The organism is Burkholderia sp. Ac-20345 (assembly GCF_017104825.1).
GTDB lineage: Bacteria > Pseudomonadota > Gammaproteobacteria > Burkholderiales > Burkholderiaceae > Burkholderia > Burkholderia lata_B.
This window is the reverse complement of record NZ_JAAGPO010000029.1, coordinates 1-56,212: the sequence shown is the minus strand read 5'-3', so window position 1 is coordinate 56,212 and position 56,212 is coordinate 1. Positions and strand designations below refer to the sequence as shown.

General features: G+C 63.6%; 54 protein-coding genes, 1 pseudogene and 1 riboswitch (1 of these 56 cut by a window edge). Of the genes and pseudogenes, 31 read left to right on the top strand and 24 right to left on the bottom strand.

Annotated elements, in window-relative coordinates:
- From G3O06_RS13720 to G3O06_RS13710, 3 genes are all read right to left on the bottom strand, one after another.
- Positions 1-240: the beginning of an amino acid permease gene (locus G3O06_RS13720; protein ID WP_174970420.1), read on the bottom strand. 1,293 nt of this gene lie to the left of the window's left edge; the window shows 240 of its 1,533 coding nt (coding positions 1-240); it begins with the start codon at positions 238-240; its stop codon lies off the left edge, out of view.
- A 315-nt stretch (positions 241-555) separates the two neighbouring features.
- Entirely contained in the window at positions 556-855 is a 300-nt protein-coding gene (locus tag G3O06_RS13715; RefSeq protein WP_205816347.1) for a superoxide dismutase, read from the bottom strand.
- Positions 856-883: 28 nt separating this feature from the next.
- Complete coding sequence (locus G3O06_RS13710) at positions 884-1,438, bottom strand: flavodoxin family protein (RefSeq protein WP_205816346.1); 555 nt, start codon at positions 1,436-1,438, stop codon at positions 884-886.
- Between the two features lie 157 nt (positions 1,439-1,595).
- Here G3O06_RS13710 and G3O06_RS13705 point away from each other — a divergent pair, with 157 nt between their 5' ends.
- A complete protein-coding gene (locus G3O06_RS13705) occupies positions 1,596-2,552 on the top strand; it encodes a LysR family transcriptional regulator (RefSeq protein ID WP_205816345.1) in 957 nt (318 codons plus the stop codon).
- 42 nt (positions 2,553-2,594) lie between these two features.
- Here the strand turns inward: G3O06_RS13705 and G3O06_RS13700 are convergent, their stop codons facing one another.
- The 7 genes from G3O06_RS13700 to G3O06_RS13670 all read right to left on the bottom strand — a co-directional run bounded on the left by G3O06_RS13700 (position 2,595) and on the right by G3O06_RS13670 (position 12,696).
- On the bottom strand, positions 2,595-3,539 hold the full coding sequence (locus G3O06_RS13700; protein WP_205816344.1) for a hypothetical protein: 945 nt from the start codon (positions 3,537-3,539) through the stop codon (positions 2,595-2,597).
- Positions 3,540-3,756: 217 nt separating this feature from the next.
- On the bottom strand, positions 3,757-5,235 hold the full coding sequence (locus G3O06_RS13695) for an aminotransferase class V-fold PLP-dependent enzyme (protein WP_205816343.1): 1,479 nt from the start codon (positions 5,233-5,235) through the stop codon (positions 3,757-3,759).
- Between the two features lie 357 nt (positions 5,236-5,592).
- Positions 5,593-5,907, bottom strand: coding sequence for a TrfB-related DNA-binding protein (locus tag G3O06_RS13690; protein ID WP_241019910.1), 315 nt, complete (start codon positions 5,905-5,907; stop codon positions 5,593-5,595).
- An 18-nt stretch (positions 5,908-5,925) separates the two neighbouring features.
- Positions 5,926-6,183, bottom strand: a complete 258-nt coding sequence (locus G3O06_RS13685; RefSeq protein ID WP_205816341.1) for a PAAR domain-containing protein — start codon at positions 6,181-6,183, stop codon at positions 5,926-5,928.
- Positions 6,184-6,255: 72 nt separating this feature from the next.
- Positions 6,256-7,728 carry a virulence factor gene (locus G3O06_RS13680; protein WP_241019908.1) on the bottom strand — a complete coding sequence of 491 codons (1,473 nt, stop codon included), beginning with the start codon at positions 7,726-7,728 and terminating at the stop codon, positions 6,256-6,258.
- Entirely contained in the window at positions 7,725-10,037 is a 2,313-nt protein-coding gene (locus G3O06_RS13675; RefSeq protein ID WP_205816340.1) for a hypothetical protein, read from the bottom strand. Before G3O06_RS13675 ends, G3O06_RS13680 begins: the two co-directional genes overlap by 4 nt.
- A 19-nt stretch (positions 10,038-10,056) precedes the next feature.
- Complete coding sequence (locus G3O06_RS13670) at positions 10,057-12,696, bottom strand: type VI secretion system Vgr family protein (protein WP_346779514.1); 2,640 nt, start codon at positions 12,694-12,696, stop codon at positions 10,057-10,059.
- On the opposite strand from G3O06_RS13670, the gene G3O06_RS49005 reads away from it, so the two are divergent.
- The 11 genes and pseudogenes from G3O06_RS49005 to G3O06_RS13620 all read left to right on the top strand — a co-directional run bounded on the left by G3O06_RS49005 (position 12,634) and on the right by G3O06_RS13620 (position 22,379).
- Positions 12,634-12,918, top strand: coding sequence for a hypothetical protein (locus tag G3O06_RS49005; RefSeq protein WP_241019922.1), 285 nt, complete (start codon positions 12,634-12,636; stop codon positions 12,916-12,918). The genes G3O06_RS13670 and G3O06_RS49005 overlap by 63 nt on opposite strands.
- 749 nt (positions 12,919-13,667) lie before the next feature.
- The gene (locus G3O06_RS13665; RefSeq protein WP_205816339.1) at positions 13,668-14,921 is read left to right on the top strand and encodes an MFS transporter; all 1,254 of its coding nucleotides are present in this window, start codon (positions 13,668-13,670) and stop codon (positions 14,919-14,921) included.
- A 146-nt stretch (positions 14,922-15,067) separates the two neighbouring features.
- Positions 15,068-15,997 carry a LysR family transcriptional regulator gene (locus tag G3O06_RS13660; RefSeq protein ID WP_011356332.1) on the top strand — a complete coding sequence of 310 codons (930 nt, stop codon included), beginning with the start codon at positions 15,068-15,070 and terminating at the stop codon, positions 15,995-15,997.
- A 115-nt stretch (positions 15,998-16,112) separates the two neighbouring features.
- The gene (locus G3O06_RS13655; RefSeq protein ID WP_205816338.1) at positions 16,113-16,607 is read left to right on the top strand and encodes a hydroxyquinol 1,2-dioxygenase; all 495 of its coding nucleotides are present in this window, start codon (positions 16,113-16,115) and stop codon (positions 16,605-16,607) included.
- Between the two features lie 40 nt (positions 16,608-16,647).
- On the top strand, positions 16,648-17,667 hold the full coding sequence (locus G3O06_RS13650) for a hydroxyquinol 1,2-dioxygenase (protein WP_205816337.1): 1,020 nt from the start codon (positions 16,648-16,650) through the stop codon (positions 17,665-17,667).
- A gap of 56 nt (positions 17,668-17,723) precedes the next feature.
- Positions 17,724-19,190, top strand: coding sequence for an aldehyde dehydrogenase family protein (locus tag G3O06_RS13645; protein WP_205816336.1), 1,467 nt, complete (start codon positions 17,724-17,726; stop codon positions 19,188-19,190).
- An 8-nt stretch (positions 19,191-19,198) separates the two neighbouring features.
- Positions 19,199-20,266, top strand: a complete 1,068-nt coding sequence (locus tag G3O06_RS13640; protein ID WP_205816335.1) for a maleylacetate reductase — start codon at positions 19,199-19,201, stop codon at positions 20,264-20,266.
- Between the two features lie 28 nt (positions 20,267-20,294).
- Positions 20,295-20,423 (top strand): annotated as a pseudogene (locus G3O06_RS13635) (6-chlorohydroxyquinol-1,2-dioxygenase); the annotation flags it as partial.
- A gap of 20 nt (positions 20,424-20,443) precedes the next feature.
- Positions 20,444-20,755 (top strand): YciI family protein, encoded by a 312-nt coding sequence (locus G3O06_RS13630; RefSeq protein ID WP_174918324.1) that lies wholly within the window; start codon positions 20,444-20,446, stop codon positions 20,753-20,755.
- Positions 20,756-20,758: 3 nt separating this feature from the next.
- Entirely contained in the window at positions 20,759-21,094 is a 336-nt protein-coding gene (locus G3O06_RS13625) for a Rieske 2Fe-2S domain-containing protein (protein ID WP_174918325.1), read from the top strand.
- A gap of 196 nt (positions 21,095-21,290) precedes the next feature.
- Entirely contained in the window at positions 21,291-22,379 is a 1,089-nt protein-coding gene (locus G3O06_RS13620) for a porin (protein WP_205816363.1), read from the top strand.
- Positions 22,380-22,400: 21 nt separating this feature from the next.
- On the opposite strand, the gene G3O06_RS13615 is transcribed toward G3O06_RS13620, so the two are convergent.
- On the bottom strand, positions 22,401-22,655 hold the full coding sequence (locus G3O06_RS13615) for a hypothetical protein (protein ID WP_205816366.1): 255 nt from the start codon (positions 22,653-22,655) through the stop codon (positions 22,401-22,403).
- On the opposite strand from G3O06_RS13615, the gene G3O06_RS13610 reads away from it, so the two are divergent.
- The 10 genes from G3O06_RS13610 (at position 22,564) to G3O06_RS13565 (ending at position 30,559) form a co-directional block, all read left to right on the top strand.
- On the top strand, positions 22,564-23,379 hold the full coding sequence (locus G3O06_RS13610) for a MipA/OmpV family protein (protein WP_205816362.1): 816 nt from the start codon (positions 22,564-22,566) through the stop codon (positions 23,377-23,379). The two genes, G3O06_RS13615 and G3O06_RS13610, sit on opposite strands and share 92 nt — an antisense overlap.
- 8 nt (positions 23,380-23,387) lie before the next feature.
- The gene (locus G3O06_RS13605; RefSeq protein ID WP_174918328.1) at positions 23,388-24,062 is read left to right on the top strand and encodes a response regulator transcription factor; all 675 of its coding nucleotides are present in this window, start codon (positions 23,388-23,390) and stop codon (positions 24,060-24,062) included.
- Between the two features lie 48 nt (positions 24,063-24,110).
- Entirely contained in the window at positions 24,111-25,463 is a 1,353-nt protein-coding gene (locus tag G3O06_RS13600; protein WP_174979401.1) for an ATP-binding protein, read from the top strand.
- 150 nt (positions 25,464-25,613) lie between these two features.
- A riboswitch (SAM-I-IV-variant riboswitch) is annotated at positions 25,614-25,717 on the top strand.
- Between the two features lie 42 nt (positions 25,718-25,759).
- Positions 25,760-26,092, top strand: coding sequence for a hypothetical protein (locus tag G3O06_RS13595; RefSeq protein ID WP_205816334.1), 333 nt, complete (start codon positions 25,760-25,762; stop codon positions 26,090-26,092).
- 298 nt (positions 26,093-26,390) lie between these two features.
- Positions 26,391-27,272: an NmrA family NAD(P)-binding protein gene (locus tag G3O06_RS13590; protein WP_205816333.1), complete on the top strand. Its 882-nt coding sequence runs from the start codon at positions 26,391-26,393 to the stop codon at positions 27,270-27,272.
- A gap of 31 nt (positions 27,273-27,303) precedes the next feature.
- A complete protein-coding gene (locus G3O06_RS13585) occupies positions 27,304-27,678 on the top strand; it encodes a hypothetical protein (protein ID WP_205816332.1) in 375 nt (124 codons plus the stop codon).
- 72 nt (positions 27,679-27,750) lie between these two features.
- The gene (locus G3O06_RS13580) at positions 27,751-28,464 is read left to right on the top strand and encodes an SDR family oxidoreductase (RefSeq protein ID WP_174970448.1); all 714 of its coding nucleotides are present in this window, start codon (positions 27,751-27,753) and stop codon (positions 28,462-28,464) included.
- Between the two features lie 163 nt (positions 28,465-28,627).
- Positions 28,628-29,089 carry a MarR family winged helix-turn-helix transcriptional regulator gene (locus tag G3O06_RS13575; protein ID WP_174970449.1) on the top strand — a complete coding sequence of 154 codons (462 nt, stop codon included), beginning with the start codon at positions 28,628-28,630 and terminating at the stop codon, positions 29,087-29,089.
- A gap of 416 nt (positions 29,090-29,505) precedes the next feature.
- Entirely contained in the window at positions 29,506-30,318 is an 813-nt protein-coding gene (locus G3O06_RS13570) for a hypothetical protein (protein WP_205816331.1), read from the top strand.
- Between the two features lie 67 nt (positions 30,319-30,385).
- Positions 30,386-30,559, top strand: coding sequence for a helix-turn-helix domain-containing protein (locus G3O06_RS13565; RefSeq protein ID WP_241019904.1), 174 nt, complete (start codon positions 30,386-30,388; stop codon positions 30,557-30,559).
- 447 nt (positions 30,560-31,006) lie between these two features.
- Here the strand turns inward: G3O06_RS13565 and G3O06_RS13560 are convergent, their stop codons facing one another.
- The 4 genes from G3O06_RS13560 to glmS form a co-directional block, all read right to left on the bottom strand.
- Positions 31,007-31,525 carry a gamma-glutamylcyclotransferase family protein gene (locus G3O06_RS13560; RefSeq protein ID WP_205816330.1) on the bottom strand — a complete coding sequence of 173 codons (519 nt, stop codon included), beginning with the start codon at positions 31,523-31,525 and terminating at the stop codon, positions 31,007-31,009.
- A 78-nt stretch (positions 31,526-31,603) separates the two neighbouring features.
- Positions 31,604-32,404, bottom strand: a complete 801-nt coding sequence (locus G3O06_RS13555) for a serine protease (protein WP_205816329.1) — start codon at positions 32,402-32,404, stop codon at positions 31,604-31,606.
- Between the two features lie 76 nt (positions 32,405-32,480).
- Positions 32,481-35,093, bottom strand: coding sequence for an AAA family ATPase (locus tag G3O06_RS49950; RefSeq protein ID WP_205816328.1), 2,613 nt, complete (start codon positions 35,091-35,093; stop codon positions 32,481-32,483).
- Positions 35,094-35,630: 537 nt separating this feature from the next.
- On the bottom strand, positions 35,631-37,460 hold the full coding sequence (gene glmS, locus G3O06_RS13545) for a glutamine--fructose-6-phosphate transaminase (isomerizing) (RefSeq protein WP_205816327.1): 1,830 nt from the start codon (positions 37,458-37,460) through the stop codon (positions 35,631-35,633).
- A 156-nt stretch (positions 37,461-37,616) separates the two neighbouring features.
- On the opposite strand from glmS, the gene G3O06_RS13540 reads away from it, so the two are divergent.
- Positions 37,617-38,108, top strand: a complete 492-nt coding sequence (locus G3O06_RS13540; protein ID WP_205816326.1) for an Lrp/AsnC family transcriptional regulator — start codon at positions 37,617-37,619, stop codon at positions 38,106-38,108.
- 51 nt (positions 38,109-38,159) lie between these two features.
- Here G3O06_RS13540 and panB read toward each other — a convergent pair whose 3' ends face one another.
- A complete protein-coding gene (panB, locus tag G3O06_RS13535; protein WP_205816325.1) occupies positions 38,160-39,017 on the bottom strand; it encodes a 3-methyl-2-oxobutanoate hydroxymethyltransferase in 858 nt (285 codons plus the stop codon).
- A gap of 77 nt (positions 39,018-39,094) precedes the next feature.
- Between panB and G3O06_RS13530 the strand changes: the two genes are divergently transcribed.
- The gene (locus G3O06_RS13530; RefSeq protein ID WP_174915782.1) at positions 39,095-39,913 is read left to right on the top strand and encodes a helix-turn-helix transcriptional regulator; all 819 of its coding nucleotides are present in this window, start codon (positions 39,095-39,097) and stop codon (positions 39,911-39,913) included.
- A gap of 19 nt (positions 39,914-39,932) precedes the next feature.
- On the opposite strand, the gene G3O06_RS13525 is transcribed toward G3O06_RS13530, so the two are convergent.
- Together G3O06_RS13525 and G3O06_RS13520 are read right to left on the bottom strand one after the other, a co-directional pair.
- A complete protein-coding gene (locus G3O06_RS13525) occupies positions 39,933-40,466 on the bottom strand; it encodes a methylated-DNA--[protein]-cysteine S-methyltransferase (protein ID WP_174915781.1) in 534 nt (177 codons plus the stop codon).
- A complete protein-coding gene (locus tag G3O06_RS13520) occupies positions 40,463-41,941 on the bottom strand; it encodes a DNA-3-methyladenine glycosylase 2 family protein (RefSeq protein WP_205816324.1) in 1,479 nt (492 codons plus the stop codon). The genes G3O06_RS13525 and G3O06_RS13520 overlap by 4 nt, the downstream gene beginning before the upstream one ends.
- Positions 41,942-42,261: 320 nt before the next feature.
- Here G3O06_RS13520 and G3O06_RS13515 point away from each other — a divergent pair, with 320 nt between their 5' ends.
- Positions 42,262-43,554 (top strand): MFS transporter, encoded by a 1,293-nt coding sequence (locus tag G3O06_RS13515; protein ID WP_174970453.1) that lies wholly within the window; start codon positions 42,262-42,264, stop codon positions 43,552-43,554.
- A gap of 86 nt (positions 43,555-43,640) precedes the next feature.
- Here the strand turns inward: G3O06_RS13515 and G3O06_RS13510 are convergent, their stop codons facing one another.
- A complete protein-coding gene (locus G3O06_RS13510) occupies positions 43,641-44,744 on the bottom strand; it encodes a LacI family DNA-binding transcriptional regulator (protein WP_174970454.1) in 1,104 nt (367 codons plus the stop codon).
- Between the two features lie 81 nt (positions 44,745-44,825).
- Between G3O06_RS13510 and G3O06_RS13505 the strand changes: the two genes are divergently transcribed.
- Positions 44,826-45,659: an NAD(P)-dependent oxidoreductase gene (locus G3O06_RS13505; protein WP_205816323.1), complete on the top strand. Its 834-nt coding sequence runs from the start codon at positions 44,826-44,828 to the stop codon at positions 45,657-45,659.
- Between the two features lie 204 nt (positions 45,660-45,863).
- Positions 45,864-46,589, top strand: coding sequence for an SEL1-like repeat protein (locus G3O06_RS13500; protein WP_174999595.1), 726 nt, complete (start codon positions 45,864-45,866; stop codon positions 46,587-46,589).
- Between the two features lie 60 nt (positions 46,590-46,649).
- On the opposite strand, the gene G3O06_RS13495 is transcribed toward G3O06_RS13500, so the two are convergent.
- From G3O06_RS13495 to G3O06_RS13485, 3 genes are all read right to left on the bottom strand, one after another.
- Positions 46,650-46,970, bottom strand: coding sequence for a DUF1330 domain-containing protein (locus G3O06_RS13495; protein WP_205816322.1), 321 nt, complete (start codon positions 46,968-46,970; stop codon positions 46,650-46,652).
- Positions 46,971-47,123: 153 nt separating this feature from the next.
- Positions 47,124-47,822, bottom strand: a complete 699-nt coding sequence (locus tag G3O06_RS13490; RefSeq protein ID WP_205816321.1) for a hypothetical protein — start codon at positions 47,820-47,822, stop codon at positions 47,124-47,126.
- A 110-nt stretch (positions 47,823-47,932) separates the two neighbouring features.
- Complete coding sequence (locus G3O06_RS13485) at positions 47,933-48,403, bottom strand: MerR family transcriptional regulator (protein ID WP_175004508.1); 471 nt, start codon at positions 48,401-48,403, stop codon at positions 47,933-47,935.
- A gap of 78 nt (positions 48,404-48,481) precedes the next feature.
- Here G3O06_RS13485 and G3O06_RS13480 point away from each other — a divergent pair, with 78 nt between their 5' ends.
- The 4 genes from G3O06_RS13480 to G3O06_RS13465 all read left to right on the top strand — a co-directional run bounded on the left by G3O06_RS13480 (position 48,482) and on the right by G3O06_RS13465 (position 51,714).
- On the top strand, positions 48,482-49,726 hold the full coding sequence (locus G3O06_RS13480; RefSeq protein WP_205816320.1) for an NADH:flavin oxidoreductase/NADH oxidase family protein: 1,245 nt from the start codon (positions 48,482-48,484) through the stop codon (positions 49,724-49,726).
- A 193-nt stretch (positions 49,727-49,919) separates the two neighbouring features.
- Positions 49,920-50,306 carry a DUF2946 domain-containing protein gene (locus G3O06_RS13475; protein WP_205816319.1) on the top strand — a complete coding sequence of 129 codons (387 nt, stop codon included), beginning with the start codon at positions 49,920-49,922 and terminating at the stop codon, positions 50,304-50,306.
- 108 nt (positions 50,307-50,414) lie between these two features.
- Entirely contained in the window at positions 50,415-51,332 is a 918-nt protein-coding gene (locus G3O06_RS13470) for a hypothetical protein (protein WP_205816318.1), read from the top strand.
- Between the two features lie 16 nt (positions 51,333-51,348).
- Entirely contained in the window at positions 51,349-51,714 is a 366-nt protein-coding gene (locus G3O06_RS13465; RefSeq protein WP_205816317.1) for a copper resistance protein CopC, read from the top strand.
- A 72-nt stretch (positions 51,715-51,786) separates the two neighbouring features.
- Here the strand turns inward: G3O06_RS13465 and G3O06_RS13460 are convergent, their stop codons facing one another.
- Together G3O06_RS13460 and G3O06_RS13455 are read right to left on the bottom strand one after the other, a co-directional pair.
- A complete protein-coding gene (locus G3O06_RS13460) occupies positions 51,787-53,904 on the bottom strand; it encodes a TonB-dependent receptor (protein ID WP_205816316.1) in 2,118 nt (705 codons plus the stop codon).
- 53 nt (positions 53,905-53,957) lie between these two features.
- Positions 53,958-56,072 carry a TonB-dependent receptor gene (locus G3O06_RS13455; protein ID WP_205816361.1) on the bottom strand — a complete coding sequence of 705 codons (2,115 nt, stop codon included), beginning with the start codon at positions 56,070-56,072 and terminating at the stop codon, positions 53,958-53,960.
- Positions 56,073-56,212 lie beyond the last annotated feature (140 nt).

Below are 56,212 nucleotides of genomic sequence, written 5' to 3'. Positions count from 1 at the left end.
GACGATCAGCGCGAACAGCGAGCCCAGTGGCCAACCGAGGCCGACCGACGCGCCGCCGGTGGCGGAAAAGGCGAGTTGAAACGCGGTAATGCCGCCCGACAGGATGCAGATCACCGAAAACGAAACCGCGAAGTTCGAGAAACCGCTCATACGTCTCGACAGTTCCTGCGCATAGCCCATCTTGTGCAGCAGGCTTACGTCACTGTCGGTGCCTGAATCAGGCTGGAGTTTTGCATCCATGGTCGCTCCGTCACGAATGTCCTGCGTGGCAGGACCGTCATCGCCGCCCGGGCCAAGCATTTGGCCCGCTCCTGGGATTCGTCGGCGGCTCGCGATGCCGTGGTCGAGCGGCAATCGCTTTCCAGTCCGATGCGTGAACGGTATGAAATCAAATCTCCCGGCTCTATCAGATTTCGGCAACGTAGTGAAAATCCGGAGGGATGCACCGGAAGGGGGCAGGGGGTGGCATCACGGGGTAATCCGGTGCGATACCGGATGCGGGCGCTCGCCCCACGGTGCCGAGGGGCGAGCGTCGGGGCCGTCAGGCGCGCAGGTTCAGGCGTTGTCGGCCGCGAATAGCGCTTCCCAGCCGAGGAACGCGCCAATCGGAATGATGTCCCAGTCGATCAGCCCGGCCTTGGCCAGCGGAAACTCGCGCAGGGCTTCGCGGGCGCTTTCGATCGAATCGCACTCCGCAATGATCGCGACGCCGGGGCGATCCTGCCGGAAATAGATATCGCGGACGATCCCGCGCTTGAGCAGTTTCCAGCCGTAGCGCACTTCGTCGAGCAGGTGCGGCTGATAAGCGTCCGGGCTGGCGCCGGGCAGCGGGATGTCGAGGCACAGCAGTTTCATGGCGATCTCCTGGCGAACGGTGTGCCGCTTACGCGCTGGCCACGAACCGCGATGCCAGTTCGGCGACACGCTGCCCGAGATATGCGGCGGTGTCGAGGTCGCTCGCGATCGGCGACAGGTCCGGCGACACGTCGTCGGACTGCGCCATCGCGCCGAGCCAGCCGCCGATCCGGTTGCGTTCGTTCACCGACTTGCCGGGGAACAGGTCGAGCCCGACCCAGATCATCCCGTGCTGCGCCGCGAACAGCGTCATCGTCATCAGCGCGTGCAGCTTGTCGCCGTGCTGCGCGCCGGAGTTGGTGAAGCCGGCCGCGACCTTGTTGCGCCAGGTTTGCGGAATCCAGGCGGGCCGGGTCGAATCCTCCATGAACTGCTTGAGCCGCGCGCTGACCGAGCCGTTGTACGTCGGCGAACCGAAGATGATCGCGTCGCTGGCGGCCAGCGCGTCCCACGGCATCGCGCCGTCGGCGACCGCGACGAGCCGCACTTCCGCGCCCGGCACGCGGCGAACGCCTTCCGCGACGGCTCGCGCCTGCCGCTCGGTATGGCCGTGGCCGCTGTCGAAAACGATGGTGGCAAGCATGGGAATTCCTTTGGAGTCCGTTGAACGATGGCTGCATTGTGTGGGGCATGGGTCGCAACCGGAAGGCGGGTCCGGGTTGAGTCGCTCTCAACTTCAGGTTGATAATCGGCGGCAGGTGACGGTGTACCGTTCGACGGATCGATCAATGGAGGCTGCCTTGGATTTGTCACAACGAACGCGCGCGATCCTGTCGTTCGTCCACGCGGCCGACGCCGGCAGTTTCGCGGCGGCGGGCCGCGTGCTCGGCATCACGTCCGCGGCCGTCAGCAAGAACGTCGCCGGTCTCGAGCAATCGCTGGGCGTGCGACTGATGAACCGCACCACGCGCACGCTGAAGCTCACCGACGAAGGCGGCGTGTTCCTGCGCCAGGCGCGCGTCGCGCTGGAAGCGCTCGACGCGGCGGTCGACAGCGTCGTCGTGCCACGGCAAGGGCCGCAAGGGCGCGTGCGCATCTCGACGAGCGCCGCGTTCGGGCGCGAGCACCTGCAGCCCTTGCTGCCCGGGTTGCTGGCGCGTTACCCCGGATTGTCGGTGGAGGCCGATTTCGACGACCGGATCGTCGACGTCGTGCGCGACGGCTACGACATCGTCATTCGTGGCGGCAACATTCTCGACTCGGCGCTGGTGTCGCGCCCGATCTTCCGCATGAACATCGTGCTGGTTGCGTCACCCGCTTACCTGGCGAGCCACGGGATTCCCCGGACACCGGACGAACTCGGTGCGCACCGGTTGATTGCGCGCCGGTTTCTCGGCGGCGCGGTGGCGACGTGGGGCTTCAGGATGCGCGGCGGGAGCATCGTGACCGTCGATCCTGCCGAATCCGCGCCGCTGACGTTCTCGGCGCCGGAGGCCGTGGTGCAGGCCGCGTGCGACGGCCTGGGCATCGCACAGGTCGGTGCGCATCTCGCGTGGGCACATCTGCGCGCCGGTACGCTGAAGGTGCTGTTGCGGCGCCATCATCTGCCGGGCACGTACGAGATGGCGATGCAGTATCCGCATCGCGCGTTGAAGGCGTCGCGCGTACAGGCGACGGTCGACTATCTGCTCGATGCGTTTGCCGCGAACGAAAGCCTGCATGTGCCGTTGAAGGCGCTGGATGCGTATGGCGCGTGAGGGGCCCGGGCTTTCGACGCCGCGTGGCATGGCCGATGACGTCTATACCGGGTCTTCGTCTTCCAGCGGGTGCTGCGGGCTGTCCTCCGGAACGGGCGGGCGCGCCTTGTGGACGTAAAGTTGCACCCAGTTTTGATTCGGAATGCGCGACGTCAAGTGCGCCGACGGAGACCCCGGTGCGCGTGCGGGGACTTTCGTCGCGTCGCTCGGGGTAGTGACGACATAGTCACCGGAGAAAGGCGCGATCTGCGCGATGAAGATCCCGCCTTTGGTGTGCGACGTAAAGCCCGGCGGCGCGAAGCCCGGGCCGTCCGGACGAGTATGGCCGCTGTCGTCGGGGTCGATGTATTCGACGACGAAGGTGGACTCCGACAGATAGTCGAGGTCGGTCGACAGGCGCTCTTCCGCGCGATCCGTGTGATCGAACATGTAGAGCAGATGAAGCGACAGGCCGGGGTGATCCTTGCCGAATTGCCTGAAGAGGCGCCCGCACGACAGGCACGGCAACCGCTCGGTCAACAGGATGAGATGCCCCGGCTTGCCGCTTGCAATATTGCACCGCGGGATCGCATACGAAAGCGCATTGAGAAGCGGTACTTCCGAGCATTCGGGGTTGCCGCATGCCGGGTGATACCTTGCCGGTTCGTAGCAGTCGCCCGGCGTGCCGTACAACGCTTTCATGTTCACGGCGTGATCGCCTTCCCGGCTTTTCAGGACGTACGCGTCGACACCCTTCGGCGGGAAATAGTCGCCGGTGCCGCTCACGCCGACCCACTCGTCCCCCAGCGCCCAGGTGTCACCGACGCACCACAGCCGAAGCATCGCGAAGTTCCGGTTCAGATTCTTGGGCTCATGCATGAGATCGTTCGACGGCAGGTCATGGTGCTTTCGCCACCCTACCTGCCGAATGGCCCGCATCTGCATGACCATGCCGGTGATCAACTCGCGGCCGATATCGCTTTCGATGAATGCTGCGCTGGAAGACATGGGTTCTCTCGCGTGAGTTTTTTTTGATTGTGCAGGGCGGCACGTCCGGATGTTGCCGCGGAAGGCCGTGTCGCCGCTTGAATACTCGTCGAGATACCCCGTTTTCGTCAAACGCGGGGATGGCCGGCGGACGGCCCGGCAGCGCACCGAAGCATCGGCTTCGTGCGCGAACGCGGGCGGGGCCGGGTGGGGTGGTTTGGCGGGGCGGTGTATCGGCTCAGGCCGTGCGGCGGGCGGACAGCCGACTCCACAGCATGCCGGAGCGGTTGCCGCTGCGGCAGTACGCGAGCACCGGCTTCTGCAGCGTGTCGACCAGTTCACCGAACGCATCGATTTCGGCATCGCCGATGCGGTCGCGCTCGACCGGCAGGTAGCGCGCTTCGAGGCCCAGTTCGCGGGCCGCTGCGGCGATTTCATCGAACGCCGGATGTGCGTCGCCTTCGCCGTCCGGCCGGTTGCAGATGACCGAGCGGAAGCCGGCATTGCGGATCGCCTTCAGGTCGGCCGGCGTGATCTGACGCGACGCGGAGAACCCGTTCGCCGCCGTCGCGCGACACTGTTCGATCGCGTTGCGGAAACAGGCGATCGCGAAGTCGACGTCCTGCTCCGTCGTGAAGCGGCCGAAGCTCACGCGTACGGTGCGGCCAGCGGTTTCAGCATCGAGGCCGATCGCGGTCAGCACGTGGGACGGTGCGCCACTGGTCGAGTTGCATGCGGACGTCGACGACACGGCGAGCGTTTCGCCGAGCATGAACGGGAAGAAGCCCGGTGCATTCACCGTCAGGCTCAGCGTGTGCGGGATGCGGCGCGCGGTGGCCGCGTTCTGCGTGACATCGCCGAGCGCGACCAGCGCGTCCGTCAGGCGTGCGCCGAGCGCCGCGATCCGGGCGGCTTCGCCGTCGAGCTTTTCAGCGGCCAGTTCGCACGCCACACCCATGCCGACGATCTGATGGGTCGCGAGCGTGCCCGAACGCAAGCCGCGCTCATGCCCGCCGCCGTGAATCTGAGGGGCGATCCGGTCCGCGATGTCGCGGCGCACGAACAGCGCGCCGATGCCTTTCGGGCCGTACACCTTGTGCGCGGACATCGACAGCATATCGATGCCGAGCGCGCGCACGTCGACCGGCGTCTTGCCGAGCGCCTGCGCGGCGTCGACGTGGAGCAGCGCGCCCGCCGCATGCACGACGCGGGAGATGGCGCCGATATCGGTCAGCGTGCCGATCTCGTTGTTCACGAGCATCAGCGATACGAGGCCCGTATCGGGGCCGATTGCAGCGGCGACCGCGTCGGCGGTGATCTCGCCGTCGCGCGTGGGCGTCAGGAACGTGACCGACGAGCCGTGCTTCGACAGGTTCGCCATCGTGTCGAGAATGGCCTTGTGCTCGATGCGGCTCGTGATCAGGTGGCGCTTGCCGGTTGCGTTTTCCGCATAGCCCTTCAGCGCGAGGTTGTTCGATTCGGTGGCGCCCGACGTCCAGACGATCTCGTCCGCATCCGCGCCGATCAGCGCGGCGACTTGCGCGCGTGCCTGCTCGACCTTGTCTTTCGCCAGCCGGCCGGCGGCATGGGAGCTCGACGCGGGGTTGCCGAAGATGCCGTCGAAGCCGAGGCAGGCCGTCATCGCTTCGATCACGCGCGGATCGGCGGGCGTCGTGGCGGCGTAGTCGAGGTAGTGCAGCGTGGTGGTGTCGCTCATGTCCTTCTCATACTCTTTTCTTTCGGAATGGAAGAAATGATACGGGGGACAGGAGGGAAAAAGGATCCAAAGTTGGCTGGCGATTCAGCTTGATATGGAATAACGTTTTATTTGTTTGTGGATTGGGGGAATTTATTTTTTGTTCGACGGTGCCCGACTGCGGCGGCTTCCGCGGGCGGATGCACGCATGGCCGGGCTGGTCGATCGATCGAGGCATCACGCGCGGACGTGCTACGGGCCGAAGTGATGCCGCGGTACGTCGCGGTGATGTGAGGCCCCGGCTTGATCAAAAATTTCATGCGACGCAAAAACTGTTGTGGATCGGGGTTGAGCGAGGTTCCGGGACGGGGGGCGCGATCAGGTCGTCGTATTTTGTCCGGCCTGAATCGCCAATCGAAATGCATCCCGCACCCATGCCTGGAGTGCGGGCTCATATTTGGCCGGGATCGTGATCGTGAGGGTGGTGACGCGTGTGCAGTTTCCCGGTAGCTCCAGATACCGCTGCCACGCCTTCCGTACAAGCTGCGACATCGCGGAACACGTCATGCCGACGTCCGCCGCGACAGCCCGCTGTGATCGGCCCTTGACGAAAATCTCGTGGAGGGCCCACTGGTTCAACGGCTTGATTCGCGTTTCGTGCATGCGCAACAGGCGGAACTGTTCGGCAGTCATGCGTCGGGTCTTCTGCATTCAAACCCGCCCGGAAGTGTGAAGTGAAGAAATCAAGGTCGCGCCGCATGAAGTCTTGTGGCCATCGAAGGCAGCGTCTCGACCTTCGACATTGAACGCAGTGTCGCCTTCGGCAATCGTGCAAGTACCGTGAATCGGACACGAACACACGTCGCCGATGCGGGCGACCGAGCGCCCCATCACCTTGCTCGTTCCGGCTCCGGACTCGACCCGGCCGCCATGGGTATGGACGTCGCCTACCCGGATAATTCCTCGCATATGACTCATCCCCGAATGAATGATTGGTGCGGTGCTCGCGTTCGCACACGACATGCCGTCGAGTTGGTTGCATCACCATGAATAGCCTTGCATGCCGTAATTCGTATCGTGTCGGCGTCCCCACCACGGCAGGTAGGCATTGTTGCCGCCGCGCGCACGAAACCAATCCTTGTCCGGATCGATCGGCGTGAGTTTCGACGGCGGCATGACGACAACCGCGACGGGATGTTCGGGGTCGGTCGTGCCGGCGACCAAGGCGTTGCCGCCGTAGTGGTTGATTCGGCCGATCGCCAGAGCGACGTCGGTCAATGCGCTGCCGGTGCCCATGTCGCCGAGTAGTGCGGCCGTGTTGAACGTCTGCTTCTGGTGGTCGTATTCAGGAAGTGTTTCCGTCAAGGTCTGTGCGAGCGCGGCAACACGTGACGACGCGGTATCGCTGCCTGCACCTGCGTCGTGGACGATGTACTTGAGGTCTGGAACCGCGACGCCGGCATTGCGTGCCGCCTGGTCGATGGTTGCCTTCCATGCTTGTACGGCGCGCGTCGTGCCGACCTTCGGTGAAAACTCTTGCGTGTTGCCCGTTGCGGCTTTGCCGATCCAGGCGAGCGGTTCGCGTTCCGTATTGACGGTCGGGCCGGCGAGGAACAGCACGACGAGGTTCTCATTGATCTGCGCGTCCGTGGACGGGAAGCTCGGTGCATCCCAGTTGATCGCCCATACGGTCTTGTCGGGGTTCGCCTGCAGGTAGTCCAGTGCCTTGTTCAGCGACGTGAAGCCGGCGTTCGCGCCGCCTTGCGTGATTTGCACATCAGGGGGCGTGTCGCGGCTCCAAAGCGTCTTGGGTGACGGCGGGCCGATTTCGAAGAAATTCATCATCCGATCGACCGCGCGTGACTTGGCAAAGGCCGGATCAAGTCGGGGCGGAATGGCAACTTCGACGTGTATACCCGCGAGTTCACGCCAGTCCCGCTGGCTTTGGGATCCCACAGTGTAGAAGTACTTCGTGTTACTAAAATATCGGGTGCGTACCAATAAGATGAATTTGTCCACGTACTTGGCGTAGAAGCCCTTGAGCGTTTCCTTGCCTTCGTTGCCGTATGCGATACCCGCTACAGATTGCAAGGTAGTAAAGGACTTCGCATCGGTGCGAACCATATCGTCGTTCTTGTTTGGCGCGACCAGTCCCTGCGTCCACAATAATTGCCATTGGGTGGGGTAGTCCATACGTTGCAATGGATTCAACCACATCAGGCCAACAACCTGCGCGACGAACGGCTTTGCCGACTCTTCAGCGGCTAGCGCGGCATGCTCCCGGACAGGCGTGGCTTGTGCCGGACGCATCAGGACGGTGGTGAACAAAAACACCATGAGCGCAGCCAAGCCGGGCACGAAAACGAATCGTTTCATCCAATCTCCTATTTCCAAATGGGCCGGGTTGGGTTGTTCTACGTGGGCCATCAGAGAGGCCATGAGTACGGTTGCGATCAGCCATGTCGAAACGGCGACGGCGATACGTCGCGGCCATGTAGCGATCAGCATCTTCATACGACACCCCCGACCTTCAAATAGAGCTGACCTTCACGCTCATCCAAGATCGCGTTCGGCATCTTGCCTTCGCTTTTATCTGTGTGTATCCATTCTCTGAGAGGCGTTCTATAAAGAGTGCCAGATGCAAAATAGTCGGCATACGCCTTGTTCGGAGCATCTAGAGGAATCCCGTCACCCATCCGCCAATCCGCCTCAATGCGTAGGTCGTAGAGTTGATCGGGCGTCAGGTAGCACCGACCCACCGCAACGTCATACGCAAGCGCCTTCTCGGCGTGCTCCGGGTTAGTCATCGTCGTAGAGTGATTCGTCGGGCTGTTGATCGCCCCGCGATCGAGCCAGTCGACAATCTGTTTGTCGCGCCATTCCTTGTAACCCTCCGGCAGGGCGCTTTTGCCATCCTCGCCGATCACATGGCCGTCGCCATCAAGCCATTCGGTGTTCAGCGTTCGACGTACCTCCATCCGCATCAACGCGCGATCCTCGTAGCGTTGCCCGGCTTCGGTTTCTGCCGTACCTTGCGCAACGCTATCCTTGCTCTTCGGCTGGTACTGGTCGTATGGATCATCGGCCCGCTTGTCCGCATCGGCCTTGTTTGCGTCGCGCCATGCGGCCGGCGGATCGTTGCCTTCGTTGAAGTCGCTTGTCGCATTGCCGTCCTTCGTTTCGATGGGCTTGCCGAACCGCAACGCCTTCGGCGTAAACGGTTCGTCGAGTGCCGGCGCGTCCGCCACCACCGTCCAGCCTTTCGGCGGATTGGCGTTCACGCGGAACATATTCAATGCCGAGCTGATCTGGGTCACGAAAAACATGATCGGTGCGGACGCAAGCGTGGCCGCCACCCCGAACACGGACTCGTTTCCCTTGAGTGCACCGATGAGATTGAATTTGGCAGGAGGCGAAGGCGGATACCAGAAGCCCGACGTCGTTCCCTTTTTTTCATGCCGCCAGTCATCCTCCCGATATCGATAGTGCTCCTGCACGCCGACGTGGAAGCCGGAGGCAAAGACGCGCTGCGTCAGCACGCCGGGGACACCGATATCGTTCAGTTCGTGCTTGTCGATGCCGCGCCAGCCGATGCCTTGAACCGTGATCGCAGAAATCACCTGATCGTGCGGACAGCAATACGCGGTGACGCGACCATAAGTCGATTCGTTCAGACCGTGGCGAACCCGATCCTCGTGTGCGGCATAGGACCGCTTGCTGGTCGGCGATACTCGCTCGTTGGCCATGTCTTCATCGATCTTGTCGGCGGAAAGTTCATAGGCCTTCCGCGTGCCGATGATCGACAGAAACTTGCCGAACGTTTTCGTGCGCGCGGCGTAGGTCTGCCGTCCGCGACGGCCATCGCCGTCCTTGGTCGCGCGTTGCGACCACGTATCCATGAACGTATCGGATGGATTCGGACCATCTGCTCGCGCCAAGCTATACGGCGCATTCGCCAGCACGTAGGCGTCTGCCACGCAATGCCCGCTACGTCCCCACGGATCTTCGACATCGGGTAGTGCATCGCCGAAGAAAGCCGCCGTCAGGCCCACGATGTTGCCCTGGCTATGGCACACGACGGTAATCGGCACATCGGCCTGCATGCGGCGAATCGACTCGATCAACTTCGCAAGGCGCAACGCCGCGAGCACGCCATATGCGCGGGGCGGCGCGCGATACAGCGGCCGGTTGGTCGGATTGATGCCCTGCACGGTGATCCACCCGGCCGCCCGGTCGTCGAGGCCGCCATGCCAGAGATCGGGCAGGCTCGCGCAGCCATTCGTGAACGGACCACCGCCCCAATAGTCCTTCTCGTTCAGGAAAATCTTGTCGCCGTACTCTTTCAGTTCCTCGGCTGTCGCGCGATAGCCCCATCGGAAATGAATGACCGGCGAAAACGACGGATCGGGCTTGATGTAGTCGCCGGCCCAGAGCTTGGGATTCAGAAATCCGTCCGGCGTCACGCTTTCCGTGTACTTCGCAGGCACCAGCTGCCCGGCATCGATGCCGCGATACTTCAGTTGGTCGTCCAGCCGCCCGAGCCGGCGGTTCAGGCCGTCGCACAGCCCCTGCTCGGCGGCCTCGAACCATTCGCCTTCGGAGTTCACGCCATGCACGAAGATGACGATACCGGGCAACGGCAGTTGCTTGATACAGATCAGCCGGGTGTCTTTCGTCCACATCGCGACCCCTTCGCTCCGGCCGACGACGATCTGCGGTGGTTCCGGGTGCGGCGCAGCCGCGTCGGGCACGTCGGTCTTCGCGGCATGCTCGTCGGTGTGGGCATCCGCAGCCGGCCGAGGATCGAGGGATGAATCGGTCATATGGATTCCTGCGCTTGCGTCAAACATTCTTCTTGGTGAACTGCACCGCCAGCCTTTCGAACCGGTCGGTATCGATCGCCGGCAGTTCCCCGGCCATGTCGGTCGTCAGATCCGACAGCGTTCCCGATGCCTTTCGAATCTGTCCTTCGAACCCCGGTGCCGCGTTACCGTCCGTTGGGCGGATCAGCTTCGGGACGCGGCCGAGCGTACGTTGATCGAATGTCGGCAGGTCGACGCTCATGCTCGCGGGGCCATCCCATGCATGGCCGGCCGATTTCACTGTGAAGGTGCCGGGGCATCCCAGTTCGATATCGCCGCCATGCAGCTTGAGATACGCGCCGCCGGACGTGATGAATACGACTTCGTCGCTTGCCGTGCCGGCAAGCTTGCCGTCGGCCGCAGTCAACTGGATGTTTTTGCCGGACTCGATTTGGGTGTCGTCGTTCTGCGATTGAATGGCCACTTTCCCCTGATTCGCGATCGCCGATACCCCATTGCTGTGCGCGAACATCGCGACGCCATGCCCGGCATGCAGATTGATCCGCTCGCCGCTCGTGATCTGCATGTGTTGTTGCGCAATCTGATCGATGTTCTCGCCCGCATACATGACGTGCGTTTTCGGCGTGACGTTCAGCGACCCCGCTTGCGCGCCGAACGCCATGAACGCGGATGCGTCACCCGTGGCACGGGCTTCCGAACCGCCGGGTTTCCAGTGACGGAATGCGCTGGCGATGTTGTCCTGGCCGGCCGTGTCGGCGGATTGCCCGCCATGCTGGCCGGCATAATCGCCGAGCGACTTGAACAGCTCCGTGCATTGATCGAGCAAGCGAATCAGCTCATCGCGATCGAGCTGACCACCGGTCGCGTGTGAACGCGCATAGGTCGTCAACAGCATGCCCCGGGCGGCGCGCAACGCCGCAGCGGCGTCGGTGCGCAGTTCCGCGCCTTCACCCCGGTCGCTCCCGTGTCCATCATGACGGGGCTGCGTCAGATAGCCGAGATTCAATTGGGTGTGCGCATGTTCGCTCGCCAACTGCGCCGAAATTTGCGACGGCGTATCGTCCAGGCGTAGCTGGTTGTACCGATGGCCCTTGATTTCCTTGGTCTTGATCCCGGACAAGTAGCGGTTGCCGGGTAGCGAACCGGTGTCGCTGAAGGTCGTGGGCGGGTTCGCACCGTTGCTCAGGATTCCGATGATCACCAAACGGTCCGGATCGCCCGACAGGCTGCCCAGCAAAACCTCCATGCCGACCCGAGGCAGGAAAAGCGCGCCGAAGTATTTCCCCGCCAGGCTTGCTCCGACGCGAATCGGTGCACTGTCGCCGGCCAGGCCGGTCGTTCCGGCGCCTTGCGCGTGGGCGTGATCGGCCGGGTCGTAGCCGTGAATCTGCACGCGCACGCGGCCGGCCTCATCGCAAAACACTTCCTCTCCCTGTGTGCCGACGATCGTGCCGGTGAGCAGGTGGACCGGCGGCACATCGATTCCCGGATCGTAGGAAGGCTTGAGCGGCACGCCGCGTCGCACGCACGTGAAACTGTTCTCATAGCGCGTGTCCGTTCGTTCCGATGCATCGGCTGGCGCCGGCGGAACGACTTGCGTCAGGTGACGGCTTGCCGTGAATAGCCCGTTCGCGCGACCTGCCAGGCGCTTCGGCAGGTTGTTCCAGATATCGTGCCGAACCGACGTGACGACAAACTGGCGATGATCGGCGGGCTTCATATCCAGCTCGGGGTCGCCGGTCAACGTGAACCAGTGACCGACCGGCAGGTCGCGCACGCTGCTGATGCCTTCATGGCGTACGGCTTCGAACTGATGCGCGAGCATCCGGTCGCGCGTGATTCGATCGTGATCGCTCCACGAATCGCCGACGTGCGGAATGTCGATCGCGACGTCGGTCAGCAGGTGCGCAAGGTCGTTCCCCGACTCGCCCTGATCGATGCCGGTGACGGTCGCGGATTCGTCTACACGGGCTTTCTTGTAATCCCACGACGGACGGCTGACTTTGCCGGACGACAGACTTTGGCAGCATGCAAAGAGCGTCACCGTGTCGCGCTGTTCGACTCCGGCATCGCGCGGATGGACGCGGAGGGTGCCGGCCGGCGCTTCCGCCAGGCGATAGGGATCATCGCAAAACAGGAGTGTGTGCATCGGGCGTTCGTCGGCCATGCCGCTCGCCCCTTCGATCGGCCCCGCCTTCGCAAATACCGTGATGCCTTCCCGACGCAACAGACGCCGGATGAAGCGCGCGTCGGACTCGTTGACCTGCCGTGTCAGTTCGCGCACCGGATAGCGTTCGGCCCACAATGCCGACAGGTCGAAATCGAATGCGTGCGCGAGTGCGGGGCTGCGCTGTTTCCACTCATTCATCAGCGTCGCCAGAATTTCAATCACGCTGCACGATCGGAACATGCGGGCGTTCGTGCGGCGGTCCATCAGCGACAGGGCGTCGCACACGTGCAATTGGTACACGGTCAGCTCACCGTCGGATTGACCGGCCCGCACGTCGTGCACGATCGCATTGATCGCTCGTATGCCGCCCCGATCGGTCGTCAGCCGGACCGACACGGGCAGACCGAGAAACAGCGCAGGCGATAGATGAGCGTGGGTGGACACGCAGGTCAGTTGCCCGTCGATCCCCGATATCAACCCTTCGCGAATATCGGCGTGATGGAGCGCCAGCAGATGGCCGACCGTGCGTTGCGCCAGCCCGAAATAGAGATCGACAGGCCGCTTGTTGCCGCCAATCAGACCGGACGCAAAATTTCGGAATGTACTTTCTATCGACATCACCGCAATCTCGTTATTTTCGTTCTCAATTCGGACGGATTCGAATTGGGGTTTCAGGTAAATAAAAAGAAGGTTTTGGAAAATTCGCGGTGAAGAATATCAAACATATCTGCCATGAGAAATGGTTTGATATTTAGAGATATATATTCGATTTTGGAGAGACTGTATGTGACATTCTTTGCGATGTGCGGGGAATTTGTATTTAATAATTGGTGTGAATGTTTTTAATAATATTTTGTCGATGTGTCGAGATGGGGTAATTAATATTTCGTCGAAATAAATTGAATGGAACGTGTAAAGAATGAGATTCATCCCATGCCTGAACGAGCTGCGTCGCAGGGTGGTGTCGGAAAGGGGAGTCAACAGGATTGCGCTGGTGCTCGTCCGGTGCATCTTGGTTTGCCCCTGTTTTCTTCGCCTCCCGCTACCCGGCGGGCGGCTTCTTCCTGCATGGTTCGCGAAGGCTTTGCCTGATCGTGTGCAGGCTTGGCGTGAATCGCGCCTTGCGTGGATGCCCCGATGTCCATGAGGGAATTCCCCGTGACGCATGAGCGTGGGGCACTTCGACGCCGCGCCCGTTCGCTTCGCGCTTTCCCGTCGCCCCTTTCCGGCACCGCCCGCGATTATTTGCGTTTCGCGAATGGCGCGTTCGCCGGTTGTTCCATACCCGATATGCGGCGTTCCACCTATCGTGGTGACGTCGGCTGATTGACCTCAACGCGTCGAACCGAACACCAGCCGGCACTTCCTCGCGATTCGCGTCGCACACAAAAGACATCGGACCTGGCTCATGCGCAGGCGCTCCCGCGCGCGCAGGCGAACCTGTGTCCACGGAGACGGACATGAAAGCAAACGAGTGGGATACCTCATACGAGTGGAAGGCGGTCACACTGCTGGCGCTCGGCTTCGGGCTGGTCGGCCTCGATCGCTGGCTGATCGCGCCGCTGTTCCCGTCGATCATGAAGGACCTCAACCTGACCGCGCAGGACGTCGGCAACTGCATCGGCGTGCTCGGCCTGTCGTGGGGCATCTTCGCGGCGCTGATGGGCGGCATCTCCGACAAGATCGGCCGCAGGAAGGTGTTGATCCCGGCCATCATCGCGTTCTCGCTGCTGTCGGGCTTCTCGGGGCTCGCGGGTGGGCTGCTCGGGCTGATGGCGATTCGCGGCCTGATGGGCGTGGCGGAAGGCTCGTTCTGCCCGACGAGCTTTGCCGCGACGGCCGACGCATCGCATCCGCGGCGGCGCGGGCTGAACCTCGGCCTGCAGCAAAGCGGATTCGCGTTGTTCGGGCTCGCGCTGTCGCCGATCATTGCGACGCAGCTGCTCGGGTTCGTGTCGTGGCGCTGGGTCTTTGCCCTCGTGGCCGTTCCGGGCCTGATCCTCGGCGCGATCATGTTCTTCGTCATCCGTGAGCCGAAGGTCACGAAGGCCGTCGCGTCGGAGCATGCACCGGTGTCGCTCGGCCATGTGCTCAAGAGCCGCAACATCCTGGTGGCGATGGCCGCCCTGTGCTGTGCAATGACCGGCGTATTCGTGCTCGGCGCGCTGCTGCCGCTGTACCTGACCGACTACCTGGCGCTCGGCACGCAGAAGATGGGCCTCGTCGTGTCGGCGATCGGCTTCGGTGGTTTTCTCGGGCAGTTCGGGTTGCCGGGCCTGTCCGACCTGGTCGGCCGCCGCCTCGCGAGCATCGTCGGCTTCGCGGGAACGGCCGTGATGCTCTACATCTTCCGCGGCCTCGGCCCGCAGCCGCTCGCGCTGTTCGGGGTCCTGTTCGTCGCGTCGTTCTTCACGCTCGGGCTGGTGTCGCTGCTGTCCGGCCCGGTGGCGACCGAGGCCGCGCCCGTCGGGCTCGTGTCGACGTCGATCGGCATGGTGGTCGGCGTCGGCGAGATCTTCGGCGGCGGCATCGCGCCGGCGATGGGCGGCTATGTCGCCGCACACTTTGGCATCCAGAACATTCTGTGGCTGCCGATGTGCGCGGTCATGCTGGGCATCGTGGTAAGCCTGCTGCTGAAGGAAACCGCGCCGGCCGTGCTGCAGCGCCGCGTCGCCGTGCAACCTGAACTCGCGGCGGGCGAGCAATCGCGGTAAGGCCAGCGCGGGCAGGGCGGCGCATGCGGGGGCGAGCGCCATCGGCGATTGACATCGATTGGGTGACAGAGTGACGCCTCCCGCATGACACAGCCCGTTATCCGCACGGGTAGACTGCCGGTTTCGCTGTCGAAAAAGGGCGCGGTATGGACCGGTTTCTGAGCATCGAGGCATTCGTCAGGGTGGCGGAGGCGAGCAGCTTCGCCGAGGCGGCGCGGCAGCTTGGCGTGACCAGCTCGGTCGTGACGAACCGCATCCAGCAGCTCGAGAAGTTCGTCAACGCGCCGCTGTTCCATCGCAGCACGCGCCACGTGCGCCTGTCGGAAGTCGGCGAAGCGTTCTATCGCGAGTGCGCGGAGGTGGTGGGGCGCGTCAACGAGCTGACGGACCAGATGCGCGAGCTTCGCGCGACGCCGACCGGGCGGCTACGCATCCAGATGCTGCCCGGTTTCGCGCTCGATCACTTCGGCGCGCCGCTGATGGAATTCAACCGGCGCTACCCTGGCATCCAGCTCGACGTGATCGTCAATGACCGTGTCGTGGACCCTGTCGAAGAAGGGTTCGACATTGCGTTCCAGATCTTCCCGCCGATTTCCGAGTCGCTGATCGAACGGCGGCTGTTCACCGTCAGGCGCCTCTTTTGCGCGTCGCCCGCGTACCTCGACGCGCATGGTGCGCCACAACATCCGCGCGACCTGCTGCAGCACACCACCGCACTCTATTCGGGCTATCCGTCGCGCAACCGCTGGACGATGACGCGCGGCGACGAGGTCGTCGAAATGGAGTTGCCCGGCATGATCCGCTCGAACTCCGTGCACCTGCTGCGCGAGTACGCGCTGTCAGGCGGCGGTGTCGTGTGCCTGCCGACGCTCGTGGCGAGCGAAGCGCTCGTCGCCGGCCGGCTGGTGCCCATCCTGACCGACTTCCAGCTCGCACCGCTCAGCTTTGCGGCGGTCTATCCCGCAACGCAGCGACAGGCGCTGAAGGTGAAGGCGCTGGTCGAATTCCTCGCGGAAACCATCGGCGACGAATCGCCGTGGGATCTCCCCCTTCTGGAGCGTGGCTGGGTGCGTTGAACCGCGCGGATTATTCGCGAAACGCAAATGCCGTAGTCGCCGTCCCGTGCCTTGTTGCGGTGGTCCCTTGCCCCTAGAGTTGAATCCAACAAGCGGTTCAACTCAGGAGACAGAAATGACCGACACGGCATTCCATACCGTCTTTGGCTCGCTCGACAGTTACCGGAAGGGCGAGATCGAAATCACGAGCGGCAGCGCTCAACACTACGCGTTCTCGAATGTGTTCGAGATCGCATCGAAGTCGGCCCCTTACGAAAAGGTCGTCGCCGGCAAGAACCTCGAATACGTGATCGAAGTGCTTCGGACCGACGGTCAGTCGCCGTGGTTCGCCTGCGCGCACGACGAGTTCGTGATCCAGATGGATGGCGAAGTCCGGATCGAATTCATCAAGCTCGATACGCCGCCGGCATCTGGGCGCGGCACCGTGAGCGCCGGCGCACAACCTGCCGGCCGCAAGATGGGCTACGTCGTATTGCGCCAGGGCCATCAGGCGCTGCTGCCGGCCGGCTGTGCATACCGCTTCACCGCGAGCCAGCCGGGCGTCGCGCTCGTGCAGACCATCCTGGGCGAGCTGTCCGTGGAGAAGTGGGCCGACATCTGCCTGCACTGATTCGTCCGACCTCATTCGACACTATTCCAGGAGACACGTTATGGCCACCCTCGAAACCCTCGACACTTCCGCAGGCTTTGCCGCCGATCTGGTGCGATCGACCGAAGCCGATGCCGTCACCGGCTACCGCCGCTTCCAGCTCGGCGAATTCGAATTCCAGCGCGACGAATATTTCGTGAAGATCAGCTGGCCCGCGAAAGGCCAGACACGCACGCACGCGATGCCGGCGGACGCGTTCCTGCGCGCGATGATGCGCGACGTGGCGTGGGGCTTCTTCTACGGCTGGGTGAACTTCGACCACGTGTTCGGCACGCGCAATCACTACGGCAAGGTGGACATGTATGCGGGTACGTTCAACGGCATCCTGAAGGATGCCGGGGTCGACTACACCGAGACCTTCGAAACGCCCACGATCATGGCGACCTTCAAGGCGATGCTGCACGACTGGACGAACGAAGGCTTCGATCCGTTCGCGGCGCCGGAGGAAACCGGTACGGCATTCGGACGCAAGCACGGCGACAACGGCTCGGCGATCGAGCGTACGCGTATCGCGACGCGCCGCATGCCGGGCCTCGAAGGCGACTCGCCGCTGCGCGACGACCTGCCGGTCAACCGTGCGTTCGTCGACGTCGCGCAGGACGAACCGGAAGTGCACGTCGAGCCGGGCTTCGAAGGCGAACTGCACGCGTTCAACCTGTTCAAGTACCTGTCGCGCTCGGATGTGACGTGGAATCCGTCGGTCACGTCGGTGTGCGGGCGCAGCCTGTTCTGCCCGACCACCGAGGAATTCATCCTGCCGGTGTTCCATGGCAACGACCGCGTCGAATGGTTCCTGCAACTGTCCGACGAAATCGTGTGGGACATCGGCGACAAGAACACCGGCGCGCCGCGCGCACGCGTGACGATGCGAGCCGGCGATATCTGCGCGATGCCCGCCGACATCCGGCATCAGGGCTATTCCACGAAGCGGTCGATGCTGCTGGTCTGGGAAAACGCGACGCCCGACCTGCCGCAACGCTACGAGAGCGGCGAGCTCGCGCCGTATCCGATCGCGTTCTGAGCGGCGCTTCCGCTTCAGGTTCAGCTTCTGCTTCTGCAATACACCGAGGACGATTCATGCAAACCCAACTCTTCATCGACGGGCGCTTCGTTGACGCCGTCGACCGCAGCACGATCGACGTGCTGAATCCGCACGACGGCTCCGTCATCACGAAGATCGCGGCCGCCACCGCGGCGGACGTCGATCTGGCCGTCGAAGCCGCGACCCGCGCGTTCCCGAAATGGTCGGCGCTGCCGGCCGCCGAACGCGGCCGCTTGCTGCTGCGCCTGGCCGACGCGATCGAGGCCAACGCGGAGGAGCTGGCACAGCTCGAATCGCTGGACACCGGCCACCCGATCCGCGATTCGCGCGCGCTCGACGTGCCGCGCACGGCCGCCTGCTTCCGCTACTTCGGCGGCATGGCCGACAAGCTGCAAGGCTCGGTGATTCCGGTCGAAACCGGCTTCCTGAACTACGTGCAGCGCGCGCCGATCGGCGTCGTCGGGCAGATCGTGCCGTGGAATTTTCCGCTGATGTTCACGAGCTGGAAGATGGGCCCGGCGCTCGCCGCCGGCAACACCGTGGTGCTCAAGCCGTCGGAAATCACGCCGCTGTCGACGCTGCGCATCGTAGAGCTGATGGCCGAGGTCGGATTTCCCGCGGGTGTCGTCAATATCGTCCCCGGTTACGGACATACTGCCGGCCAGCGGCTCGCCGAACATCCGGGCGTCGGCAAGATCGCGTTCACCGGATCGACGGCCACCGGCCGCCGGATCGTCGAAGCATCGCAGGGCAACCTGAAGCGCGTGCAGCTCGAACTGGGCGGCAAGGGCGCCAACATCGTGTTCGACGATGCCGACCTCGACGCGGCCATCAACGGCGCAGCATGGGCGATCTTCCACAACCAGGGGCAGGCGTGCATCGCCGGCTCGCGTCTCGTGCTGCACGAACGCATCGCGGATGCGTTCCTCGAGCGCTTCGTGGCGCTCGCGTCGTCGATCCGCATCGGCAACCCGCTCGATGCGAACACCGAGATGGGGCCGCTGACGTCGAAGCAGCACCTCGATCGCGTGCTGTCTTATGTCGACGTCGCACGCGAGCAGGGTGGGCGCGTGCTCACCGGCGGCAGCGCACCGCAGGATCCGGCGCTCGCCAACGGCTACTACGTGCGCCCGACGGTCATCGAGGCCAGGAGCGCGGCCGACCGCGTCGCGCAGGAGGAAGTGTTCGGCCCGTTCGTCACGGTGCTGCGCTTCGGCAGCGACGACGAAGCGCTGGCCATTGCCAACGCAACGGAATACGGGCTGGGCAGCGGCCTCTGGACGAAGGATCTCTCGCGGGCACACAAGATGGCGTCGCGGATCAACGCGGGCATGTGCTGGATCAACTGCTACAAGCGCGTCAATCCGGGCAGCCCGTTCGGCGGCGTCGGCCAGTCGGGCTACGGCCGCGAGATGGGCTTCGAGGCGATGCACGACTACACAGAAGCGCGGTCGGTGTGGGTCAACGTCGACGGCAACGTGCCGCCGCACTTCAAGCGCTGAGGTTCGCCATGGATCGCTTCGTCTATCAGGGCACCCCTTCCCGTGTGGTGTTCGAATGGGGCGCGCTCGACAGGTTGCCGGACGAGCTGTCGACGCTCGGCGCCCGCCGCGCGCTTATCCTGTCCACGCCCGAGCAGCGGCCGCTCGCCGAGCGTGTGGAGGCGCTCCTGGGCGAGCGTGCTGCCGGCATCTGCGCGCAGGCGGTCATGCACGTGCCGATCGAGGTCGCGCGTGCGGCTCGCGAGATGGCCGGCGGGCTGGACGCGGACTGCTGCGTCGCGATCGGCGGCGGGTCGACGATCGGGCTGGGTAAGGCGATTGCGCTCGAATCGGTGCTGCCGATCCTGGCCGTGCCGACGACATATGCCGGCTCGGAGATGACGCCGATTTTCGGGCTCACGGAGGGCCGGCTGAAGCGCACCGGGCGCGATGCGCGCGTGCTGCCGCGTACGGTGATTTACGACCCGTCGCTGACGTTGACGCTGCCGCCGGACATTTCGGCCGCGTCGGGCATCAATGCGATGGCGCATGCCGTCGAGGCGCTCTATGCGGAAGACGCGAACCCGGTGATCAGCCTGATGGCGGAAGAATCGATCCGCGCGCTCGGTGAAGCGCTGCCCGTCGTGGTGCGCGATCCGGGGAACCGCGAGGCGCGCAGCCGCGCGTTGTACGGCGCGTGGCTTGCGGGAACCTGCCTGGGCGCGGTTGGCATGGCGCTGCACCACAAGCTGTGCCACACGCTCGGCGGCACTTTCAACCTGCCGCACGCGCAGACGCATGCGGCGATGCTGCCGCATACCGCGCACTACAACCACGCTGCTGCGCCCGATGCGCTGCGCCGCGTAGCGCGTGCGCTGGGCGGGAGCGACGCGGCCGAAGCCGGCCCGCTGCTGTTCGCGTTGAACGCGCGGCTCGGCATCGCGCCGGCGCTTGCCGATATCGGGATGCCGGAGGCGGGCCTCGACGAAGCGGCCGACCTCGCGTGCCGTAACCCATATGCGAATCCGCGGCCGATCGAACGCGCGGCGATTCGCGCGCTGCTGCAGCACGCGTGGGAAGGGCGCGCGCCGCAATGAGCGGCGTAACGCGTCAACGGAGACAGACATGAGTCATGACCACCACGACGGCGGCGCCGCGCTGACCGAGCAGGTCGTTGCCAGCTTCGACGGCACGCCGAGCCCACGCCTGAGTGCGCTGATGCAGAGCCTCGTGCGGCATCTTCATGCGTTCGTCTGCGACCGGAGCTGACCGCCATGGCTCGATTCTTTGCGGTGTTTGCGACGGACCAGCCCGGCATGCGCGACGTGCGCGATCGCGTGCGGCCGGTTCACCGGACTTACCTGCGCTCGGCCGACCAGCACGGTGTGGTGGTGCGGCTCGGCGGCCCGACGCTGGACCCGCACGGCGACGCGATGAACGGCACGCTGCTCGTCGTGGAGGCGGACGACATTCAGGCGGTGATGCAGTTCATCGGCAACGACCCGTACGTGAAGGAAGGGCTGTTCTCGCACGTGGAAGTGCGTCCGTGGGACTGGAGCCTCGGCAACCCCGAGCAGCGAGTGTGAATCATGGAAGCACGACAACTCTGCCACTTTTCCGATGTGCCCGACGGCGGCGCACGGGTCGTCGATGAAGCATGCATCGGACGTCCCGTGATCGTCGTGAGACGCGGCGAGCAGGTATGGGCCTATGTGAATCGTTGCCCGCACTTCTCGGTGCCGCTCGATTTCGTACCGGGTAGCGTTTCCTGTTACCGGTCGCAGGTTTTGATGTGTGCCCATCACAGCGCGTTGTTCCGGTTCGATGATGGCGCGTGCATCGATGGGCCGTGCTCGGGCTCGGCGCTGGAGGCCGTGGCTGTCGAGGTGGATTCAGCAGCGTGGGTTATCTATCGGGGCGCTTGATTCTAGTGTTTCAATGAGTGCGAGCAGGGCCGGTTGATACGACGTTTATCGTATTAATCAATCAGTAAAGCTAATCATGTTTAAGGTGTCTGGTAATCGACACCTGAACGAAGACGATCCCTTGTGCAGCATCGAGCGAGCACCTGCCACGTAGCAGGTGGCGGCCTCGCATTTTCATAAAAAAGACGGAGACGAAATGAAACTCAGGTTTGGAGCAGTGGCGATTCTCGCCTTGGCGCAGGGCGCATGGGCGCAGAGCAGCGTGACGATGTTCGGGCTGATTGATGCCGGCATCTCCTATGTCAGCAACGAGGGCGGCGGAAAGAACGTCAAGTTCGACGATGGCATATTCGCGCCCAATCTGTTCGGCTTTCGCGGCACGGAGGATCTCGGTGGCGGATATCGTGCGACGTTCGCGCTCGTGAACCAGTTTTCGATGGCGAACGGCAGCATCATCGGGACCGGGATTTTCGGGCGCAATGCGTATGTCGGCCTTGAAAGCAACCGGTTCGGCAGCATCACGCTGGGTAATCAGTACGACTTCATGGTGGACTCGCTGTTTTCAAAGAACAACGCGATTTCACGGGATATCTCGGGGCTTTACGGTTTTCGCAATGGCCCGTTCCAGCGTCTCGCGCTTCCGGACAATCCGACCGGTGCATTCGATTGGGATCGCACCGCAGGCAGCAAGCCGATCGCGAATTCGGTCAAGTACAGTTCGCCGACGGTTTCGGGCTTTTCCGGCGGCGCGATGTATGCGTTCGGCGGGGTGGCAGGCTCGGTGGGTGCAGACAATGCCGTCAGCGCCGGGCTGAACTATGAGGCGGGGCCGTTCGGGGTGGGCGCGGCGTACACGAACGAGAAATACGGCCCCGCGCCGGGCGTGCCGTCCACCAGCGTGCGCAACTGGGGCGTCGGGATGCACTACGACTTTGGTGTCGTCACCGCGAATGCGCTGATGACCACCGTGCGCAATTCGTTCAACGATGCTGGCGTGTGGATGGGCGAAGCGGGCGGATTGTGGCACGTCAGGCCGGATATCGTGCTGGGCGCGAAGTACATGTACATGAAAGGTAATGAAGCGGTGAACAACAACCACGCGCATCAGGTCAGTGTCGCGCTTCAGTACCTGTTCTCGAAGCGGACGATGGTTTATGTGTCGGCGGACTACCAGCGGGCGAACAGCGGCGCGAATGCGCAGGTCAATGGCGTGCTGGATCCGAATGGGGCTTCGAGTTCAGCCAGTCAGACGGTGGCGCGGGTGGGGTTGCATACGGTGTTTTGACGGAGTGCGGGATCCCGTTCCTCAAGAGCACAGGGCGACACATGCTCGCCCTGCGTCGATATTCCCCATCACCGATATTTCCCGCAGGGTGTGCAGCACGACGATATTTTCCTGGTAAGTGAGCGGTAAGTCGACTGGTCCTACAGTAGCCCCCGTTTCGATCGTCGACTCCAGGAAAATGATGGTGAAAATAGCCTCCCGCCGCGAACTTCCGTTATTGCTGCTTGCCGCTTCATTCGCATTTTCGTCTGCTTCCGCTTGGGCGGACGAAGGCATGATCCCGCCCGATTCCGATAATTCGGGGCTGACCATCCTCAACAACGCGACGAATGTGACGCATTGGGGATTGGGTGCCGGAGTCGGTATCGCGCCGTCGGTCTACCAAGGCGATGGCAACCGAGTGTTGCCGTTTCCGCTGGTTTATTTCGACAACAAATGGGTACAGGCCGTCGGTACCACGGCCGACCTGAAAATCGGAAGCTGGAGCGGCGTCAGCGTCGCCCTTCGTGGCCAGTTCTCGCTTTTCGACGGATACAAGGGCTCGGACGCACCGATCCTGAACGGCATGGAAAATCGCAAGGGCGCGCTCTGGTACGGGCCTGCACTGTCATGGGGCACCGGGTTCGGTACGTTGTCGGGCACGTTCCTGTTCGGCGGAAACAAGGGCGAGCGCGCGAAAATCGGCTTCGAGAAGGCGTTTGCTTTCGGCCAGTTCTCGATCGCGCCGCATGTCGGCGCGGAATGGCTGAGCGACAAATACGTCGACTACTATTACGGCGTGCGACCATCGGAGGCGCGCGCCGGGCGCGCCGCCTACAGCGCGGGTTCGACAGTGAACGTGTCGGCCGGCACGCGTATCGACTACCGGCCGACGAAGCAGCAGACGATTTTTCTGGATGTTGGCGTGTCGCGTCTCGGCGACGCCATCGCGGACAGCCCGATCGTTGGAAGACGGTTCGTTCCCGAAGCCAGAGTGGGCTACATGTATCGGTTCAAGTGAGTACGAGTATGCCAAGAGTGGCGATTGTCGAGGATCATCAGCGCCTCGCCGACCTGTTGTCCCAGGCATTGGCCGCTGCGGGAATCGAATCCGACCTGTTCGGCAATGTCCGGGAAGCCGCTTACGGTGTCGACCGGGCCGACTACGCGTTGCTGATCATCGACCGCGGATTGCCCGACGGAGAGGGGCTGGCGTTCCTGCGGACGCTGCGCGCGGCAGGACGCATGACGCCATGCCTGATGCTGACGGCGCGCGACGCGCTGCATGACCGCATCGACGGACTCGAAAGCGGGGCTGACGACTACGTGACCAAGCCGTTTGAAATGAGCGAACTCGTCGCCCGCGTGCGCACGCTGATGCGACGCCCGGTGTTGCTGACGGCGCTCGTCGCGTCGTTCGCGGATGTATCCGTGGACCCGCCACAGCGCGCGATGCGCTGCGGCGACCGGACGGTACTGCTTGCGCCGGCCGAACTGCAGGTCATGCTTTGCCTGATCGAAGCCGCAGGCCGCACGGTACGTCATTCGATACTCGAGCATGCCGCATGGGGGCTCGGGGAGGCGGTCACGCCGAATGCGCTCGAGGTGACCGTGCACCGCTTGCGCAAGAAGCTGGCTTCAATTGGTGCAACCATGCGACTGACCAATATCCGGGGTGCCGGCTTCGCGCTGCGGGACGCATGACGCTTCGCCGCGCTTTGCTCGTTGCCGCTTCAGGGTAAGAAAGCGACCATGTTCCATCATTGGATTCGACGCCTGTCGACGCGTCTGTGGGTGACCAACGTCGTTGCGTTCGCCATCAGCCTGGCGCTGCTGTCCTTGCTGTCAATGTATGTCCTCGATCGATATCCGGAATTCTTCGGGCGGCGGCAGCAGATGGAGAGCATCCGTCATATCGAGGCCGGATTGAGCTTCGACGCCGACGGGCGTCCGGTATCGGTGCGATTGGGCGAGCGCCCTGCGCTGATGTTCCGGCTCTTGCCGACGGAGGTGAAGTATCGCGTGCTCGATGCGACGGGGAAGCCGTTACTGGCCTCGGTGCCGTCGAACGGCAATCGGCCGTGGTTGACGGAGGATCTTGCGAAGGCGGCCGGCAAGGTGGTGCCCACCACGATCGACGGCAATGCGTATTTGGTCGCCACGCAGCGCGCATCGAACGGGAGCGTCGTCTATTACGTGCAGGTGGCGCAAAGCAGGCAGCTTCTCGATGCGCTCATCATGTCGAGAATCGATCCGATACCGAAGACCGTCGGAATTGTGCTGGTCATTGCGACCATCATTTTCGGACTGACGCTTCCGCTGACGATCAGCCGCGTGCTGAAGCCGTTACGGGAGGTATCGCGTGCCGCGAGGGGCATCGAGCCGCGCAACCTGAAGACGCGGCTGTCTTCGAACGGTATTCCCAGCGAGATCAAGCCGCTGATCGATGCGTTCAACGATGCGCTGACCCGGCTCGAGAACGGCTTCGCCGTCCAGCAGCAGTTTCTGGCCGACGCCGCGCATGAGTTGCAGACACCGCTCACGCTGGTCAGAGGCCAGATCGAGTTGCAGCCCGACATCAGGCAGAAGGCGCTCCTGCTTCGCGAGATCGACCTGATGGCCCGGCAGGTCAAGCAACTGCTGCATCTGGCCGAAGTCAGCGAAGCGCAGAACTTCAGCTTCGGCGACGTGAACGGCGTCGACGTCGCGCGAGACGTCGTGAGCTTGCTCGCCGGCAAAGCCGATGCGAAGCAGGTGAAGCTCCATATCGAAGCGCGCGAATCCGCGACACCCATACGGGCTGATGAAGGGGGGCTTTTCATCCTGCTCAAGAACATCCTCGAGAATGCGATCAACGCGTCACCGTCGGACGGCGTCGTCGTGCTGACCGTTCTTGAGACGGCGATTCATGTCGACGATGAAGGGCCGGGTATTCAGCGGGAGCATCTTCCGTTGCTCTTCGACCGATACTGGCGAGCGCCGGATTCACTGTATGACGGTGCCGGTCTCGGGCTGGCAATCTGCAAGGAGATTGCCGTGGCCCATCAATGGAAACTGACGGTCGATGTACTGGCCACGGGGACGAGGTTCAGCGTCTGGTTTTAGTCTGCCGGTTGTCGTGCGCGGCCGGACTCCCATATTACAAGGGCCTGATCTGGGGTCCCACCCGGTCCAATTGTGGCTTTCCCGGGGTTCCTTGTTCGGCATCGATTTTTCGGTATAATGAACCAACGTTCGGAATGTCGAACGTGAGAAGTCAAGCATCCAGAGTCGGACTTTCCGACGCCAACCTGCCCTCCCGGGCAAGGTGGACGCCTTCGAGGCGATGCGGCCGATTTACGGCAACGAAACGGGAGCAGCATGGCTGGCACCGGTTCGATAACCACTCATCCGGAGCAACCATGCGTCAAGCTACCTCTGCTTCCTGTCCGACAGTCTGTGAAGACTGGTCACGCTACCTCCCTGGTTTCACGCTGACGCATACGGTTCATCTCGTTTCGAGACGGAATCCAGGCATCGTCTCGACCGCGGCTGCCGTACTCGAAGGTGAAACCGCCACGGTCGACCGTTGGGCCATCACCCGCTGTGGTGACGTTCTCGAGCAAAAGATCGTTCTCGGGGAAATGACGGAAGGGCAAGCGGTTCGGCTGCGCGAGCGACTTGCTGCACTCGATGGCGTACTGCGCACGAGGGTGGAGCATCATTTCGTGCGGGCGGGTTCGGCTGCCTCCTGAAATTCACCGGGGAGCGGCCGTTAGACGATGGATTCTCATCGTCGCCGTATCGACTGAAAAGGGCGGGCAATGATCCCTCCCTTGTAAAAGATCGGACTAGATCAAGCCGGCCGCGTCAGATCGGCTGACTCAGTTCGGCCATTTCAAGTCGTTCGCTCGTGTCCGCAATGCCACCGGCTCGAATTGAGCGAGGTGTTCCTCCGGGTGCCATGAACCAGAAAAACTTGACAATGAGAGCACATGCTCCTATCTTTGCCTCAAGAGAGCATATGCTCTCATTTTCGAACGGAGCGAAGCGATGAACGAGGCCGAAATTCTTGTGAGCGGTGCAACCGGACGGACCGGAGGTATTGCCATTGACGAACTGCTCAAGATGGGCAAACGCGTGCGGGCATATGTGCGCACGGATGACGACCGGGCGGCCGCCCTGAGGCGGCGCGGTGTCGAAATCGCGGTGGGGGACTTCACCGACATCAACGACATTCGGGCAGCGATGGAAGGAATCCGGTCAGCCTATTTCCTTCATCCGATCGCGCCGGGAATCATCGGGGCCGCGGCCTATTTCGCGCAGGCAGCAAAGGAGGCGGGCGTCTCGGCGATCGTCAACATGTCGCAGATTTCCGCACGCCGGGAGTCGGCGAGCCACGCGGCACAGGATCACTGGGTTTCCGAACAGGTCTTTGATTGGTCGGATGTCGCGACTACCCATTTGCGCCCCACTTTCTTCGCCGATTGGCTCGTCTATCCGCATTTTGCAAAGGAAATCCGGGCCACGAGGAAGATTGAATTTCCGTTTGGCAACGGCCGTCACGCGCCCATCGCCTCCGACGATCAGGGGCGCGTCATCGCTCATCTCCTCGCCAACCCCGCAGGCCACGAGGGCAAGACCTATACGCTCCACGGCCCCGTCGAGATGAACCATGTCGAGATCGCAGCCGCGATGAGCGAGGTTCTCGGCACCCGGATCGAATACGCGCCGACTTCCATCGAGGAATTCCGAATCAAGATGGAAACCCTTTACAAGTTTCCGCCGTTCCTCACGCAGCATCTGGTCGAAGTCGCGCAGAACTACCGCGACGGCATTTTCTCGGGCACCAACGATGTCGTCGAGACAATCACCGGGAAGCCGCCGCTGTCGGTCCAGCAGTTCGTCGCCAAGAATCGGTCCGCATTCGCGTGAACCCATCCTTAAAACGAATCGAGGTTTGAATATGTCAATCACTCAAGACGAGCGCCACCCGTTTCTCGATGATCTGACGGCTGACGCGGAGTTGGTCAGCTCGGTGTTGCGCGGTCCCGTCATCGGGCGCGACGAAATCCGGCTTGCCGTCGACGCCGTCGGAACCTTCTACGCGTCACAGACGCCCACTTTTCTTGAAACCGTCGGCTCGCGGCTTTTTCTTGAATACGAGGCTGTTCTGACGAGCGGCGAGGAGTTGAGCGCGGTCGTCGTGGTCGATCGCAACGCCGACGGATCGGTGCCGCGAGTCAGCGTGCGAATGAGCCCGCTTGGCGCTGTACTGACGCTCGCCACCCATCTGCGGGGGGCGCTCTCGAAGCAGTTGCCGGAAAACGCCTTTCTTTGAACCGAGCACGCGCAGGCTGGCGGCGCGAGTCGACTCGCACCCGGCATGCGGCCTTTGAAAGAGGAGCATGTGATGGATATCAAGAACGCCACCGTCTTCATCACCGGTGCCAATCGCGGCCTGGGTCTGGCTTTTGCGCGAGAGGCACGTCGTCGCGGGGCGGCGAAAGTCTATGCGGGCATGCGCAACACGAGCGGTTTCGACGAGCCGGGCGTTGTGCCGGTCAGGATCGATGTCACGGATAAGGCGTCGATCGCCGAGGCCGCGAAACTGGCGGCGGATACGACGCTGCTGGTCAACAACGCGGGGATTGCCGCTCTGATCGACGGGCCTCTGGCGGCCGACATGGAAGCGCAATCCGCTCGCATGTTCGATACCAACTACTACGGCGTAGTGCGCGTCACACAGGCCTTCGAGCAGATATTGTCGGCCCAGCCGCATGCCGCCATCATCAACGTGCTTTCCGACATCGTGTGGCTTCCGCGGCCCTATCTGACACCGTATGCTGCGTCGAAGGCCGCCGCGTGGAGTTACACAAACCAGCTGCGCCTGTATCTGCACGAGCGTGGCATCCAGGTTCTCGGCCTGCACGTCGGATTCGTGGATACAGACCTGACCAACGGCATTGACGTGCCCAAAGCCAGTCCGGAGGACGTCGTGCGACAGACTTACGACGCTCTCGCTTTCGGCAAGAGCGAGGTGATGGCCGACGAGGGGACAGCGGTGCTGAAGAGTACGCTTGCCGCCGAAATACCCGGCTACATCACACCGCCTGCAGGGCTTTGAACACCGCAGATGATACGGGGCGGTTGCGGCAGCGAGACATGCGGTGCGCGGATCGCCGTACGCCAGCGCCGCCGCTCCCGGCTTTCGTAGAAAGATACCGCCACACCTTCGCGCGACGTACGCTTGGCGTTCGCGCCATTAACCGAAATCAGGAGTAGAACGGATGTTGCCGGTCAACCAGCCGCTTGGAATCGATCAATGCAACTGCTTCGCCGTAAGGAAAGCGAGCAGGCAGATCTCCCGACTCTACGATAGCCATCTTGAGCCCGCGGGCCTGCGCATCACGCAATTCCTCACCCTGGCCGCCCTGAACGAGGTGGGAAGTACCCCGGTCAACGCCCTTGCCGAACGGCTCGATATCGAACGAACGGCGATGGGGAAAATGGTTGGCTTCCTGGAGCGCGACGGCTTCGTCACGATCAAGCCGTCGCCCACGGACGGCCGAAGCCGTCTGATCGAGCTCACCGAGGAAGGGCGGCGCCTGCACGACAGGGCAGCCCCTCTCTGGCGGGAGGCGCAGCGGGAGTTTGAGCAACTGAACGGCGTAGACAATGTTGCGACGTTGCGGGAGGGGTTGAGAGGGGTGGTCGTCGGCGACGTGTCGATGCGTTCGTCGGAAGGCTAAGCCTCCGGATGCATTGCGACGGCAACATGATTCGTAAAACCAGTCATCATTCGAGGAAGGGCCATGAAACCTCCTGTCACCATCGGGGGCGTGCTGCTCATGACTGGAAGGCGGCGATGAACCCGTTCGCCATCCTCTACGAGGATCGATTCGTTCGACCATCCGTGTGAATCTCAACCCGCCTTGAACATGGAAATTCTGACACTCCCGGTCCGTCGTGCCCCTGCTCGCTTGTCGTGGATTGTTGTAGTCTGGGCAATACGATAGTGTGGCGCACCGGCCTGCCGCCGAACTGATAATGAACCCATGATGTGTCGCGCAGGCGATCGGTGAACCCGAATGGTTGGTACGTTACCGATCGTTTGATCCTGCCGATCTCATAGTCGACCGATCCGCCAGAAAATCAGGAGTTTGTCGTGCTTCACCGGAAATCCATGTTGGGCCGTCTGAATGTCGCGTGCGTCGTCGCCGTGGCGATCATGCTGGCCCCAGTCGCGACGCGTGCAGCGGCCGACAATGTCAACGAAACGGCGAGCGTCGCGCCTGCCGTTTCGGCCAACACATCGCTCACGCGGCCGATTGTCGGCGACGATCCGGTTGCGATTCGGGAAGCACTGGAGAAGCTGCACGTCAAAAGCGCGTCCCCGTCCCTGAGCAATCGCGTCCGCAGCCTGATCCCCGGCGTGGCCGACAAGCATGGCCAGAACGCCGACCTGGCCGCGGTCAACCTGGATCGTGAGGTAACTTTCCTGGTGCCGGTGTCATACGGGCTGCGATATCAGTCGCAGAAGCATCTGTTGAAGGTGAACGTCGACCTGGTCGACGCCGACGGCGAAGGCCGGACAGGTATCCTGCTCAGAAAGGTCATTACCGGGCCGCGAGGGCGCGGGCTCGTGATCGCACCCGAGGCGAAGGCAAAAGGCTATATCCAGCAGATCGACATCATCGAACTCGATCCCGGAAAAGGCAGGAAGTCCACCGTGCGCGGCCGCGTGAGGCTGTCACCCGCTGCGTACGCGCAAATGCATGGCGGGTTCGCGTTCGCACTTTCCGGGCGCCTGGTCCGGCCGTACCTGACCGAACACATCGAGCACGCCGAGCCGAGCAACGACGAGCCGACCGACATCACGACGAGGACTTCGAGGTTGTACCTGGATATCGAATCCATTTCGCTCGTGAATCCAGCGAGTGGTGTGGTGTTGTTGAAGAAGCTGAGTCTCTCGAAATAGCGGGTTTCTTGCGCGAGTCTTTGGCCGGTAAAGGGGCTCCGCAACGGAACATGTCGAGCGTGCGGGGTTGAGCGAGCGCACGCTGCAGCAGCGCTTTTCCAGCGATGTGGGCGTGACGCCGAAGCGGGTGATCTGTCGATACCGATTGCATGAGGCCACCGACCGGCTCGCCGGCGGCGAGCCGGTCGATCTCGCGGAACTGGCTCATGCCTTCTCGGGTATCTCGATCAGACTCGCTTGACGCGCGATATCCGCAAGACTCGGGCGGTGTATCGGCGGGGCCATGGTCGCGGTTGATGCCGCGGCACACGGCGGCGGCGCCACGTCAGACCGGATGTGCTGCTGCGGAAACAGGGCGACGTCTGCCTGACCGTTGCTCGGCTGCGACGCGGGCAAGTTCAGTTCAGTCATTCCGGAAAACTTCTGCGCTGCGCGTCGTCATGACCGGCCCGTGCTGAGTTGCAATAGTTCTGGTTACATGCCGTCGCCAGTTCCGGTTACGCGTGGATTTCGTCGAAAAATCAATGGCCTCTCCGCCCCACTCAGGCACACCCAATCGAGCCGGTGTTTGCGCGGACACCCTGTACATCAAAACACCTGCTTTTACAATAATTTCGGTTACGGCCATCCTCGATGACAAGGACCGGCCGTATTACGAGCACAAGCTCGCTGCGTGACGTCCGAGCGGCTACGCCTGGACGTCGCTATAAACCGCCAGATTTTTCTTGATTCGAGCTGCGTCGAGGTCCTGTATTTCCTCAATTTGCTCGATTGCTGCTATGTAGTCGGGTGGGAGTTTTGCCTCACGGGCACCATAAAGCACGTGATATTTGTACCAGTGATACGGCCTGAGCCCTGGCTCCGTCTTGGTTGCGAAATAAGTGAATGACGTAACGACTCCTTGGTCTGTCGGAACCCGAATCTCTTGTCGCTCATAGGTTCGACCGGCGTCTTCGTATTTGTCCAGGGCGGGCAGGCTGCCAACATCTATGGCGAACAGAACCCCCCACACGCGGTGCCCTGGTTCCCCGGTGTACTTGCAATCGCATTTGCCTGAGCCATCGATGGAAGCCTTGTCAAACGTGAGTTGGTATCCATCGAGATAGCCGTTCGCGATGTGCCGAATTGGTTTGATGCGGTCGGACAGCCGCGGCGCACTCATGTTGGACCCGTATGCAAAGTACGCGAATTCATTTGGTTTGAGCATTTCTTCCCCTTAGTATTCAGCGCCCGCGCCCTGAATGCTTAGACGTACCCCAAGCCCCTGCGTGAGCGCTTTGCGTGGCTACGCGGCAGTGCTGGCCCCGGCGCCAGCAAATCGTAGGGGCAAGAGGCTGATGGCCACCGTACACCCCGAAGGAACTCGAGTATTGCCATCTTTGCCAACATCGACAGTTGTTACGGCTCGTTGGGACAGAACGCCAATAGCCTCGCCCCTCTCATTGAATAGGGGGCCGCCGCTGGCACCTGTATGCATCGCATTGTCGATATACATGACGTCACACTCCAGCGTGCGGCGACCATCACCCGCCACAATGCGCCTGATGTTTCCAATGTGCCCTTGCTTGAAGAGGGGGCCGGTCATATCAGCCTGATACCCTTTTTCCATTGCGGCCCTGAACGCATCTGTCCCTTCCGTTGCAGGAGAAAGAAGTCGGTCTACATCGAAAGGGAGCCGTAGCTCCTCTGAATAGCCGGCCATAAAAACGCGCTGACCGAGACGAGGCGTTTCCAGTGGAACTGGTATCCAGTGAACATTGTGGGAGAAAGGAACTTTCGGATGCAGTACCGCCATGTCCAACTGGACATTGCTCGTAAAGCCCGAGACCTGTATCTCTGGACAGCACATAACTACCGCGTATTCAGCTACTGGAACGCTAGGGAATTTGCAGAATATCTTCAGCTCTGGAGTTCTGTAGTCGCTCCTCCGAATAGGGAATCGTCCGGTCACAACATGTGCTGCCGTCAGAACCTGCCCTTCGGCCGTGTACGCGTATCCCGTGCCTTCGCTGATTTTCTCGTCGTCAAGGAAGATAGTTATGTAGCAGCAGGCGGGCGAAATTCGACTATAGAGTTCTTCAAGCATGTCACATTAGCCTTTGGATGTGAGGAAGGGCATCACCAGGATTGCATCTTTGACAGCACGCGGGTATCAGTAGGACTCAACCTCTAGCCGCGCGAATTTCGGTGCGTCGACGAACAACCAAGTCTCTCCAAGATTCGAGCTTCTCAATGTCTTCACTGAGTTCATCAGGGTGCGGAATAGGCAACCTGCCGACCCGGACGGCGGCATCGTGCTCGAATTTTGAGCTTTTTCCCATCCCTACTTCAATCGCGCGATAGTCGTCGTCCGACACAACGACTTCTCTCAATTTGAGTGTGGAGACGCCCTCGCCGAAGCGTTGAATCGCGCCATTTAAAAGGACTTCTTCCACGCATCGCTCCCAAGCAAGGCGTAAATCACCGTACGCACGCGCCGTGAGCGCGCGATGCCCGTCTTCATCTCCAGCGGCATGTACTTTGCGAATCTCCACAAGCATCTGTCGAAGCTTGCCAACGCGATTCTTCGTCCCGAGCACGTCGAAGGGAAGTCCTTCGGAATGCGCGCCGAATCCGTCGCTGGTACGACGGATGTAATTTGGCTGGAGCGTGGCTTTGAGCTCGTCGGCCTTCTGCTCAAGAATGCACAGGAAATAAATGTCGTGCGTGAAAATGATGACCTGCCGCTTGAGCGACTCTTCGACCAGACGCTCCGCGACTTCCCATCGGCGACGATGGTCGAGTGATGAGACGGGGTCGTCGAAGACGATGCCGCCGCGCCCACCACTGAGCTTAGTTTCGGCGAGGAACGACGCGATAGCGATGGCGCGCTGCTCGCCTTCACTGAGAACGGCCGCAGGCGTCGCGCTACCCGGCAGTTGAAGCGTCAGCTTGAATTGCGTGCGGCCGCCGGGCGATTCAGGCTTCATGACGACCTGCAGCTCATGACACTTCAGCCTCTTGAGCTCCTCGTTCAGAGCATCTGCCAACTCCTTACTTGCAAGGGTTCGGGAAAGGTCTGTTGACTTACGAGAAATCCCACGCGTGTCCGTCCCTTCGATGCACTTTTGCAACTTCGCGCAATACTCGTATTTCGACATAGCCTCAAGCACGGCGTCCTTCACTTCGCTGAGCTTGTGCCTTGCGTCGAGTTCCGCTCGCTCGGCCACCAGCTTGGTGCGGGCGACCTCATCGGCGGACGCTTCGAGGGTCTTTGCCTGAGTTTCCAGTGTGTCGCAAACCTCTCCGAGTCGGACGGTGGCGTCGTTTGGCGCTGTGGACACGTTTTCCCACGACAGGGTACCGCCGGAAGCGAGCAACGCTTCGGATTGTCGGGTCTTCAAACTGGCTTCCGATTGCTCGCAAAGCGGCAACAGTTGTGTGTCCAGCGTGTTCAGCTCTTCCTTCATGGCAGCGTCAATCGTAAAGTCGAGCTTCGCACCCTTTATCGAGCTGTACGCGTCCTTCGCCAGGTTTCGCGCGTCCTTCGCGGCTTGCTCAACCCTGTCCTTGATGAACGCGTCGAAACGTCCCAGCCTGCCTGCACCTTCTGCGCCCAACTCGTTCTGGCAAAGAGGGCACTTCGCGTCTTCAGCAAGAGCAGAAATATCGTGGCCAGCGTGGGAGATGGCTGCGAAGTCACGAGCCGCATCGAACAGCGTCTTCCACTCATCCCCACCAGTGCCAGGCAACTGACCTGGTTCACTTCGAAAGGCTTCCGCGGCGGCGTCGGCGACTTTCTTCGCGGCGTTCGATTTGCCAATAAGCTCCTGGAGATTCTGAAGCTTTTCGATGGAGACAATCCCGAGCTTCGTCTCAATCGGTGTCTTCAGCCCCTTTACACGCAGCGCCTTGTTTCGAATCTCTCGAGCTTTGGTCTTCGGGTCCGCTTCGGAAAGCGTCTTTGTCAAAACTTCTCGGCGTTCAACTTCCTCGTCCGACAGCGTGGTCAGCGCCGCAATCTCTTCTCTGGTGGTTTTCTTGGAGATACCGCTGAGTGCGCGACCGACGGCGGTGGTCTGGTTGATGAGCGTAGCGTACGCCGCATCGCTCGGTGACGAGTCGGTCTTCTCCTTCGTCGCGCGGGCCTTCAACTTCCCACACAGCGTTACCAGTCCTTCGAGAATGTCTAGCCCGTACGGCACATAGGCAAAGTCGCCCTGGTTGTCGATATACGCCCGTGCGCAGTGCGTGTCGAAGATTGAGATGTCGGCGAGCGGTATGGGCGGTTCTGCACGATGTTTCCACTCGAAGTCGACGGTCGTGCCATCGACGATAGTCTCAAACACTGCCTGTGCAATGCCGGCATCCTTCGGGTCGAGACGCGCGTTGGGGAGGATGGGCTCCCTTCGGTCCCGCGCGCGGCACGCGTGTTTGAAGATTCTGGAATAGCCAGATTTCCCAGCGCCATTTTCGCCGTAGATGACGGTCAGGCCAGTCGGCGAAATCGGGAGTCGGCCGCCTTGAACCAAGGCGTTGACGTGCTGCAACTCCTTGACGGCGACAATCTGGACCAGTCGGGTGGGATTGGTCTGGGGTGCGACCTCGGCGCTTTCCAACTTCTTAGCCACTCGGCCGTTCTCATCAGGGATGCCGGTTTCAGCTTTGGCAAGCGCATAGAGGTCCTCGATGTCCTCGGGCGATAGCTCACGATTTACATACAGTCGGGCAATAGCGTCTTGCTGCCAGGCCGAAAGAGTCTTCGACCACTGGTAGATTTCTTGGATGATTGTCACTGGTCAAGTCCCCTCTGAATTTATCGCGACCGAAGCAGTTGCTTTAGTTGGTGCTTTATTTGAAATGGGCGCTGAAATTTCGATGTTATACGTACGCTTACAAAAGCGTATACCGAAAAATCAGTATTTTTTTGACGAATATTGTTGCAAACGTTTTCGACAAGACGACGAAACGCGGGGAGACTATCGTCGGCAGCGCCGGACGTGTCGCGATGCCCGGCCCGTGTTCGGGCATACTTTCTTCGTTTCGGGAGATTGGACTTGAGCAGAGCTGCGGCCTGCGGTGCAGGCGGAAAACTGGCGCCGGCATGATTACTCAACACGCAGAGACCCTATGCAACGGATGCCAGAATGCTCGGGCAATCGCAAAAAAGGGGGGCTGGAAATGGCTCCAGCGCCCCTTTGACAATAGTTCTGGTTACGCCTGGTGCGACAAGGCTCAGCGATAGGTCAGCGCCCCGTAACTGAATCCAAATGGAGGGGCCTGTAACCGAAATTAATGCAACTTAGCAACCCGAATCGCTGATTCGGAGACCCTCACTCCACCGTCACTGATTTCGCCAGATTCCTTGGCTTATCGATATCCGTCCCCCGTGCCAGCGCGGCGTGATACGCGAGCAGCTGCATCGGCACCGTATGCAGAATCGGCGAAAGCGGCCCGTAGTATTCATTGAGCCGAATCACCTCGATGCCTTCACTCGGCACCAACCCGCAGTCCACATCCGCGAACACAAAAAGCTTGCCATTCCGCGCACTGACTTCATGCATGTTCGACCGGAGCTTTTCGAGCAGCATGTCATTCGGCGCAACCGCAATCACCGGCATCTCGTTACTCACCAGCGCCAGCGGCCCATGCTTCAGCTCCCCGGCCGGATAAGCCTCCGCGTGAATATACGAAATCTCCTTCATCTTCAGTGCGCCTTCCAGCGCGATCGGATAATGCATCCCGCGCCCGAGAAACAGCATGTTGTCGCGTCGCGCCAGCAGTTCCGACCACGCCATGATTTGCGGTTCGAGCGCGAGCACTTTCGACATCGCATCGGGCAGATGCCGCAGCGCGCGCAGATGCTCCTTCTCTTCGTCGTCGCTTAACCGCCCACGCACCTGCGCAAGCGACAACGTCAGCAGAAACAACGCAACGAGCTGCGTCGTAAAAGCCTTCGTCGAGGCCACGCCGATCTCGATCCCCGCACGCGTGACAAACTGCAGCGCACATTCCCGCATCAACGCACTTGTCGCGACGTTGCAGATTGCGAGCGTATGCATCATCCCGCTTTGCTTGGCGACATGCACCGCACCAAGCACATCGGCCGTCTCACCGCTTTGCGACACGGCGACAACGAGCGTGCGCGGATTCGGCACACTGTCGCGATACCGAAACTCGCTCGCAATTTCCACACTAGCCGGCAGCTTCGCGATGCTCTCGATCCAGTATTTCGCCGTAAGCGCCGCGTGATAGCTACCACCACACGCGAGCAACAACACCGAATCGACATCATTGATAACCCGCCACGCACCGTCACCGAACAACTCCGGCATGATCGACGACACATCGAGCAACGTATCGGCCACCGCCTGCGGCTGCTCGAAGATCTCCTTCTGCATGTAGTAGCGATACGACCCGAGATCGGCCGCACCGCTATGCGCGGCGACCCGCTGCACCGCGCGCTCGACGCGCTGGCCGGCCGCATCGACGATCCAGTAGCGATGCAGTTGAATATCGGCAACGTCACCGTTCTCGAGGTAAGCGATGCGATCGGTGATCCCCGACAGCGCAATCGCATCCGACGCCAGAAAATTCTCGCCTTCGCCGACGCCAACGACGAGCGGCATCCCGTCGCGCGCGCCGACGATCCGGTGCGGCTCGTCGCGGCACATCACCGCGATCGCATAGCTGCCGCGCAGTCGCGCAACCGCACGCCGGACCGCATCGAACAGATCGCCGTCATACAGATGATCGATCAGGTGCGCGATCGCCTCGCTGTCGGTCTGGCTCGCGAACACGTAGCCGTGCGCCTGCAGTTCGGCGCGGAGTTGGTCGCAGTTCTCGATGATCCCGTTATGCGACAGCGCGATGCGTGCATTGGCGTCGCTCGGCGAGAAGTGCGGATGGGCGTTGAGCGTGACGGGCGCGCCGTGCGTGGCCCAGCGCGTATGCGCGATGCCGGTGTAGCCCGACAGCGCATGCTCGGCGATCTCGCGCTGCAGGTTGGCCACACGGTCGACGCTGCGGGCGCGCGCCAGCGCCCGGTCGCGGTAGACCACGACGCCGCATGAATCGTAGCCGCGGTATTCGAGCCGCTTCAGGCCGTCGACCAGGTTCGGCAGGATGTCCCGCTGGGCGACCGCCCCGACAATTCCACACATATCGCGCTCCGTAAATGTCCTGTCTGGTCCAGTGAGAGCGATGGTAGGGCGAGTAAAATGGAATTAAATTTCAAAATTCAATAACAAATGAAACAATTGGTAGATCGTCTATCATGTTGAAATTAAATTTCATGTCCTGACCGGAAGGAGCCGCCGATGGCCGGCATCACCCTCGACGATCTCGACCTGCGCATCCTCGCGATCCTGCAGGACGACGCGTCGGTGTCGAACCTGCAACTGGCCGAGCGCGCGCTGTCGTCGCCGCCCACCTGCATGCGTCGCGTGCGGCGGCTGACGGAGGCCGGCGTGATCCGCCGGCAGGTCGCTGTGCTCGACCCGGTGGCGATCGGCACGGCCGTCACCGCGCTGATCGAGATCAGCCTCGACCGGCAGACGGCCGAAGAGTACGACGCGTTCGAAGCGTACGTGTGCGCGGAGCCGGCCGTCACGCAGTGCTACCGCGTGTCGCCGGGGCCGGATTTCGTCGTGGTGGCCGATCTGGCCGACGTCGCCGAATACGACGAATTCGCGCGGAGGCTGTTCACCGGCGCGTCGAACGTCCGCAACGTGCGGACATTCTTCTCGACGCATCGCGCGAAGTTCGAGGCGAACGCGCGGGTCGCGCATGCGATGCGCAAGCGAGCGTGATCGAGGCATTCGCGATGCGTTCGCGAATGCCTTCGCGACGTCATCACGTCATCACGCAGCCGCGTCAGCCACGCCCACCAATTGCAGCGGCTTGCCATACCCGAAGCAATGCGCGGGCTCCGGAAACACACGCTGGCGCACGTCGTGCGCGTACTGACGAATCGCATCGCGCATCACCGCGTTCGCATCGGCATAACGCTTCACGAAGCGCGGCGTGTACGCATCGAATGCGCCGATCATGTCCTCGGTCACGAGCACCTGGCCGTCGCACGCGGGCGATGCGCCGATGCCGATCGTCGGGATCGTCAGTGTTTCGGTGATATGGCGCGCGAGCGCTTCGGCAGTGCCCTCGATGACGACGCTGAACGCGCCGGCCCGCTCGGCCGAGCATGCGGCGTCGAACACCTGCGCGGCCGAACGCGGGTCCATCCCCTGCGCGCGGAAGCCGCCCGTCGCGTTGGCCTGCTGCGGCATGAGGCCAATGTGCGCCATCACCGGAATGCCGCGCTCGGTCAGGAAGCGTATCGTGTCAGCCATCTCGCTGCCGCCTTCGAGCTTCACGGCCTGCGCGCCGGTTTCGGCGAGCAGGCGCGCGGCGGAGCGATACGCTTGCGCGGGCGATTCCTGATACGTCGAGAACGGCAGGTCGACGACGACGCACGCCTGCGCGGCGCCGCGCACGACGGCCGCACCGTGTGCAATCATCATGTCGAGCGTGACGCGCAGCGTATCGGGCATCCCGTACAGCACCATGCCGACGGAGTCGCCGACGATGATCACGTCGGCCACCTCGTCGACGAGCTTCGCCATCGGCGCGGAATACGCGGTCAGCGATACGAGGCTGCCGATGCCCTTGGTCGAGCGGATCGTGGTGACGGTCTTGCGGGTGGTGCGGGTATGAGCGCTCATGAACGGAAGCCGTGTGAAAGAAGAGCCGCCACGGTAGCATCGCGCTCGTTCGTGCAATGACCTTCGGAGGACGTCTTATGTTGCTGGCGGGACAATCGGGTGACCCTTACGCGGTGCCGCCAATGGCGCGCCTACCGAGGCCACTGTACGTGCGCGCGTTCGGGATTCCCGGCAACGTAAGCATCGACGCGCACAGTCATCCGTGGGCGCAGCTGATGTATGCGACGAGCGGCGTGCTCGAGGTGTCGACGCCGTCGGGCCGGCACCTGCTGCCGCCGCACTATGCGATGTGGATTCCGCCGCACGTGCCGCACGCGGTGTCGACGCGCGATTGCGTCGCGTTCCACAGCCTGTATCTCGATGCCGCGATCGCGCGCGACGACGTGCACGACGATTGCGCGATCCTCTGCATGACGCCGCTGCTGCGCGAGCTGGTGATCGCCACGGCCGAATTGCCGGTGAACTACGACGAGACGGGGCCCGACGGTGCGCTCGTCTGCCTGATCGCCGACCGGATCGCACGGATGCGGCAGGCGCCGCTGACGGTGCCGCTGCCGCGCGATCCGCGTCTGCTGAAAATCGCGCGTGCGTTGCATGCGTATCCGGGCGATACGCGCAATCTCGACGAATGGGGCCATCAGGTCGGCGCGACGCGGCGCACGCTGTCGCGGCTGTTCCGGCAGGACACGGGGCTGTCGTTTACCGAATGGCGGCAGGCGGTGCGGCTGCTGGCGTCATTGCCGCTGCTCGATGCCGGTGAGCCGATCGGCGCGGTGGCCGCGCAACTGGGTTACGACTCGACGTCGTCGTTCATCGCGCTGTTCCAGGCGAAATTCCAGGTGACGCCCGGCGCGTATGCGAAGCGTGAAGCCCGCCGGCCCGTGCTGAACGCTTAACGCGGTCGCGTATTACTGCTCAGAACGCGAGCGCCTGCTGCACCGGATGGTGGGCGCCGCGCTCGAACCCCGCGCCTTCGAGCGACAGTAGCGCACGCTTGCGGTCGATGCCGCCCGCATAGCCGGTCAGGCTGCCCGATGCGCCGACCACGCGATGGCACGGCACCATGATCGACACCGGGTTCCGGCCGACCGCACCACCCACCGCGCGCGCGCCGCTCATCGGCAACCCGACGCGTTCGGTGATCTCGCCGTACGTCACGAGTTCGCCGAACGGAATCGCGAGCAGTTCCTTCCATACCCGTCGCTGAAACGCGGTGCCGCGCAAGTGAATCGGCACCGAGAACGTTTCGCGCGTGCCGGTGAAGTATTCCGCGACTTCTTCCGCGACCTTGCGCGCAAGCGGCGACATCGCGAGCGCATCCGCTTCGGTCACGATCGCTACCGGCGGGAAGTATTTCTGGCCGACGAAGTAGAGGCCCGTCAGCGCATCGTCCTCGATACGTACGGCGATGTCGCCCAGCGGGCTCGGAATCAGGTGAGCGGGAGTCATCGCAGCACATCTCCATGAAGGCGCCACACGTGCAGTGCGGCATACGCGCGCCACGGCGCCCAGCGCGCCGCATGCGGCGCGGATGATGGCACACGGGCGCGTTCGGCGCGGGCGGGAAGCCACGCATCGTCGGCCGGGAACGCATTCGGCCAGGCCATCGCGCGCATCGCGACGTACTGCACCGCGCGTTCGTCGAAGCCGGGCAGCGCGCGCAGCGCGGCAAGCGTCGCGTCGAGCGGCGCCATCGGTTCGAGCGCGAGCGTGCCGTCGTCGACGGCGCGTGCGAGCGACACGATCGCCTGTGCGGTATCGCGCGCGATGCCGATCGTTTCAAGCGCGGAAGGCGGCAGCGCGGCCAGCGTCGCGGCGGAGGGCAGCGCGTGCGTGAGGCCCGGCGGCGCGCCTTCGATCGATGTGCCGAAACGCTCGGCGATGCGTGCCAGCACAGGCGTGCCTTCGTGCGTCGCCGCAAGCCGTTCGCCCGCGATCGCACGGATCGCAATCTCGACGCCGTCGAACGCGCCGGGCACACGCAGGCCCGGCGAGCCGCTCGCGAGTTCGCCGAGATGCGAGTCGATTACGTCGGGGCGGCTGTCGAGATCGAACAGCCGCCGCACGCGAGCGAGCACGGCCGGTACGACCGGCGTCAGCGCGGGCGATACGGTGACGGCCAGCGCGAAGCGCTGCGGCACGTGCGCGACGGACAGCCACCCGGCAACGCGCCCGTTACCGTCGTTGCCGTTCCGGTTCGGCAATTCAACGACACGCGCATAACCCTGCGCATCGATCCGCTCGACGCCGTCGATCTGCCGCTGCGCGAGAAAACGCATCAGGTCGTCCCATGCGAACGGCGGCCGGTACGGCAGCGGGAACGTCATGTCGCCATCGGCCGACGCGCGGGCCCCTTTGCGCAGCCGCAGCGGATTGAGGCCGTAACGCTGCAGGAACAGGTCGTTGAAGCGCCGCACGCTGCCGAACCCGGCCGTCGACGCGACGACGGCCACCGGCAGCGCGGTATCGGTCAGGAGCCGCTTGGCCATCAGCAGCCGGTGCGTCTGCGCGAACTCGACCGGCGACACGCCGAACTGCGCGCCGAAGATCCGGCGCAGATGGCGCTCGGTCACGCCGACGCGCTGCGCGAGCGCTTCGACGGAATGGGTGTTCAGGAAACCGTCCTCGATCAGTGTGGCGGCCGCGTCGGCAAGATTGCCGGACAGGTCGAGCAGCCCGTGGCCGGGCGCGAGCTCGGGGCGGCAGCGCATGCAGGGCCGGAAGCCGACTTTCTCGGCGGCCGCGGCGGTGGGGTAGTAGCTGCAGTTCTGCGCTTTCGGCGGCTTCACCGGGCAGACGGGGCGGCAATACACGCCCGTCGTTGCGACGCCGACGAAGAACCAGCCGTCGAAGCGGCGGTTCCGCGAAAGCAGGGCGTCGTAGCAGGTATCGGGATCGAGGCGCATGAGACGACTGTAAACCATCCCGGCCCCCGATTCTGGCTGGAATCGGACATGTGTATCGGTGGCCGTCCCCACGCGCGCCTGTCGGGAAAATCCGGGAAAAACGGTTAATGCCACGTGGTGAAACAGTCATCTCTTTTGCCGCGACCAATTTGAGATGACTCATCGAAATCCCCGACTGACAGGGCACCGGCACACGCCCTATCCTTTGAAAAACGTTTTCCAGATTGATCGGCGGAATCGGCCGTGCGCGACAGCGCGCCGCCGTCCGCCCCGGCGCCGGTCGCCGGTCAACGAAATTCGTGCGGCGCGACGGGCGCGGCCGCGCATCGGAGACATTCATGCAATCTGCCGTCGTCGGCGCCGTGCGCGCTGCCGCCAGCCGCTACCGCTGGACCGTCTGTGCGCTGCTGTTTTTCGCGACCGTCATCAACTATATGGATCGACAGATCCTCGGCCTGCTCGCGCCGATGCTCCAGCACGACATCGGCTGGAGCCAGGTGCAGTACGGCCGCATCGTGATGGCGTTTTCCGCGTTCTATGCGATCGGCCTGCTTGGCTTCGGGCGCATCGTCGACCGGCTCGGCACGCGTATTTCGTACGCGCTGGCGATGCTGGTGTGGAGCATCGCAGCGATGCTGCACGCGGCGGTCGGCTCGGTGATGGGCTTCGCGTTCGTGCGCGCGCTGCTCGGGATCGGCGAGGGCGGCAACTTCCCGGCCGCGATCAAGACGACGGCCGAATGGTTTCCGCGCCGCGAACGCGCGCTCGCCACCGGCATCTTCAACTCGGGCGCGAACATCGGTGCGGTGTTCGCACCGGCGATCATCCCGGCGATCGCGGTGGCCTACGGCTGGCGCGCGGCGTTCGTGATCATCGGCGCGATCGGCCTCGTGTGGCTCGCGGTGTGGCTCGTGTTCTATCGCCAGGCCGATACGCGCGCGCTCGCCGCCGAGTACAACGAGCCGCGCGACGAAGCCGAAGCGCTCGACGCGGCGAACGCGAATGCCGGTGCGCCGCGCTGGGGCGAACTGATCCGCAAGCGCGAGACGTGGGCGTTCCTGATCGGCAAGTTCCTGACCGACCCGGTGTGGTGGTTCTACCTGTTCTGGCTTCCGAAGTGGCTCAACGAATCGCGCGGGATGGACATGCAGCACATCGGCCTGCCGCTCGTCTGCATCTACGCGCTGACGACGGTCGGCAGCATCGGCGGCGGCTGGCTGTCGTCGATGCTGCTGCGCGCGGGCTGGAGCGTGAACGGCGCGCGCAAGACGACGATGCTGATCTGCGCATGCTGCGTGCTGCCGATCGCGTTCGTGTCGCAAGTGCAGAGCCTGTGGGCCGCGGTGCTGATCGTCGGCCTCGCCGCCGCCGCGCACCAGGGCTGGTCGGCGAACCTGTTCACGACGGCGTCCGACCTGTTCCCGCGCCGCGCGGTGGCATCGGTGGTCGGCATCGGCGGGATGGCCGGTTCGATCGGCGGCGTGCTGTTCTCGGAAGTGATCGGCCAGGTGCTGCAGCGCACGGGCCACTACTGGGTGCTGTTCGCGATCGGCGCATCGGCCTACCTGATCGCGTTGGCCGTGATGCACGTGCTCACGCCGAAGATGAAGCCCGCGCAACTCGACGCGTGATGGAGTGATCGTGTAATCGCGTGTCTGCAAACGAACGCGCCGCCCGAGGGCGGCGCGTTTTCTTTTGAAGGCGCGAAGCAGGGAACTCAGCCGACCGCGGCCGTCGACGCGCGCATGATCAGCCGCGGCTCGAACGTCGAATAGCTCGCATCGGTGCGGCCCGCGAGTGCGTCGATCAGTTTCTGCATCGCGAGCTCGCCCATGTTCTCGCTCTGGATGTCGACGGTGGTCAGCGCGGGCGCCGCGTATTCGCCGTACGGCACGTTGTCGATGCCTGCGACCGATACATCCTGCGGCAGCCGGAAGCCGAGCGACGCGGCTTCCTTCATGAAGCCGAGCGCGATCAGGTCGTTGTAGCAGATCACCGCCTGCGGGCGTTGCGGCCCGAGCATCACGCGCGAGCAGGCGCGCTCGCCGGCTTCGGCGGTCGGTGCATGCGCATCGTGCACGTCGAGCGTGAGCCCGGCTTCGGCGAGGCAGTCGCGCGCGCCCTGGATCCGCTCGTCGTTCACGCGTGCCGTGCCGAAGCCGAGATACGCGATGCGCGTGTGGCCGAGATTGAGCAGGTGGCGCGCGAGCATGTAGGTCGACAGCCGGTTGTCGATGCCGACACTCGGAATCGGTAGGCCGGGGCTGCGACGCAGCAGCACGAGCGGCTTGTTGAGATCGAGCATCCAGCCGGCTTCGTCATCCGGCATCCGCGTACTGACGATCAGCCCGTCGACGCGCTGCGCAAGCGCCTCGATCAGCGAGCGTTCGCGCGCCTGGTTTTCCTCGGTATCGACGAGTAGCAGCGTGTAGTCGTGCTGCAGCGCGACGCGGTTCGCGCCCTTCACCACGTTCGTGAAGTGCGGGTTGCTGATGTCGAGGATCACGAGGCCGATCGTGCGTGTGCGGCCGGTGATCATCGAGCGCGCGAGCGGGTTCGAACGGTAGCCGAGCCGTTCGATCGCCTCCTTGAGCCGTGCCTCGACGGTCGGCGAGAAGCGCTGCGTGCCGTTCACGTACTTCGATACCGTCGCGACCGACACGCCGGCTTCCGCCGCCACGTCGCGGATCGTCGGGGAAACTTTTTTCATTCGAAGGGTAACGTTTTCGTCCGATAACGCCGGATTGTGGCAGAAAAAGGGCGCGCGCGGCCACGCGCCAATATCGGGAAAGTGCGGATGGCTGCGAACGGGTTCGACCATTGACGTTCGGCGGCGCTCCCGCGTATAGTTGGAAAACGTTTTCCGATTCAGTCAGATTTCAGCCAGATTCAAGGAGATTCGATGAACGCCTCATCCACCGGCGCGCGCAAACCGTTCGGGCGCCTGCTGCTGACGGGCGCGGCCGGCAACCTCGGCCGCCAGTTGCGCGGCGCGCTTGCCGACTGGGCCGACGTCGTGCGCGTCAGCGACATCGCGACGCTCGGCGACGCGGCCGCGCATGAAGAAACCCGCGTCGTCGACCTGGCCGACCGGGCCGCGGTGATGCAGCTCGTCGACGGCGTGGACGCGATCGTCCATCTCGGCGGCATTTCGGTCGATGCGCCGTTCGACGATCTCGTCGGCGCGAACATCACCGGCACGTACAACCTGTACGAAGCCGCGCGCAAGCATGGCGTGAAGCGCGTCGTGTTCGCAAGCTCGAACCATGCGATCGGCTTCCATCCGGTCACGGAGGTGCTCGACGCCGATTCGCCGCTGCGCCCCGACAGCCTGTACGGCGTGACGAAGTGCTTCGGCGAATCGCTGTCGCGCTACTACTTCGACCGCTTCGGGATCGAGACGGTGTGCCTGCGGATCGGCTCGTCGTTCGAAGTGCCGAAGAATCCGCGCATGCTCGTGACGTTCCTCAGCTATCGCGACTTCATCGAGCTCGTGCGCTGCTCGCTGCTGACGAACCGCGTCGGGCACGCGATCGTGTACGGCGCGTCGGACAACCGGGTGAAGTGGTGGGACAACACGAAGGCCGGCTTCCTCGGCTTCCGCCCGCGCGACAGCTCCGAGCAGTTCACCGGGCTGTTCTCGGTGACGGCGCCGACCGCCGACTACGACGATCCCGCGCAGCGGTTCCAGGGCGGCGGGTTCGTCGTCGGCGAACCGATGGAGCGGAAGGCGTAGGCGGCACGGCCAATCGAGGGGGCGCTTCATTGACGACGGATTTGCGATTGCGGTAAAAGGAAAGCCATCCGGTGCGACAGGTTCCGCCATGCGGGGCCGCAGAACGACGATACGCACCGGACGGCTGCATGCGAAGCGCGACACGTGGGGGCACGATGTCGCGCTTCGCCGCTATCCGATCGAATAATCACAATATCGAGAGCAATGAAAAAGACCCTATTGGCGCTGTGCATTGCGCTGGCCGTTGCGCCGGCATTTGCCGATTTGCAGGGCGGCCTGGACGCCTACAAGAAAGACGACTACCAGACAGCCATCCCCGAACTGACGACCGCGGCGAACGCAGGTAACGCCGAAGCGGCAGCATTGCTCGGCGAGTACTACGGCGACGTAGATGTTGACAAGGAGCAGGCGGTCAAGTGGAGCTTCATCGCCGCGCAGCATGGCGACGTGAAGACGCAATACGACATGGGCGTACGGATCGACGATATCGCGTGGCGGCTGTTCCGGTACGAGGAGGATCCGGCCAAGCGCTATTTCCGCGTGGCCGCGGATTGCTTTCAGCTGGCGGCCGATCGTGGCTACGCGCCCGCACAGAGCGCGCTCGGCATGATGTACGACATGGGGATGAAGCTGCCCGAAGACCTCAAGAAGGGCATTGCGCTGTATCGCGCGGCTGCGCGCCAGGGCGATCCGCTGGGGCTCGAAAGCATGGGGACGCTCTATCAGCAAGGGCGCGGCGTGAAGCAGAACCTGCGGACCGCTTACACGTTCTATCTTGCCGCGGTGAAGGCCGGGAAAGGCAGCTACAAGGTCAGGTTTTCCGAGGTCGTGGGCGGCGACCTCGAACGCGCGCTGTCGGCGCGTGATCGCGCGCAGGCGAAAGCGATCGTCGACGCGTGGGAGCCGGGGCAACCGCTCGACGGGATGTAACGCGGTATCCGGGCGCACGCCTGCCGCGTCGCGGATGGGCAGGGCACAACACGTAGCGCCTCAACGCAGGATGTCGGTCGCCCTGTGCCGCTCGTCGACGCCGTCGATCAGGATCAGCGGGCCGCTCGCGTGCTGCGCGCGCAGCGGCTGGATTTGCCGGTATGCGTCCGATTCGTACCAGGCGCGCGCCGTGTCGAGATCGGGAAACACGATCGCGATCAGGTCGCCGCGCCACACACCTTCGCGTACTTCCGGGCGCGCGCCGTGAATCACGAAATGGCCGTCGTACGGCGCGAGCGTGCCGTCGATGCGTTCGAGGTATTCGACGATGTCGTCGCACATCTCGACGTCGTGCAGGTGGGCGATGGCGTAGGCGGTCATGGCGGGCTCCTTGGCGTGACGCGGTTCGTGCGTCGATGGAGCCATGATCGTGGCGCGGGCGGCGCGGGTCGATTACCTGCGACGTAAGCAAATCCGCACGGCCGCTTGGCCACACGCGTCGCCAGCCAGTGCAGCCGTTCAGCGGCGCAGCCGTCAATGCTGCTTGCTGCAAGCCGGATCGCTGTCGCGCCGCTCGGCCGAATCGCACCAGTAACTCGGCCGCCACGCTTCGAACGTGACGGCCTTCGCTGCATTAGCGCGCGTGACGCGCACCGGGTCGGCTTTCAGCGCATCGCCGTTCGGATCCTCGTTGAAGCGCCAGTTCCGCATCACTTCGCGATGGAACACCCATGTGCGATGCGCGGCGTCGTAGCGAAACGTCACGCGGTCGCGCCAGTGGTTCGGCCCCGCAAATACGCCCTGTTCGACCGTGAAGGTGCGCGGTTCGATCGTGAGCGCGTTCTCGGCAACGCCGTCCAGATACGGATCGCCCATCCCGCCTTCGTCGGCTTTCATGATCACGGTGTCGTTGCGCGCCGCGAGCCGGTAGTGCCCGTCCTTGTCCGGCAGGAAGATCATCAGCGGACGCAGCGACGCCTTGCGCATCGAATCGTCGGGCTGATGCGCGACGACGACATAGCCGACGCGGGCGCTGTCGGTCAGGCGCCCTGATGCAGCATCCAGTGCTTCGTAGCCGGCGGGAAGCTGCGCGACGATGTCGTGCGGAAGGTCGGATGTGTCCGGGCAACGGATCGAAGAGGGTGTGTCGCCGCACGTCGCGGCGCAGGCGCTGCCGATGCCGAACGTCAGCAGCGCGGCGACGAGGAATCCTTTGATACGGGGGATCGTCATGCGGATCGGGTCATGAGGTCGCGCCGCGGAAGCCGACGTGCACACGTCGTCTCGTCTCGCCGCAGCGCTGAGTGTTGTTCGCAGGTTCGCAGGTGCGGCAGTGTAACCAGTCATGCGCGTTTGCGCGTCGGCCGGGGGACGGGCGCGGGCACCGGCGCCGATGCCGGCGCTGCGTCGGCCTGCGCGCACAGCCGGTCGAGCATCCGTTGCGCGGTGCCCGCGCAATCCTCGCCCTCGGGCTTGTTCTCGATCTCGTCGATCAGCACCTCCAGATGTTGCCGGTTCTGCGCGAGACGCCGTTCGAGCAGCACGATTTCGTCGACCTTGTGCCGCAGCGCGGCCAGCAATTCGTCGCGCGGCCATGCGCCGAGATCGGGCGGCAGCACCGCGCGGATTTCGTCGAGCGCGAAGCCCGCGCGCTGCGCGCGGTCGATGATCGCGAGCCGCGTCAACGCTTCCGACCCGTATTCACGATAGCCGTTTGCCTGCCGACGGGCCGGTTCGAGCAGCCCGCTTGCTTCGTAGAAACGGATGCGCGACGCCGCGAGGCCGCTCGCCTTCGCCAGTTCGCCGATTTTCATGGTGTGCTCCAAAAGACGCTTGACCTTAAAGTTGACTTTAAAGTTATCGTTGGGCATCGTCAATCGAGGGTGCCCTCCATGAACCTGTTTACACCGCTGACACTGCCCAACGGGGCGGTGATTCCGAACCGTCTGGCCAAGGCCGCGATGGAAGAGAACATGGCCGATGCGAACCACGCACCGTCCGACGCGTTGCTGCGCCTGTACCAGGCGTGGGCCGATGGCCAGGTCGGCCTGATCCTGACCGGCAACGTGATGGTGGACGGCCGCGCGATGACGGGGCCGAACGGCGTCGTGCTCGAGAGCGATGCGCATCTCGACCGCTTCCGCCAATGGGCGCAGGTGGCGCGCTCGGGCGGCGCGCACGTGTGGATGCAGATCAATCACCCGGGGCGCCAGATGCAGGCGGCGCTCGGCCAGACGACGCTCGCGCCGTCGGCCGTGCCGCTCGCGCTCGGTGCGCTGTCGAAGCAGTTCCCGGTGCCGAAGGAGATGACGCAAGCCGATATCGCCGACGTGCAGCGGCGCTTCGTGCGCGCCGCCCAACTCGCGGAGCAGAGCGGCTTCAATGGCGTGGAGATTCACGCGGCGCACGGCTATCTGCTGAGCCAGTTCCTGTCGCCGCTGACGAACCGCCGGCAGGATCAGTGGGGCGGCAGCATCGAGAATCGCGCACGCCTGCTGCTCGATATCGTGAGGGACGTGCGCGCGACGGTGTCGCCGGAATTCGCGGTCGCGGTCAAGCTGAACTCGGCCGATTTCCAGCGCGGCGGCTTCAGCGCGGACGATGCGAAGCGCGTGGTCGAACTGCTGAATCCGCTCGGCGTCGATCTCGTCGAACTGTCGGGCGGCAGCTATGAAGTGCCGGCGATGCAGGGCGAGGCGCGCGACGGGCGCACGCTGGCCCGTGAAGCGTATTTCCTCGAATTCGCGCGCGACATCACGGCCGTCGCGCGGATGCCGCTGATGGTCACGGGCGGCATCCGGCGCCGCGTGGTTGCCGAGCAGGTGGTCGATAGCGGCGTGGCGATGGTCGGCATCGCGACCGCGTTGTCGATCGAGCCGAACCTGCCGCGCGACTGGCGGGCCGGCAAGGACAGCGCGCCGGTGCTGGAACCGATCCGCTGGAAGAACAAGGCGCTGGGCGCGCTGGCCAACATGGCCGTCGTGAAGTTCCAGCTCACGCGGCTCAGCGAAGGCCGGCGCACGCACCCGCAGGTGTCGCCGCTGCGCGCGCTGGTCAGGCAGCAACTGGCCGCGCAGTGCCAGACGCGGCGCTACCGGAAGTGGATGGCTGGGCGCGCGGCGGGCACGCATGCGTGACGTGTGTGGGCGGGGCTGAATCGACGGTCCCGCACTGATCGGCCCGTCGCCTGGCGGGTCGTTTCGAGGCTCGATACTTTCGGATTGCTTTCCGAAATATCGAGCCTGTTTACTGCATTATTCAGGCGCCTGAGCGCGATTTCAGCGTGGCATAATCCACCATCTTCATCGCATTCCATCCTCGTCGCGCGTCATGCACGTCGCCCGTTTCCGCAAGCCAGGCAGCCTGATCGGATTGATCGCAATCCTGATGATGGCGCTCGCCCCTGCGGTCTCGCAGATGATGGCGTCGCGTCACAGGCTCGTCGATACGCTGGCCGTCTATTGCACGGCAAGTGTCGACGAAGCGGTGGTCATCGCGCACGACGACGGCAAGCCCGCGCATGGCGTCAAGGCGCACTGGCACGCTTGTCCTTATTGCAGCTTCGTTGCCCATGCCGTCGCGCTGCCGAGTCATGCCGTTGCATTCGCTGTTCCGCTTCCGGATTCGCAACGGCCGATCGTGTCGGCATCGATTCCGGCCCGCGTCCGTCTCGTCCATACCGTCGCGCAATCGCGCGCACCTCCTGCGTTCTCCTGAGCTCGTCTGATCTTTCCGCCTGACCGCCGCCGCTTCGAGACTGGAGCGAGCGGCCGTTCGTCGCGCGCATGCGCGACGGCATCGAACGACAACCGGAGAACACACAACATGCCCCGCTTGAACCAACGGCACGCACCCTGCGCGTGTGCCGCGCTGCTGGCCGCCATCGCCGGCCTGTCCCATGCTTCTTTTGCGAACGCGCACGCCGTGGTCGGCGATCGCGTCTTTCCCGCGACGATGACCGTGGACGACCCCGGTGTCGGCGACGAATTCGACACGCAGTTCGGCCACATCAAGTCCTCCGACGACAGCGGCAACACCATCAACGTCAATACCGTGTCGTACGAGTGGAACAAGCTGATCACGAAGAACCTCGCGTTCAGCGTCGCCAGCCAGTACGTATCGCAGAACGCGCCGGATGGTGGCTCCGCGAAGGGCTGGGACAACGTGACGCTCGGCGTGAAGTACCTCGCTTACACGAACCCCGCGCACGAATTCATGGCGTCGGTCGGCTTCAAGACCGAGATCGGCGGCACCGGCGCGAAATCGATCGCGAATGCGTACTCGACGTTCACGCCGGCCGTTTATGTCGGCAAGGGCTTCGGCGATCTGCCCGCGTCGCTCGGCTATCTGCGCCCGCTCGCGCTTACGGCCGAACTCGGGCCGAACCTGACCACCGCGTCGTCCGACCAGGGGCCGAATTCGCTCGGCTGGGGCGTGACGCTGCAATACAGCATCCCGTACCTGCAGCAGCAGGTGAAGAACCTCGGCCTGCCGCAACCGCTCAGCAACATGATTTTCGTCGTCGAGGCGCCGATGAGCACCTGCACCGCGGGCGCGTGTTCGGGCCAGACGACCGGGACGCTCAACCCCGGTGTGCTGTGGCTCAATCGCTACGGGCAGTTCGGTGTCGAGGCGCAGATTCCGGTCAATCGCGCGAGCGGCCATCACGTCGGCGTGATCTTCGATGCGCATCTGTATTTCGACGACCTGTTCCCCGGCTCGCTCGGCAAGCCGCTTTTCTGATCGACGGAGCAACCACATGAACCGCTTGACCTGGATGCGCGCGGCCGCTGCCGCGCTGCTGCTCGCCGGCGCGCAGTTCGCGCATGCCCATGCGTTCCCGACGCATCAGGCGCCGTCCGCGGGCGAGACCGTGACTGCGTCGCCGCCGCGCGTCGCGATCGATTTCGACGATGGGCTCGAACCCGCGTTCAGCTCGATCGCCGTCACCGATGCGCAGGGCCACGCCGTCACGAACGGCAAGGCCGAAGTCGACGCGTCGAACCGCAAGCACATGTCGGTCGCGCTGAACCCGCTGACGCCGGGCGTCTACACGGTGGCGTGGGTAGCCGTCGCGCTCGACGGCCACCGCACGCAGGGGCACTACGCGTTCACGGTGAAGTGACGCTCGCCGCGCCCGCACCCGGCGCCACGTGTGCGCGCCGGCAGCGGGTGCGGCGCGCCGCATCGCGCAGCATCAGAACCGGTAGTTCGCCAGCACTTCGAGCCGCCGGTCGTTGCCGAGCAGGTACTGCGTCTCGTTGTAGTACGCGGACTGCACGAAGCGGCGGTTGAACACGTTGTACGCGCGCGCGGTGATCGTCGTGTCCTTGCGCGGCTTCCACGCGAGGCCGAGGTCGACGGTGGTGTACGACGGCATCACGAGCTGGTTCGCGGTGTCGGCGAAGCGCTTGCCGACGTACTTGACGCCCGCGATGCCCGTCCAGTCCGGCGCGAAGTGCCAGCTCACCCACAGGTTCGCGAGCCGCTGCGGCACCGACACGGGCACGTTGCCCGCGCGCGAGACCGTTGTGCCGCCGGACGTCTGCTGGAAGTCGTCGTATTTCGCGCGCAGGATCGACACGTTCGCGTCGACGCGCCAGTCTTTCGCGATCTCCGCGCCGACCGTCGCCTCGAGCCCGCGCGACGACTGCTGGCCGATCTGGATCGACTGGTTCGGGTTCAGCGGATCGGCCGTCAGGAGATTGCTCTTGACGATCCGGTACGCGGCGAGCGTCCATTCCGCCTTGCCGCCGAGGAACGACTGCTTCACGCCGATTTCGATCTGCCGGCCCGTCGCGAGCGTGAAGTTCGCCTTCGACGCATTCAGCGACAGCAGCGAGCTGATCGGATCGGCCGCGACCGAATACTGGCCGTACACGGCGAGGCCGGGCTGCACGTCGTACACGGTGCCGATGCGCCAGCCGGTGTTCGCGAACACCTTCGTGAATGCGCCGCCGTTCACGAGATCGTCGCGGTTCACGCTCGCGTGGTCGTAGCGCAGCCCGCCGATCACCGACCAGCGCGGCGTGATTTCCAGCCGGTTCTCGGCGAACAGCGCGTACTGGTTCGCCTGGCTGCGGTACTTCGGATAGGTGCCGGCCGTGTTGATGAAGCTGCCCGGATCGAAGTTGAACGGATCGACCGTCGACGTGCCCGAATACGGCGAGTTGTTGTCGTGCTGGAACGTCGTGTGATTGAACTCGAAGCCCGTCGAGAACGTGTTGCGCATCCCGAGCAGCGCGCTGGTGACGGTGGCCGCCGTCACGTTGCCGTACTGCTCCTGGTCGTGGAAGATCTCCGTGTAGCTGCTGCGCCGTACTTGCGCGGTCGACGGCAGGTACGTGTAGTACTCCGCATCCTTCCAGTGACGGTTGCTCTTCATCCGGTACAGTGTGCTCGTCACGTTCAGGCTGTCGCTCGGCTGCCAGTTCGCAGACACCGTCGCCCAGCTGTCGCGGAACGCGATGTCGCTGTCGCCGACGTTGTAGTTCTTCTTGTCGAGTGCGCGATCGCGCGCGCCGTTCACGAGCGGCACGCCGAAATACTGCATCGGATGCTGGAAGCCCTGCGCGTACGACGCCGTCACGTACAGGTCGGACGTCACGTCGTAGCGCAGCGCGCCGGAGAACGACAGGTTGCGCGAATTGCCGCGGTCGACCCAGTTCGACGAACGGTTGCCGCTGATGTCGAAGCGGTACGACAGCTTGTCGTTGATCGCGCCGCCGCTGCCGAACGCGGCCCGCGCCGTGCCCTCGGTGCCGCCGCCGACCTGCAGCTCGTTCTGGATCGCGCCGCGCGTCGGCTTCTTCGGCACGATGTTGACGACACCGCCGATCGCGCCTTCGCCGTAGATCACCGAAGCCGGGCCGCGCAGCACGTCGATATGGTCGACCGACCACGTGTCGAACGGAAACGTGATGCCGATCGCACCGTACGGGCGCACGCCGTCATAGAGCTGCGTGACCGACGACGCGCCGACGAAGCCGCGCGCGCCGAGCTCCGAACCGCCGTTGCCGGGATGCGGTGACGCGCTGATACCGGCGGCGCGGCTCACCGCGTCGACGATCGAATTGTCGCCGCGCGTGTCGAGCGTCTTGCGATCGATCTGCTCGACGCTCGCGGGCGTTTCGAGCGAAGTCAAGCCGAGGCGGCTGCCGGTGTCGAGCGGCTGCGTGAGCGGCGTCGCCTTCTGTGCGTTGACGCGAATCGGTGCAAGCGTGGTCCCGGTGTGCTTGACGTCGCTTTCCTGTGCCTGCCCGGTGGGCGAGAAGGCCGCGAGCAAGGCGGCGGGCAGCATCAATCTGAACTTCATGTTTCGGTTTCCTTTGAATCTGTTTAATGCGGTGTTTCTTGAAAGGCGGCGCATCAGAACGCGTATCGCATGCCGGCGAACACGCTGCGCCCTTCACCCGGATAGAAGATCGCGGTGTTCGCGGTGCGCGCATCCGCGACCGTGCTGATGTCGCTCACGTAGCGCTTGTTGGTCAGGTTGCGCGCGTCGACGAACAGCGACAGCCCGTTACGGAAGTCGTAGCCGGCCTGCAGCCCGAGCAGCGTGTAGCTCGGCACGCGCAACGTGTTCGCGTCGTCGGCCCACGCGCCCGACGGCACCCAGTCGAGCGTCGCGGCGATGTGGAAGCCGCTCGGCCGTGCGTAACCGAGCGTCGCGCGCAGCACGTTCAGCGGCACGCCCGCGATCCGGTTGTTGCCGTACTGCGGGTCGTTCTTGAAGCGGAAGTCGTTCAGGTTCCAGATGCCCGACAGCGTGACCTTGTCGCCGGCGCCGCGCCCGGTGACGTTGCGCAGCAGCTCGACCGACGCGCCGGCCTCGATCCCTTGCAGCACCGTCTTGTTCGCGTTGAACGTCGACGCCGGGACATCCGGGTTCGTCGTGTACTGCAGCAACTGGTCGCGCACGAGCGAGCGATACGCGGTCACGTCCCAGCTCACGCGCTCGCGCGAGCCGCGCGTGCCGAACTCGATCGTCCATGCGTGCTGCGCCGCGAGCGGCGTGAAGCGCGTCGTGTTCGAGAAGGTCTGCGTGAGGTCGGTGAAGTCGGGCACGTCCTGGCTGCGCGTGATGTCGACGTAGGCCTGGGTGTGAGCATCCGGCTGCCACAGCAGGCCGAGCTTCGGATTGACGCCGCTGTAGCTCGCGTTCGTCGACTTGTAGTTCGGGTTACGCGGCAGCCCGCCGTTGTCGATGTACTCGCGCACCGAGTGCAGCACCTTCACGCCCGTCATCAGCGCGACGGTCGGCACGAAGAACAGCCGGTTCTCGACGTAGGCCTCGTAATTGAACGCCGTCTGCGTCGAGTCGAGCGTCTGGGCCCCCTTGTTGCCGTTGACGTTCACGTACTGGTTCGCCTGCGTGCGGCCGCCGAAGAAGCGCGCGCCGACGATCAGGTCGTTGCGCATCCCGCCGAGCGTCAGGTGCCCCGTGTAGCGCGGTGCGAAGCCGTAGGTCCAGCCGTCCTGGTCGAGTGCCTGGAAGATCGGGTGATAGAGGCTCTTGTGGATCGCCCACGTGTCGAACTGCAGTTCGCCCGAATCGAGCTTCACCGTGGTGCGGTTCGCGATCCGCTCGGTGCGCGTGTTGCGCGCCTGGTCACCCGATATCGCGTTCGGTGCGGCCTTGGTCGGATTGTTCAGCGCGTCGGACAGCGACAGCGTGCCCGGCAGCAACTGGTCGACGACGTACACGCCGACGTAGAAGCGCGTCTCGACCGTCGGGCTGAACCGGTAGCCGACGTTCGCGTTGAACTGCTCGTATTGCCCCTTCGCGTGATCGCGATAGCCGTCCGCGTGATTGACGCTGAAGTTCGCGAGGAAATCGAGCGGGCCGAGCACGCGCGAGATCTGCGCGCTCGTGCGCACCGTGCCGTAGCTACCGCCTTCCACGCGCAGGATGTTCGGCGCGTCGGCCGTGTAGGCGGTCGGCGTGATGAAGTCGATCGCGCCGCCGAGCGTCGACGCTCCGTATGCGAGGCCGTTGCCGCCCTTGTAGACCTGCACCGCCTGCAGCGCGAGCGGATCGATCTGGTAGTAGTCGCCGCTACCGTCCGCGAGGTTGGTCGGGATGCCATCCTGCAGGATCTCGAGGCCGCGCGTGTGGTACGAGCGGGCAATCCCGGAGCCGCGAATCGACAGCCGCAGCTCCTGGCCGTAGCGGTTCTCGACGAACACGCCAGGCACGTCCTTCAGCACGTCGCGCAGCGTGAACGCGTAGGTGTTCCGGTAGCTGTCGGCATCGACGAAGCCCGCCGAGCCGACCGTCTGCTCGAGCGTGCGTTTCAGGCTGCCGGTCGATTTCGACGTCAGCGAGTCCATCTCGCGGGTTGCGTTGACGTTGATCGCGGGCAGCGTCGACGCCGCCGGTGCGTCGGCCGGCGCGGCGGTGCCTTGTGCGCATGCGGCCGATGCGGAGAGCACGGAGATCGCGCCGGACAGCGCGACGGCAATACGGGTCAAGGGAAACATGTCGTTGTATGTATGGTCAGGGTGACGACGATGAGTCGGACACGATGCGCGCCATGCGCGGCGCCGGCCGCCGCGCGTGGTCACGCGCGCGGGTTCGGCATCGGGCACCGTCAGGGCGGGCAGGCGAAGCGGACGGCGCC

What these genes read in the sequence shown, in the direction of transcription:
- G3O06_RS13715 (WP_205816347.1), bottom strand. Translation starts at nt 855, where the DNA reads ATGAAACTGCTGTGCCTCGACATCCCGCTGCCCGGCGCCAGCCCGGAC.
- G3O06_RS13710 (WP_205816346.1), bottom strand. Translation starts at nt 1,438, where the DNA reads ATGCTTGCCACCATCGTTTTCGACAGCGGCCACGGCCATACCGAGCGG.
- G3O06_RS13700 (WP_205816344.1), bottom strand. Translation starts at nt 3,539, where the DNA reads ATGTCTTCCAGCGCAGCATTCATCGAAAGCGATATCGGCCGCGAGTTG.
- G3O06_RS13695 (WP_205816343.1), bottom strand. Translation starts at nt 5,235, where the DNA reads ATGAGCGACACCACCACGCTGCACTACCTCGACTACGCCGCCACGACG.
- G3O06_RS13690 (WP_241019910.1), bottom strand. Translation starts at nt 5,907, where the DNA reads ATGACTGCCGAACAGTTCCGCCTGTTGCGCATGCACGAAACGCGAATC.
- G3O06_RS13685 (WP_205816341.1), bottom strand. Translation starts at nt 6,183, where the DNA reads ATGCGAGGAATTATCCGGGTAGGCGACGTCCATACCCATGGCGGCCGG.
- G3O06_RS13680 (WP_241019908.1), bottom strand. Translation starts at nt 7,728, where the DNA reads ATGAAGATGCTGATCGCTACATGGCCGCGACGTATCGCCGTCGCCGTT.
- G3O06_RS13675 (WP_205816340.1), bottom strand. Translation starts at nt 10,037, where the DNA reads ATGACCGATTCATCCCTCGATCCTCGGCCGGCTGCGGATGCCCACACC.
- G3O06_RS49005 (WP_241019922.1), top strand. Translation starts at nt 12,634, where the DNA reads ATGAGCGTGGGTGGACACGCAGGTCAGTTGCCCGTCGATCCCCGATAT.
- G3O06_RS13665 (WP_205816339.1), top strand. Translation starts at nt 13,668, where the DNA reads ATGAAAGCAAACGAGTGGGATACCTCATACGAGTGGAAGGCGGTCACA.
- G3O06_RS13660 (WP_011356332.1), top strand. Translation starts at nt 15,068, where the DNA reads ATGGACCGGTTTCTGAGCATCGAGGCATTCGTCAGGGTGGCGGAGGCG.
- G3O06_RS13655 (WP_205816338.1), top strand. Translation starts at nt 16,113, where the DNA reads ATGACCGACACGGCATTCCATACCGTCTTTGGCTCGCTCGACAGTTAC.
- G3O06_RS13650 (WP_205816337.1), top strand. Translation starts at nt 16,648, where the DNA reads ATGGCCACCCTCGAAACCCTCGACACTTCCGCAGGCTTTGCCGCCGAT.
- G3O06_RS13645 (WP_205816336.1), top strand. Translation starts at nt 17,724, where the DNA reads ATGCAAACCCAACTCTTCATCGACGGGCGCTTCGTTGACGCCGTCGAC.
- G3O06_RS13640 (WP_205816335.1), top strand. Translation starts at nt 19,199, where the DNA reads ATGGATCGCTTCGTCTATCAGGGCACCCCTTCCCGTGTGGTGTTCGAA.
- G3O06_RS13630 (WP_174918324.1), top strand. Translation starts at nt 20,444, where the DNA reads ATGGCTCGATTCTTTGCGGTGTTTGCGACGGACCAGCCCGGCATGCGC.
- G3O06_RS13625 (WP_174918325.1), top strand. Translation starts at nt 20,759, where the DNA reads ATGGAAGCACGACAACTCTGCCACTTTTCCGATGTGCCCGACGGCGGC.
- G3O06_RS13620 (WP_205816363.1), top strand. Translation starts at nt 21,291, where the DNA reads ATGAAACTCAGGTTTGGAGCAGTGGCGATTCTCGCCTTGGCGCAGGGC.
- G3O06_RS13615 (WP_205816366.1), bottom strand. Translation starts at nt 22,655, where the DNA reads ATGCCTTCGTCCGCCCAAGCGGAAGCAGACGAAAATGCGAATGAAGCG.
- G3O06_RS13605 (WP_174918328.1), top strand. Translation starts at nt 23,388, where the DNA reads ATGCCAAGAGTGGCGATTGTCGAGGATCATCAGCGCCTCGCCGACCTG.
- G3O06_RS13600 (WP_174979401.1), top strand. Translation starts at nt 24,111, where the DNA reads ATGTTCCATCATTGGATTCGACGCCTGTCGACGCGTCTGTGGGTGACC.
- G3O06_RS13595 (WP_205816334.1), top strand. Translation starts at nt 25,760, where the DNA reads ATGCGTCAAGCTACCTCTGCTTCCTGTCCGACAGTCTGTGAAGACTGG.
- G3O06_RS13590 (WP_205816333.1), top strand. Translation starts at nt 26,391, where the DNA reads ATGAACGAGGCCGAAATTCTTGTGAGCGGTGCAACCGGACGGACCGGA.
- G3O06_RS13585 (WP_205816332.1), top strand. Translation starts at nt 27,304, where the DNA reads ATGTCAATCACTCAAGACGAGCGCCACCCGTTTCTCGATGATCTGACG.
- G3O06_RS13580 (WP_174970448.1), top strand. Translation starts at nt 27,751, where the DNA reads ATGGATATCAAGAACGCCACCGTCTTCATCACCGGTGCCAATCGCGGC.
- G3O06_RS13575 (WP_174970449.1), top strand. Translation starts at nt 28,628, where the DNA reads ATGTTGCCGGTCAACCAGCCGCTTGGAATCGATCAATGCAACTGCTTC.
- G3O06_RS13560 (WP_205816330.1), bottom strand. Translation starts at nt 31,525, where the DNA reads ATGCTCAAACCAAATGAATTCGCGTACTTTGCATACGGGTCCAACATG.
- G3O06_RS13555 (WP_205816329.1), bottom strand. Translation starts at nt 32,404, where the DNA reads ATGCTTGAAGAACTCTATAGTCGAATTTCGCCCGCCTGCTGCTACATA.
- glmS (WP_205816327.1), bottom strand. Translation starts at nt 37,460, where the DNA reads ATGTGTGGAATTGTCGGGGCGGTCGCCCAGCGGGACATCCTGCCGAAC.
- G3O06_RS13540 (WP_205816326.1), top strand. Translation starts at nt 37,617, where the DNA reads ATGGCCGGCATCACCCTCGACGATCTCGACCTGCGCATCCTCGCGATC.
- panB (WP_205816325.1), bottom strand. Translation starts at nt 39,017, where the DNA reads ATGAGCGCTCATACCCGCACCACCCGCAAGACCGTCACCACGATCCGC.
- G3O06_RS13530 (WP_174915782.1), top strand. Translation starts at nt 39,095, where the DNA reads ATGTTGCTGGCGGGACAATCGGGTGACCCTTACGCGGTGCCGCCAATG.
- G3O06_RS13525 (WP_174915781.1), bottom strand. Translation starts at nt 40,466, where the DNA reads ATGACTCCCGCTCACCTGATTCCGAGCCCGCTGGGCGACATCGCCGTA.
- G3O06_RS13520 (WP_205816324.1), bottom strand. Translation starts at nt 41,941, where the DNA reads ATGGTTTACAGTCGTCTCATGCGCCTCGATCCCGATACCTGCTACGAC.
- G3O06_RS13515 (WP_174970453.1), top strand. Translation starts at nt 42,262, where the DNA reads ATGCAATCTGCCGTCGTCGGCGCCGTGCGCGCTGCCGCCAGCCGCTAC.
- G3O06_RS13510 (WP_174970454.1), bottom strand. Translation starts at nt 44,744, where the DNA reads ATGGTCGAACCCGTTCGCAGCCATCCGCACTTTCCCGATATTGGCGCG.
- G3O06_RS13505 (WP_205816323.1), top strand. Translation starts at nt 44,826, where the DNA reads ATGAACGCCTCATCCACCGGCGCGCGCAAACCGTTCGGGCGCCTGCTG.
- G3O06_RS13500 (WP_174999595.1), top strand. Translation starts at nt 45,864, where the DNA reads ATGAAAAAGACCCTATTGGCGCTGTGCATTGCGCTGGCCGTTGCGCCG.
- G3O06_RS13495 (WP_205816322.1), bottom strand. Translation starts at nt 46,970, where the DNA reads ATGACCGCCTACGCCATCGCCCACCTGCACGACGTCGAGATGTGCGAC.
- G3O06_RS13490 (WP_205816321.1), bottom strand. Translation starts at nt 47,822, where the DNA reads ATGACGATCCCCCGTATCAAAGGATTCCTCGTCGCCGCGCTGCTGACG.
- G3O06_RS13485 (WP_175004508.1), bottom strand. Translation starts at nt 48,403, where the DNA reads ATGAAAATCGGCGAACTGGCGAAGGCGAGCGGCCTCGCGGCGTCGCGC.
- G3O06_RS13480 (WP_205816320.1), top strand. Translation starts at nt 48,482, where the DNA reads ATGAACCTGTTTACACCGCTGACACTGCCCAACGGGGCGGTGATTCCG.
- G3O06_RS13475 (WP_205816319.1), top strand. Translation starts at nt 49,920, where the DNA reads ATGCACGTCGCCCGTTTCCGCAAGCCAGGCAGCCTGATCGGATTGATC.
- G3O06_RS13470 (WP_205816318.1), top strand. Translation starts at nt 50,415, where the DNA reads ATGCCCCGCTTGAACCAACGGCACGCACCCTGCGCGTGTGCCGCGCTG.
- G3O06_RS13465 (WP_205816317.1), top strand. Translation starts at nt 51,349, where the DNA reads ATGAACCGCTTGACCTGGATGCGCGCGGCCGCTGCCGCGCTGCTGCTC.
- G3O06_RS13460 (WP_205816316.1), bottom strand. Translation starts at nt 53,904, where the DNA reads ATGAAGTTCAGATTGATGCTGCCCGCCGCCTTGCTCGCGGCCTTCTCG.
- G3O06_RS13455 (WP_205816361.1), bottom strand. Translation starts at nt 56,072, where the DNA reads ATGTTTCCCTTGACCCGTATTGCCGTCGCGCTGTCCGGCGCGATCTCC.